Genomic DNA, 41843 nt, shown 5'->3' on the forward strand with positions numbered 1-41843 from the left:
TGGACGAGTACGAGGCGTTCATTGACGAGTACGTCGACTTCATGAAGGAGTACAAGAGCTCGGGCAATGTCTCGTCGCTGCTGAGCAAGTATTCCAGCATCATGTCGAAGTACAGTTCGTTCATGGAGAAGTACAACGCTATCGATAAGGATTCGCTTTCCACTGCCGATGCGGCGTATTACGCCGAAGTGAGCGCACGCGTTACGCAGAAGCTTGCCGAAGTCATGTAGCGTTTGGCGAATTCCGTTGGGTGAGGGGTCGCGGCATGCGGCCCCTCTTTTGGTACGATGGCCTGTATGAACGAAGACTCTCTACATCAGGATCTAAGCAGCTACCTGCAGGCGCGCGAAGAGCGCGATCGGTATCGCGTCGATGCCGTGCTGAAGGAGTCTCCCTTCGAGATAACGCAGCGCGTATATCGTTGTAACCCCGACGGTTCCGAAGATGGCCCATATGTGCGGAAGATCTTTTCTGGTGAAGCAGATAAGCGCCAGGTGGGCGGCACGTATGGTTTGCTCTGGCGGGAGCAGCAGGCAGGTGGGGAGATGCTTAACCTCCCTCGCTTGTACGGCGTGTATGACGCTATTGATTCCCTTGAAGTGCTTATGGAATACGTGGGTGGCACGTCGTTGCGCTCGCGCATCCTTGCGCATCCCGAGCGACGGATGGCCCTTACGGCAACGGTGTTTCCGCAGGTGTGCGATGCCGTAGCGTCCTTACATGATGCTTTGGCGGGCCCTATCATCCATCGTGACATCACGCCTTCGAATGTCATGTGCGATGGGGCTGATGATGGTCGCGTTCGCGCCGTTCTCATTGATTTCGGCGTTGCGCGCGTTCATAAGCAGGAGGCTACTGCCGACACTGCCCACTTTGGCACGGCTGCGTATGCGGCGCCCGAGCAATATGGCTTTCGGCAGACCGACGTGCGCACCGATGTGTATGGCCTGGGCGCGTTGTTGAGCTTCTGCCTGATGGCGCGCGACCCCGTTCGGTCTGGTGGGGAAGGGGAATGCTGCCTTTCGGGTGCGCCGGAAGCGTTGGCTGCGGTGGCAAGAAAGGCCATGGCGTTCGACCCCGATGACCGCTTTCAGTCGGCGCGAGAGCTCAAGGAGGCGTTTCTCTGCGCGCTTGAGGGCCGCGTTGCGCCTTGCGAGCAACGGCGTGTGGGCGTGCCGCGAGGGCTGGGCTTCGTTTGGAATGCGCTTTTGCTCGCCCTATTCGTATTCTGGGCGATGGTCATGGGCATTGCCTGGACGAATTATCCCCTTGAGCTGGCTGGCTGGCCTGTGGGGATGAAGGCGTTCCTCTTCGTAGTGTTTGCTGCACTGTTCTTCGTCTTTCCTGCGTTCCTCGTCTGGTTTGTCGCAGATAAGCGTAGGCTTCGCAGGAGGTTTCCTCGTATCGATCGTGGGTCCACGCGGAGGAATGTGCCCATCTTGCTGGTGGCGCTGGTAGTGTGCTTGCTGCTGTTTGGCCTGCTCTGGTGGCTGATACGCGCCTTGGGTTTGCAATAGGACGCTGTACGGGCCGTCCATTGTTGGGTGAGCTCAACCGTAGGGGTAAATGTCCGAACGTGAAAGGAGCCTGCAGCCAAGATGGCGGCAGGCTCCATGTTCGAATGCTGCGATGGTTTTACAGCCCGGGAATGGGCTCGCACTCTTCGGCAGGGGCGATGTTGGCTGCACGCAGGGCTGCGAGGAATGCGTCGTTCGAACGCGTGGCGATGAGCTCGCGCGGGAAATGCATCTCTTCCAGCAGTTTGGGAACGTAGCGGAAGTCACCGATTTCAGCCGAGATGTGGCTATCGGTGTTCACGGCAATGGGCGTATTGGTTTCCGCGCAGCGCTCCAGGATCTCCAGGCACATCTCGTGCGATTTCGGCACGTGCGTGAAGCTGTACTCGTTGATCTCGATGAGCTTGTGGTTTTCGCGGGCTGCTTCCAGCACCGTGTCGATGTCGAACTGCACGCCCGAGCGGCCGGAATGGCCCAGGATGAGCACCTTGGGGTGCTGCAGGACGTTTACGTACATCTCGGTGGCTTCGCTGACGATCGCCTCGCGGGCGAACCAGCGATTGTGAATGCTGGCCACGGCGTAGTCGCAGCGGCGGAAGACGTAGTCCTGCATGGTGATGGGCGGCGTGGGCGTGCCATCGATGCTGGTGGTGAACACGTCGTCGGCACCGTAGAGGTCGCCGTGCAGATTAACGATGTCTGCTTCGGCGCCGTGCAGAAGCGTTACCCCATGCCATACGCGGGGCCAGACGCGGTAGTTGTTGTAGTACTGGTAATTGCGGATGTCGCGTTCCAGATACAGCATGTCGCTGAAATGGTCGGTGCTGCCCAGGAGCGTAATGCCGCGTTCCGCGGCCGCGCGAACGTTCTCTTCGATGGTCGAGTACGCGTGACGCGAGAAGATGGTGTGCGTATGCGTGTCGCACGCGAGGCGCAGAGGTTCGGAATCCATGCTCATGGCTGCCTTTCGCTCGGGTATCTTTCCTGTATTGTCGCGCTCGTGGCGACTCGTGCAAGGGGATTGGGAAATGATACGGCGTAAAAGCATGCGGGCGACCCCTTTCGGAGCCGCCCGCACACAGCATGAGGCTATCGAATGCTAGGCGAGGACAGCCTTAGCATCTTTGACTTCTTCGTCCTGGGCAGCAGCTTCCCCAGCAAGGAAGTCCTTCATCTGGTTGTAGAGGGCTGCAACCTTGCGCTCTGCCGCAACCTGGTCGGGCAGTGCGATGACCTGGCAAGCGGAGTGCTTGTCTTCAGGCGTACCGGACAGCGGGTCGACCTGGTGCATGGTGAGCACGTTGCACTTGCCGATCCACCACTGGTAGGTCATGTAGACGGCGCCCTTGTTGATGCGGTCGTCTACGATGGCACGGGTGTACACGGAGCCACGACGCGACTTGACCTGAACGATGTCCTGGTCCTTGATGCCGCGTGCCGCAGCGTCGGCGGGGTGAATGTGGACCTCGCCGGGCTCGTCGGCCAGAGCGGTGAGCGTGCGGCAGTTGCCCGTCATGGAACGGCAGCTGTAGTGGCCAACCTCGCGGACGGTGCACAGGACCAGCGGGTAAACCTCGTCAGCCAGCTCGGTGGGCTTGATGTAGTCGTGGGCCATCAGGATAGCCTTGTGGTCGGCCGTGGTGAACTGGCCGCCCTTGTACAGCGTGGGCGTGCCGGGGCAGTCGAGCGTGGGGATAGGCCACTGGGCATGACCCGTGCCTTCCATCTTCTCGTACGTAGCACCATAGAAGTTCGGGCACAGTTCGCGGATTTCGTCCCAGATTTCCTTGGTGTTGTTGTAGTGCATCGGGTAGCCCATGCGCGTGGACAGGTCGGCAAAGATCTCCCAGTCGTGACGGCACTCGCCCTTGGGCGGTACGGCAGCGGTGAAGCGCTGGAACGTACGGTCGCTGGCCGAGAATACGCCGTCATGCTCGCCCCAGCTGGTGCCGGGCAGGACAACGTCGGCCAGAGCGGTGGTCTGGGTCATGAAGATGTCCTGGCTGATGAACAGGTCGAGCTTGCTGAGCGACTCGATCATGTCGGTGGAATCGGGCTCGGTCTGAACCGGGTCCTCGCCGAAGTTGTAGAACGCGCGAATCTCGCCGCTCTTCGCGCCGTGGGGCACGTCGGTGAGCTTGAAGCCCTCGCGGTCGGACAGGAAGCCCTCGGGAAGGTTCCAGGCCTGCTCGAACTTGGCGCGAGCCTTCGGGTCGGCAATCTTCTGATAGCCGGGGAACAGGCTGGGCCACATGCCCATGTCGCAGCTACCCTGAACGTTGTTCTGACCACGAACGGGGGCAACGCCTGCGGCATCGCGGCCGATCTGGTTGGCGATGACGGAGATGGCGGCAATCGTGTGGACCGTCTTGACGCCCTGGTTCTGCTGCGTAACGCCCATGCCCCAACCGATGATGGAGTTGGCGGATTCGGCGTACATGTGCACGGCGCGACGGAACGTGGCCGGATCGACGCCGGTGATGTCCTGCACGGATTCGGGGGTGTACTTGGAAACGACCTTCCACCACTCGTCGAAGCCGGTGGTGTGGGCTTCTACGAATTCCTTGTCCATGAGGCCGTCGTTCACGATGACGTTAGCGAAGGCGTTCATGAAGGCCAGGTTGCAGCCATTCTTGATGGGCATGTAGATGTCGGCGATGCGAGCGCTTTCCGTGACGCGCGGGTCGGCAACGATGAGCTTGGCGCCACGTGCCTTGGCCTTCACGATGCGGCGGGCAACGATGGGGTGCGAAGCGCTGGGGTTGTAGCCGAACAGGAAGATGCAGTCGGCCTTTTCCATGTTCGGGATGGAAACGCTCATGGCGCCAGAGCCGAGCGTGTCCATGAGGCCGATAACGCTGGGGCCGTGGCAGGTACGTGCGCAGTTGTCGATGTTGTTGGTGCCGATGCAAGCGCGCGTGAACTTCTGCATCACGTAGTTGGCTTCGTTTCCGGGACCACGAGAGGAACCGGTGGTCATGATGGCGTCGGGGCCGTACTCTTCCTTGATGGCCATGAGCTTCTTAGCGGTGAAGTCGAGAGCTTCGTCCCAGCTAACGCGCTCGAGCGGGCCGCCCTTGGTGCGGCGGATCATAGGATGGAGGATGCGCGGCGTGAGAATCTTCGTGTCGTTGATGAAGTCGTAGCCGCACATGCCCTTCAGGCACAGCTCGCCTTCGTTGGTAACGCCGTCGATGCCTTCAGCGTCGACTACGACGCCGTTCTCGACGATCAGATTGAGCTTACAGCCCGCCCCGCAGTAAGGGCAAACTGCCATATGCTTTTCCATAGTGTTCTTCTCTCTGCTAGGCAAGGACAGGATTCAGGGGGACGCTCGAAAGCGAGGCCGCCGCTTCAGCGGCGTCAGCCCATTTGTTCTTGCGGGACGTATCGAAAGACTCGTTGTCCTGAACGTGCAGGGCACCGGTCAGGCAAGCGCCAACGCAAGCGGGTCCTTCGCTGCGATCGTGGCAGAGATCGCATTTAACGATGTAGGGCTTGCCGGCTTCGCCGATGAAGAGCTCGTCGACGCATCCGGTGTAGACGTCCTCGGGGCGGCCGACAATCTGGATGGCGCCATAGGGGCAAGCCATCATGCAGCTGCGGCAGCCGATGCAGCGGTCTTCGCGCATGGCCACGCGGCCATCTTCCTCGTGGTAGAGCGCGTTGACGGGGCATGCCTTGGCGCAGGGGGCGTCCTGGCAATGACGGCATGCGATAGGGGTAGATACTTTAAGGGTTGAAACAACGTTAAGACGCGGAATGGCCACGTCCCCAACGATATCGTGCTTGTCAAAGCACGCGGCCATGCAGGTCCTGCATCCTATACAGAGTCCTGCATCGCCGACGATGAACTTGTTTCCGTCCACCATCGTCTCCTTCTCCTCCTGGATGGATAAACCCTCTCCTGGCCCCAAGACTGGGGTGGCTGCTTGCTGCGGGAATAGTGGGGGGAATGCCTTCAGCGGATCCGTGCAGAATTCGGAAAAGAGATAGTGCCGAAGGTACCGCGCAGTAAGAAATGCCTTATGCCTCGTCTGTTCATAAGGGGTTAGCGCAACTCTATAAATCTCCACATTCGATGTCAATATATTCTCGAGTCAGAATAGAGCAGTTTTAATTCCTATAATCAGCTAGGTGTAGCGCTCACCTGGGGAAATGCAGGCCATCAAGAGGGCGTTTCCGGGGCTCCGAAGGGGTGTGTTAAGCATTTCATCGATAATTGTGTATAACGAAAGTGATACCACAAGAGAGCAAAACGCAAGGTCAACACGTCGCGGGCAATCCAAAAACGCGAAAAAACGTTCAACCCGTTACAGACCCCGGTTTTCGGGGTGTTTTTGAGCATCGTAAAATCGAGCGAAAACGGGCAAAAACGCCGAAAATCGCCTAACTTTCCGCTTCTCACCTGCGACTATATTTATATTGTGAATTGGGTTGCACCTTTTAGAACCACTGTGTGTGCGTATCGTGGAGGGTGTGTGGGGAAGTGTGTGCGCAAGGGTCTTATTTCGCCCAATCCGCACAGTGTCGAAAACAGGCCAATTCGCCGTGTTTTGCCGCTCCGTTGTTCTGTGGGTCAAAAACGCGTTTTTGTTTATCAAAAAAACTATTTCCCCAGGAAAGTCTGAAGAAACGTATTACATCCGTATACGCAATATAACGGAGAGATTACAGCAACGTGTTCAGTGAGTCGCGCTAGTGCGTATCACAATCGTAATATCCAATTATTTCGAGTAGAGCATAAAAAACTGGTAGTTTCCCAGCAGCAATCAAAAGTGTCTTTCAGACTCAACGCATACCAACAGGGGTGATACGAAATGCTCAATTAATAATACGAATAGCCTAATTGACGTGGGCATATCAAAACAGTACGATTCTCCATATCAGATTCATCTAAATCTGGTCTCAACCACTTTCAAAGAGTGAATCGAAGCTACGCAAGCTCTTCATTCTTGTTTGAATCTCTTACATACAACCTAATGAGGTCCCCATATAGGTCGCTCGGGAGAAGCGTGAGGGAAAGGACGGGCTTTTATGGGAAGTAAGTTTGTCGTGTCAGATCCGCGTAAGTGCGTTGGTTGCAAGGCATGCATGACTGCATGTCTTGTTCAGCATTTTCAGCCGGGTGATGTTCCAATTTCGCGTCTGAATGTGATTCAGGCAGACCCTGACACGTCTGCCGCGGTCGTGTGCCGCCACTGCGAAGACGCCCCCTGCGCGGCTGCATGCCCCACGGGCGCTCTGTATCACGACGGCAACCGCGTGGCGGTCGACCTGTCGCTGTGCATCGGCTGCCGTGGTTGCGTAACGGCATGCCCCTTCGGCGCAGTGGATGTTGCGGAAATCTTCCGCCCCGCCAAGCTCAACGATATCGAAGTCGCAACGCGCGTCACGCCTGTGGTCGTGAAGTGCGACCGCTGCGTCACGAGGCCCGACGGCCCCGCATGCGTCGCAGCGTGCACGTCCGGCGCCCTGGCTCTGGTCGATCAGCGCGATATCGACGCGAACGTAAGGGATAAGCGTCTGAATGCCGCCACGGCAGCTCAGACTTTTGCCGAGAAGTTTTAAGTAGGTAAGTGTGCGCGGGCGCCAAAGCATCGGCGCCCGCGTAACACGTAGGGGAGGAGAAAGCACTATGGAGAAGCATTCAGCTACGAGGGAGATGTGCAACCCCAGTGCCTACATGATTCGAAACTGCGCGCGAACCTAATGGGTCCGCGGTTGTCGGCCTGATTGACGCAGTCGTAGCAACGCAAGTTGCCGCACCTTCGGTTAACGGGATTGTGTTAGTTGGCAGCGAGGTGCGAGTTTGCGGGGGTAACGCAGAAATGCTTCCGCGAATCGACTGAGAAGAAGCTGGGTCCAGGCAGCCATGGCGCGGGAAAGCGTCGATGCGTGAAGCGCTTCGCATGGAATCTCTCCGATCATGTGAACGTAACCCACGAATCGGCCGTCCGGTGGAAAGGGGAATTCCACGGAGTCCCAAACCTGGCGAATGGAACCTTCAGGTCGGGCCCGATGCGCGCAAGCTGAAGGGGGACCCGTTCGGCATTTCCGGCGTGTCGCTCAACGGTTTGCAAGCAGACGGCAGCAATAGCCGATGTTGTCCCGCTCTAACTAGCGAGACGAGCCCCCGAGGGAGTCAGGCTGGGGCAAAGCCCAATGCGATGCGCTGGCCTTTATATATGTTCGCGTGCAGTGGACAAGAGGGCGAATCGGTGGCGGTTCTCATTAGGGATAGGAGGAGGAGCGCGCGGGGCCGCAAGAAGAGGCCCCGCGCTTTGGAAGCGTCCGTGGAAGCGATACGCGGGCGCCATGAGGAGTACGAGTTTCACACAAAGGGGTGAATTCATGAATCGCTTTATCGCAATCAATCCGAATCGGTGCATTGCGTGCGGCACGTGCCGCGCGGAGTGTGCCGAGGGCCATCGCAGTGCCGGATTGCTTGACGAGCCGCGTTTGGCGCTCTACGAGAGCCGCGACGTGGTGGCTTCGGTTACGTGCCACCATTGTTCGGGCGCTCCCTGCGCGCGCGTGTGCCCGGTCGATGCAATCAAGATTTGCGATGATGGCTGCGTGCGCGTCGACGAGCATGTTTGCATCGGTTGCAAACTGTGCGCCGTCACGTGCCCGTTCGGAGCCATCCATATGTTCGGTACGCCCATTTCGGGCGTAGCGGGCGTGGAGTACAAGACACCCACGTTCCCCGCTTCCGCCGATCCGATTCTCCAATGGGAAATCGGCGTGTACTCCGCAGCCGTCAAGTGCGACCTGTGCGAGTACGACAACGGCCATCCCCATTGCGTCGACGCTTGCCTCACCAACGCCCTGCGTTTGGTGGAGTGCGGCGAAGACGATTCCGAGCTCGAGGCCAAGCGCGTCGAGGCGGTTAAGGGAAACATGGTCATCGTCGGCAATTTCGACCAGCAAGATCACGATAAAGAAGGGAGGTAGAAGCCATGAATCTACTGATTGCTTCATTGGGCATTTCCACCGTAGGCGCATTTCTCGCGCTCCTGTGCGGGAAGAATGAAGGCGCCGGTAAGGCAGTTGGCTGCACGTTCGGTGCGGTCGCAGCCGTTGTGTCGCTGATTGCGGGCTTGGGAGCTATTACCGGTTCTGTGCAGACCTTCCAGATGGGTACCGTGTTCTTTGCTTTCTCGCTTCGTCTCGACGCTCTGTCGGGCATCATGGTCACGGTTCTTTCCGTGCTCGCCCTCGCGGCGTGGATTTACGGTTTCTCGTATTTCGACGATTACCGCGGCAAGGGCATTTCGTCCATGGCGTTCTTTATGAACCTGTTCGTGGCGTCTATGAACTGCGTATGCACCACCGATAGTGCATTCTGGTTCCTGGTATTTTTCGAGCTCATGTCGCTCACCAGTTACTTCCTGGTTATCACCGAGCAGAACGAGACGTCCATCAAGGGCGGCTTCATGTATTTCGTGATGGCCCACGTTGGCTTCTTCATGATCATGGTCTCGTTCCTTACCATGGCGGCTCTTACGGGCAGCTTCGAATTCGCGGCGTTCCGCACCGCGCAGTTCTCTCCCGTGGTCGCAAGCCTCTGCTTCACGCTGGCTTTCCTGGGCTTCGGTTTCAAGGCAGGCATGATTCCGTTTCACTCTTGGCTTCCGATGGCCCATCCCGCCGCACCTTCCAACGTGAGTGCTCTCATGTCGGGCGGCATGATCAAGATCGGCATCTTCGGTATCGTCAAGGTCGGTTTCGACCTGCTTGGCGCCTGCCAGGTTGAACTTTGGTGGGGCATCATGGTGCTGCTTTTCGGCGCCGTGTCCAGTGTGCTCGGCGTTGCATACGCATTGGGCGAGCATGATATCAAGCGCCTGCTTGCATATCACTCGGTCGAGAACATCGGCATCATCCTGCTGGGTGTTGGCATTGCTCTGATCGGTGCCGCAACCGGCTCTACCGCGCTCACGGTCATTGGTCTTCTGGCTGGTCTGTTCCACCTTATCAACCACGCCATGTTCAAGGGCCTCCTGTTCCTGGGTGCTGGCTCGGTGCTGTTCTCCACGGGAACGCGCAACATGGAAGTGTTGGGTGGCCTGCGCAAGGTTATGCCCACCACCGCCGTGTGCTTCCTCATCGGCTCGCTCGCGATTTCCGCTATCCCGCCGCTGAACGGTTTCGTTTCCGAATGGTTCACCTACCAGGGTCTGTTCACCGCCGCCATGGACGGCGATTCCGTGGTGAAGGTCGTTTGCGCCTTCGGTGCGGTTATGCTCGCCATCACCGGTGCCCTGGCTGTTACCTGCTTCGTTAAGGCTTACGGCGTTACCTTCCTGGGTGCGGCTCGCAGCGATGTCGCCGCCAACGCCAAGGAGGTTCCCGCCCCGATGCGCCTCGCCATGGTGCTTCTGGCCATCATCTGCGTCGCCCTGGGCGTTTGCGCTCCCTGGGTCGTGCCGTCGCTCACGCAGGCTGCCGCCTCCATCGCCGATACCGCCATTGCCGGTACGTCGAGTGGCGCCACGCTGGTGAACCCCATCATCGACAGTGTCGTCTCCACGCCGCTCGTCGCCGTGCTGCTCGTTGGCGCCATCGTCGTCATCTGGGCTGTCATTCGCGCGAAGAGCACGGGTGGCACCTCGAACGAGCCCGATCCCTGGGCTTGCGGTTACAACCCCACGCCCGATATGCCCCTGATCGCCAACAGCGTTGGCGCCCAGGTGAAGCACTTCTGGGCTCCGTTCTATCGCATGCGCGATAGCCTGTCCGCTCAGAGCCCCGCATGCGCTCGCATGTTCCAGGGTCTTTCCAAGTGGGCGTATCGCGTGCAGAACTGGGGCGACTTCATGCTGGTCGATCCCACCGCTACTTTTGTCGGTTGGCTTGCGCGTCAGTCGAGCAAGCTGGAAGGTGGCGACTTCCGCGTCTACATCTGCTATGTCGTAGTCGCGCTCGTCGCATTCCTGATCCTCGGCGTTGTATTCATGTAAGGGGGTGCTTCACATGCTAGAACCGATTCAAATTGTTATCGCTCTCGTGCAGGGCATCCTCCTGGTACTTCTCGCTCCGCTCGTATCGGGCATCGCGCGCAAGTTCCGCGCCAAGATGCATACGCGTCGCGGACCGAGCATTCTGCAGGACTACTACGATATTGCGAAGCTGCTGAAACGTCAGGATGTGCACAGCAATCATTCGAGCAACATCTCGCGTATCATGCCTCCGCTGTACATCGGCACGATGTTCGTGCTGGCTATGGGGCTCCCCATGGCTACGCGCATCAGCCCGATTCCGGCGCTGGCCGACGCGATCCTGATCGTCTACCTGCTGGCTCTGCCTCGCTTCTTCTTTGGCCTGTCCGGCCTCGATTCCGGAAGCTCCTATGCTGGCACCGGTAGTGTTCGCGAACTGCTCATCGGCACGCTGGTCGAGCCCTCTCTGATGCTCGCCCTGTTCGTGGCCGCTCTGGCTTGCGGCACCACCAACATCGCCGAAATGGGCGTTGCCGTTGGCGCTGGCGCCGTTGCCAATCCCATCGCGTTCGTCATCGCGGGCGTCGCCTTCGCGGTCGACTGCTACATCGAGATGGGCAAGCTTCCCTACGACTTGGCCGAAGCCGAGCAGGAACTGCAGGAAGGCCCTCTGGCCGAAATGAGCGGTCCTGCGCTCGCCATGATGCACATCGCCATGCCCATGAAGCAGGCAATCATGGCAACGCTGTTCATCGCCATCTTCCTGCCCTTTGGCAGCGCGGTTGACTTCAGCTTCGCGGGCGTTGCCCTGGGCACCGTCGTGTACGTGCTCAAGATGCTGGTCATCCTGCTTATCACCATGGTTCTCGAAAACGTGGTAAGCCGCGTTCGCTGGAACATCACCGGTCGTCAGACGTGGTTCGTGGTCGCAGTTACCGTCTGCGCATTCGCGTTCTGCGTGCTGGGAATTTAACGAAAGGGGGAATGAGACATGACATTGTTCGCAAGTGCATCCATTCTCGTGCCTTTCGTGTGCGCGTTCCTCACGATCATCTCGCCGAGGCGCGTTGATAAGGGTATCTGCATTACGGGTGCTGCGTTGGCCTCGCTTGCCACCGTGCTGGTCGGCGCTCAGTTTGTTGGCGGTGGCATGGAGCCGGTGACGGTCACCTGGCTCTCGTTCGGCACGGTTCCCGTCATGGGCTTCGTGTTCGACAAGGTAAGCTGCTTGCTTGCACCCACGTTCGTCATCATTGGTCTGCTGGTAGTCATTTACTCTACGGCGTACATGGCTCCCACGAACCGCGAGCATCCCGATGAGCCTCGTAGGCGTTTCTACGCGTTCCTCATCATCTTCATCGCCGCTATGGCGGGCCTGGTATACAGCTCCACCATCATCGGCCAGCTGGTGTTCTTCGAAATCACCGGTGCTTGCTCTTGGGCGCTCATCGGCTACTACGACACCGACATCGCTCGCGCGTCGGCCATGAAGGCTCTCATCGTCACGCACATCGCGTCGCTGGGCCTGTATCTCGCAACGGCTGTCCTGTTCGTACAGACTGGCACGTTCGAACTGTCCGCCATCGGCACTCTTGCCGAAGGCCCCAAGACGTTCGTCATGCTGGCCATCCTGTTCGCGGCATGGGGCAAGTCGGCGCAGATTCCGTTCTACATGTGGCTGCCTTCCGCTATGAACGCTCCCACGCCCGTTTCCGCTTACCTGCACGGCGCCTCCATGGTTAAGGTTGGCGTGTGCATCTTCGCCCGCGCTCTCGTGTGCGCCGGCGCGGTATCCGAGGTCGTTGGCTGGGTCGTCGTTATCGGCGGCATCGTCACCTGCATCTTCGCCTTCCTCATGTACCTGCCTCAGGATGACATGAAGCGCCTCCTGGCGTTCTCCACGATCAGTCAGCTCAGCTACATCTTCCTGGGCTTCGGCTTCTACATCTTCGGCAGTGGCATGGCGTTCGATGGCGCGGTTATGCACATCTTCAACCATGCTTGGGCGAAGACCCTGTTCTTCCTGCTCGCTGGTGCATTCAGCTGCACCATGGGCACGCGTATGCTCCCGCAGCTGCGCGGCGTTCTGAAGAAGCGCCCCATCCTGGGCATCGGCTTCGGCGTTGCCGCTCTGGCCATCGCTGGCTGCCCCCCGATGAACGCCTTCTTCAGCAAGTTCTACATCTTCAGCGGCGGCTTCCTTACCGCTGCTAACAATGGCCCGCTGCTGTTCATCGTGGTCATTGCCCTCATCGAAACGGTTGTCTGCTTCATGTGGTTCCTGAAGTGGATGGGTTCGGTCATGTTTGGCGAGCCCAGCGAGGTCGTCGAGAACTCGGCGCCCGTGCCTGCCGCCATGAAGGGCGTGTTTATCGTTCTCATCATCATGACGTTCTGCTCCGGCTTCTTCGCCGCGGCATGGATTGGTTAGGAGGTGCCCTTAATGGAAACAGGATTTTTGATCGTCAACCTGCTAGGCTGCGTCCTGGTCATCACCTCCACGCTCGTGGTGCTCGCCCGTAAGCTGCGCGTTGCTGCATATATGTATGCGCTGCAGTCGTTCGTGATCGTGGCTATGTTCGCCACGCTTGGCGCCACCACCGGTTCTACCGAGCTCTACATGTGGTCCGTGTCGGCGTTCGTCACGAAAGTACTGCTTGTTCCGGGCATTATGCTCTACACGATTAAGAAGCTGGGCGACGACGCCGATGTCGAGCTTCCCTCGAAGCTTTCCCCGGTTGGATGCGTTCTGCTGGTAATCGGCGAAGTTGTCGTGTGCTACCTGGCCGTTATGGGCATTCAGCTGCCCACCGCGGCAGCCGTGCACCCCGCGCTCGCCATCTCGCTGGCGCACTTCGCCATCGGCCTCACCTGCATCGTGTCGCAGCGCAACATCGTCAAGCAGGTCTTCGGTTACTGCCTGATGGAGAACGGCTCCCACGTAACGCTGGCTCTGCTGGCCCCCAACGCTCCTGGTCTGGTGGAAACGGGTATCGCCACCGACGCCGTGTTCGCGGTAATCATCATGGTGTTCATCGCCGTCAAGATTCATCGCGTCAACAAAACGCTCGATGCCCACGACCTTATGAACTTGAGGGGGTAGGTGATAACACATGGATCTTTCGAATATGCTCATAGTACTGCTGGCGTTGCCGCTTGCCGCCACGCTACTCATGGCTGTGTTGCCTGCTCGCTCCGTTTCTAAGACGATCTACGAGGTAATACATACTCTGTCCATCGCAAGCGTGCTCATCGTGTCGCTGATCCTGGTGGTGAGCGAGTTCACCTCCGGGGAAACCATCACGGCCCTGGGAATGTGGTTCAGGCTCGATTCCCTGTCTAGCGTGTTCGTAACGCTCATCGGCCTCATCGGTATGCTGGTCGGCGTGTTCTCCGTGCCGTACATCCAGCACGATGTGGAAGCCGGCAACCTTACGCGCCAGCAGGTCAAGAACTACTACTCGTTCTTCAGCCTGTTCCTCTTCACGATGCTTCTGGCCGCAACGTCCAACAACATCATCATGATGTGGATCTGCATCGAGGCCACCACGCTCGCTACGGTGTTCCTGGTTGGCTGCTACGAAACGAAGCTCGCCCTGGAAGCCGCTTGGAAGTACGTTATCGTCTGCACCGCTGGCGTTGCCTTCGGTCTGTACGGTACGCTGCTCATCTACGCCAACGCCGCTGCGGTTATGTCCGACAACACGCAGGCTGCCTTCTGGACGTCCATCGTCCCCATCGCCAGCCAGCTCGACCCCACCGTGGTTACCATCGCGTTCACGTTCGTGGTAATCGGCTTCGGCACCAAGGCCGGTCTGTTCCCGATGCACACGTGGCTGCCCGACGCCCACTCCGAGGCGCCCAGCCCCGTATCGGCTCTGCTCTCCGGCGTGCTTCTGAAGTGCGCGGTCCTCGTGATCATCCGCTTCTACGTGCTCACCGTCTCCTGCATCGGCGTCACCTTCCCCCGCGCGATTCTTCTCACGCTGGGCCTGCTGTCGGTGTGCGTCGCGGCCTTCGCCGTGTACACGCAGGACGACCTGAAGCGCAAGCTCGCATACAGCTCCTGCGAGAACATCGGTCTCGTGGTGCTCTGCCTCGGCTTCGGTGGCCCCATCGGCATCGCCGCAGCTCTGCTGCACTGCGTGTTCCACGGCTTCACCAAGGCCCTGCTCTTCTGCCTGTCGGGCAACGTGCTCATGAAGTACGGTACGCGCGACCTGCGTAAGATCACTGGCATCATCGATGCGGCCCCCGCAACCGCCGTGCTCATGGCATTCGGCTTCTTCGCCCTTTCCGGCTTCCCGCCGTTCGCCATGTTCACCTCTGAAATCGGCGCTTTCGTCGCTGGTTATCAGGGCGGCATGACCTGGGTCCTCATCCTGCTCGCCCTTGCCCTCACGGTTGTTGTCTGCGCCCTGGTTGGCGTGGTCGCCCGTTCCGTCCTGGGTAAGAAGCCCGAAGCTATGGAAAAGAAGGAACTGCCCTTCATGGCGCTCCTTCCCGAGGTCATCCTCGCTGCCTGCATTCTGTGGTTCGGCGTGGCTATGCCGCAGCCCCTCATGACGGGCATCAACAATGCCACCAGCATCGTCATGCAGGAAGATGTCGACGCCGACGCTACCGGTTCGCTCCTTTCGGGCGTGAGCAACCTCATCCAACTGAACTAGTCCCGTGCACGAAAAAGGAGATTTATCGTGACATCAAGAAAGAAAATAGCGCTCCGCACGGGCGAATCCCACATTCAGGCGGTCCGCGAACGCTACCCGGGCGTAGTGCTTTCGGAAAGCTGGTCGACGGATTACCAGCCGGTGATCACCGTCGCCCGCGATTCCGCGCCTGTGGTAATCGAGTACCTGTACTATCAGCGCGGCGGCTGGATGCCCGTTATGGTGGGAAATGACGAGCGCTCCTTTAACAACTGCTTTGCCCTGTACTACATCCTCTCCATGGAGGAAGAAGATCGCTGCATGCTCACCGTGCGCGTCGAGGTGCCGGCCGATACGTGCGAGTTCTACGCCGTATCGCCCAAGGTCCCCGCGGCCGTCTGGAGCGAGCGTGAAGTGCAGGATATGTTCGGCCTGCGTGCCATCGGCATCATCGACAACCGTAACCTGGTTCTGCCCGACGACTGGCCGATGGATATCCACCCGCTCCGCAAGGACGCCATGGATTACCGTTATCGCCCCGCACCTACCAGGGATATCGAGAACTACGAGTTCCTGAAGGAAACGGGTGACCACGAGACCACGACGATCCCCATGGGCCCCATGCATATCACCTCCGACGAGCCTGGCCACTTCCGCCTGTACGTCGAAGGCGAAGAGATCATCGACGCCGACTACCGCATGTTCTTCGTACATCGCGGCATGGAAAAATGCGCCGAGTCCCGCATGGATTACGACAACGTCTCGTTCCTGGCCGAGCGCATCTGCGGCATTTGCGGCTACGCCCACTCCGTGGCGTACTCCGAAACGGTGGAGCGCGCCCAGGGCATCGAGGTGCCGCTGCGTGCCCAGTACATCCGCTCGCTCCTTCTGGAAACCGAGCGCCTGCACTCGCACATGCTGAACCTCGGCCTCGTGTGCCACTACAGCGGCTTCGACACGGGCTTCCAGCACTTCTTCCGCGCTCGCGAGAAGTCGATGGACCTGGCCGAGCTGCTCACCGGCGCCCGTAAGACGTACGGCTACAACCTCATCGGTGGCGTTCGCCGCGACATTCTGTCCGAGCAGAAGCTCGAGACGCTGCGTCTGGTGAACGAGATCCGCGAGGATTCGAAGCGCCTGGTCGACGAGCTCCTGAGCACGCCCAACTTCCTGAAGCGCGCCCAGGGCATCGGCAAGCTCGACCCGCAGATCGCTCGCGACTACAGCCCCGTAGGCCCGCTCGTACGCGGAAGCGGCTTCGCCCGCGACGCCCGTTGGGTCCATCCGTTCGACGGCTATGCGGCCATCGCTGCGAAGCACAAGCCCATCACGGCTGACACGTGCGACGTGTTCGGTCGTACCGTGGTGCGCGTGGGCGAACTGCTCGACTCCATCGACATCATCGAGGAGCTGCTTTCCGCCGAGCTGCCCGCCGGCCCCGTGCTCAACGAGAAGTTCAACATCGACCCGCACAAGTTCGCGCTTGGCTGGACGGAAGCGCCTCGCGGCGAGGACGTCCACTGGTCGATGATCGGCAACGATCAGAAGTGCTATCGTTGGCGCGCCAAGGCCAGCACGTACAGCAACTGGCCCGTCCTGCGTTACATGTTCCGCGGCAACACCATCTCCGACGCTGCTCTCATCGTTGGCTCGATCGACCCGTGCTATTCCTGCACCGAGCGTGTCAGCATCATCGATGTGAAGAAGCACACCGAGAAGGTTGTTACGAAGCAGCAGCTTGAGACCTATGCGCGCACCCGCACGCATAGCCCGCTAGCGGATTAGAGGTGCGAAGATGCTGAAGACTATTAAGGAAATACTCCGCACCGGCGATGCGACTATCCAGTACCCCGCAGCGCCGCTTCATCAGTACGATCATTACCGTGGCAAGCCCGAGCATGACCTGAAGGATTGCATCGCGTGCGGCGCCTGCGCTGTCGCGTGCCCGCCGAATGCCATCCAGATGGTGCTCGACCTCAACGAAGGCACCACGACGTGGTCCATCAACTTCGGGCGCTGCATCTTCTGCGGCCGCTGCGAAGAGGTGTGCCCCACGAAGGCCATCGAGCTCTCCAAGGAGTTCGAGCTGGCTGTGTTCTCGAAGGACGACCTGGAGCAGACGGCGACGTATGGCCTGCAGAAATGCAGCGAGTGCGGTTCGTACTACGCTTCCCAGAAGGAAGTCGAATACGCTTCGAGGATCATCTCCCAGCTCGACGAGCAGGACGCCGAAACGCGTCAGGCTATGAAGTCGATGAGCATGTGCCCCGCTTGCAGGCAGAAGGCCGACGCGTACCGTGCCAAGGAGCGCGTCGATTCCCTGGGCGATCCCACTCCCGAACCTACGGCGGAGCAGATTGAGGAAGCGCGTCGTCTTGCCGAGCAGAACCGCCTGAGGAAGATTAAAGAGATCTACGGTGGAGGTGCCCGCTGATGATTATCGATCACAACGTTCCCGATCGCCTGCAGTACAGGCCCGATCCGGTCACGCTCGACGAGAGCGTGCAGAAAGCCAAGCTGGCGCTTCTGAATGACATTAAACGATCCGTCTATATCTATCGTTGCGACTTGGGCGGTTGCAACGGTTGCGAAATCGAAATTTTCGCGACGATTACGCCTGTGTTCGACGCCGAGCGTTTCGGTATCAAGAACACCCCTAGTCCTCGACATGCTGACATCCTGGTGTATACCGGCGCCGTCACGCGCGCCATGCGCATGCCAGGATTGCGCGCCTATGAAGCAGCCCCTAACCCCAAACTTGTAGTTTCATACGGCGCATGCGGTTGCACGGGCGGCATCTTCCACGACAATTATTGCGTGTGGGGAGGTACCGACAAGATTCTACCGGTCGACGTCTACATCCCTGGATGCCCGCCCACGCCCGCGCAGACCATCTATGGCTTTGCCATTGCCCTGGGACTGCTTGGTCAGAAGCTCCATCACGTCGACGAGGTGGACGACGGAAGCCAGGCCACCCTGCGTTTCGCAGACATTCCCTACAAGGTAATGACGAAGATCGAAAAGGACGCGCGTCTGTACTCTGGCTATCGCTACGGTAAAGACCTCTCCGACAAGTTCCTCACTGCTGTCGAGCAGGAGGGCGGCGTGTTCGCTAACGTGAACGCGCTCATCGAAGGGGAAATCGACCCGCGCAAGGCCGAGGTCTACAAGAAGCTGCGCGACGACCTGATCGAAATGACGGTTTCTGCCGATCGCCGCGACGCGGCGCTTCGCGAAGGGCTTTCTCGTCTGACCCCCAATGGGGAGTCGCTCGATCCCGCTGCCCAGGCAATCCTTGCTGGTGTAGGGAGGCACTAGTATGGGCGTTGCTGCGTCTCAAAGTGCAGCGGAAGCTATGAGCCGGCACCATGCAAGCGATGTTTCGCTTGTCATGGGGCCGGCCCATCAGCCGGCTGAGGATATGGTCGTCTTCTACCGCTTGGGCCGAAAGTTCGTCGACGACGAGCGTTCCGTGCCCGAAGAGGGCTCGCGCGAAGAGGATATCGTGTATTACACCCTTGCCGTTGGGCATCATACGGGTGTTATCGATTGCTTCGACGAGTGCCTTTCGTGTACCGTATCGTGCTACCGTTCGATTTGCGAACTCATGCCCGAGGGACATGCGCGGTATAAGATGGAGGGCATCTTCCGATCTGGGGAAATCCAGATTCTCCACGAGAACGTGGCGGAGATGCTCGAGTTGGTGGAGTCGCTCGACGACGAAGCCATCAACGCGGCACAGCGCGTCTGGCTCGACGGTTTCAAGTCGGTGCTGAAGGCGATGGCTGGCAACAAGGCTATTTACGTAATGGGAAGGGAACGACGCTCGTGAGTGAAAAGATGGTGCTCACTGTTGGTGCGGTACTTCGCGGCGATGATGCCGTCGGGCCGTATCTGGCAAAGCTCTTGGAGCAAGAACCGGCTCCTAGCTGGGAAGTTATTGATGGTGGCCAGATGCCCGAGGATTTCGTCGCTACGATTCGCAGGGCCCATCCGCATACATTGGTTGTGGTCGACGCCGCATCCATGGAGCTGGAACCTGGCGCTCTGCGCAGGCTTTCTGCCGATGATGTTGCTACCGATTACATGATGACCACTCACTCTTTGCCCATTTCGTTTATGCTAAACGAGCTCGAATCGTGCTGCGATGAACTTATTTTTCTAGGAATTCAGCCAGCTCAGATGGAATTTATGGGGGCGCTTACCCCCGCAGTTCGTGCGACTGCTGAAGAGTTGCATGCGCGCTTCGTGCGTGATGAGGACTTTTCGGCTGTGCCTGATTTATCGGTTTAGAAGTTAAATCGTTTGCGGGCAGCTGTCGGGGAGGGTAGTTGCCCGCGAGTCTCTTTTTAGGAGGAGATAATGGAACAGATTACGAAGGAAGACATTGCCGCGGTTGCCCCGGATTGTCGCGCTGCCGCTTCTCTGGAAGCCAAGGCGGAAGCCGTAGGCGTCGGCAAGGCCAACATGGACGTGCCCCGCATGTTCACGCTGGCTATCATGGCCGGCATTCAGATTGGCATGGGCGCTCTGTTCATGACCTACGTCAAGGCCGATCAGACCCTTTCGTTCGCCGCCGCGAACGTCCTGGGTGGTCTGTGCTTCTCGCTTGGCCTCATCTGCGTTATCGTTGCCGGCTCCGAGCTTTTCACCGGCAACTGCCTGATGGTTATGGCTGGCAACAGCAAGAAGGCTGCTTGGTCCGCCATCCTGAAGAACTGGGTCGTCGTCTGGCTCGGCAACCTCGTTGGCTCCCTCATCCTGGTGGGCATCATCGTTGGCTGCGGCCTGATGGGCACCAAGGCTGGCGATAACACCATCGGCGCTCAGATGGTCGCCGTTGCCGCTGGCAAGATCAACCTCGCTCCCACGCAGATCCTCTTCCGCGGCATCATGTGCAACCTGCTGGTGTGCCTGGCCGTGTGGATGGGCTTTGCTGGCCGTAGCGTCATCGACAAGATCTTCACCGCTGTGTTCCCCGTCATGGCCTTCGTTGCCATGGGCTTCGAGCACTGCGTTGCCAACATGTTCTTCCTGCCCATGGGCGTTATCGCTTCCAGCATGGGTTACGGCACCACGACCCTCACCTGGGCCGGTGCGTTCTACAACATCGGCATCGCCACGATTGGCAATACCATCGGCGGCGCCGTGTTCGTTGGCCTGATCTACTGGATCGCCTATCACAAGAAGCAGAAGGCCGCTCAGGCGAACCCTGCTTCCGCTAAGCGCGCTACGGTGAAATAACCACCCGCGCATACGCGCTAGAACCGAAGGAGCCGCTGGCATTGCCGGCGGCTCCTTTGCTGTGTATGGAAGTGGTGCGTGCGGGGGAGTGCTGGCGTGTGACTCGTGCGCCAGCGGCAACGTGTGTGCTTCAGCAGCTCGTCCTGGGGCGGGGCGGGCACGTTGCTTCGTGCCTGCGTCTTTGCTTTGCGTCCGCGTCTTCGCTCCGTACTGCGGCTGGCGCATGCTGGGAAGGAAAACGGCTCCTAGAGTACGAGCGTGCGCTTCATGAGCGGCTTGTCGAAGGACATGATCTTCTCGCCGTGCAGGGCGTTGCGGGCCACCAGGAGGCAGTCCACGAAGTCGAGCATGCTGGAGCCGAATAGGCGCGAGGCATAGCGGGCTACGTCCTCGTCAATCACGTAGATGTCATCCATGAGCTCGATGAGCGTGTAGCCAATCTGGCTTCGGGGCACGCGGTACACGTCGCGCAGCGAAACGGCAACACGTGCCAGGATTTCGGGATACGTATACGCCTCGCCCGACGCGATGGCCTTCGCGGCGTCGCGCGAGTGGCCCTTCTGGTCGTTCAGGAGGTAACGCAGGATTACGGTCTCATCGATTAAAAGCTTCATATTTATCACTCAGCGATCTGATCCATGCTTCACGTTCGGCTTCGCGCAGTTCCTGGTGTGCATAGGCTTCCAGGCGGCTCTGCGCATGAAGCCCGCCCTTGCCCTCGGATGACGTGGGGTGGAAGGGCAGTCCGTTCACTTTGATGCTCTGCTTTACGAAAATGCGTACCGCTTCGGAAAGGCTCGTGCCCTGGTCTGCGAAAATGCGTTCGGCAGCATCTTTGTCGGCGGCATCGATGCGCACATGCAAGATGGCATCTTTGCTCATGACGTTTCTCCTCGCTTACACGCGTTTGTTACGTTTGTAATACGCAAGTATAGCAGTCACGCAAGCGTTGGATTTGGCTTTCCGGCCATGAAAACCATCGCCCCGCTCCGGGCTTGGCATCCGGAGCGGGGCGATGCGCGAACGTATGCGTTGCGGTGCTCGCACACGGTAGGGGTTACTCGTGCGCGAGTTTGCGTGCCGTTAGAAGGACTGAGGGGCGCCCGGCTGCTCGAGCTGCTTGCGCGTCTGCACGACGCCAACCACGTAGAGGATGGGCAGCACGAGGCCGATGAGCCCGGTGAGGATGCTGGACGGGTTGTTTACCGCGCTGAGGATGAGGCTGATGGCGGCAATGATGATGCCGATAATGCCCAGTACGAAGGCGAGGGTGTGCTGGCCGTTTTCGGCGGACGCCTTTACGCCGATGATGCCGATGACCAGGTCGATAACGCCAGAGATAATCATAACGAGGCCCAGAACGGCGAAGATGATGCCGCCGCCAAGGGCTACTTCCGTGCCGGAATACGTTGTTCCGTTGACGGTAACGGGGCTTACGGACGAGCCCGCGCCCGCGATGATGCCGCCTCCCGCCATGAACAGGATGCCGCCGATAATGGCGAGCGCGGCGAAGATAATCATGATGATTGACACGACTTTCAGGAGCTTGCTACCTTCTTGCATGGCTTCCTCCTTGCCTTGCGCATTCGTTTCGGATGCGGTAACCCCTATTCGCCCTACCACGCGAAACCGCTGTTTGCGTTTTTGCCGATTGAGCAGGCCAAGCGCAAAAACATCACGAACGATATTATACACGAAATCTCCACGACACAGCATGGGGAACGATTGTTGCCGCGCGGGAACAAAAAGAATCGCGCGCGCCCTGCATTTGGCCCTCGTGTTTTGCTAGGATGGCCCGTGGACGAATGCGCATTTGCGCGGGGAGAGGTTTTCAGGAGGTACGGTTATGGGTCGACCGAAAAAACGGCCGCAACCGGCGAAAGAGGAGGAAGAGGTTCTCGTTCCGAAACGTGATGCGAAGGCCGTGGCCTTCGTGGGCATTTTGGTTGTCGCGGCAATCGCCTTGGCATGCTACGAGCTCTCGACGGGCTCTATGTATGTGAAGGTGGACGTGCAGGGCTACGACCGCGATACGAACCCCATCGTCGTCGTGTATCAGGGCGACGTTTCCGCCAAGATCACCAAGGGCGATATCGCCTCATGCGGGCAGGCTCTAGCCTCGGTGGGCGTCGAGCCCGGCTGCGAGGTCCGCGTCGATGGCCGTTGGATGGGCACCTACACCGTGGCCGTATTGGAAGCCGACGGAAAGATCGACCCCCGAAGCACGTGCGTCGTCACCAGCGTTGGTCGCGGCGAAACGCATATCGGCATGATGCTTTCCGCACGTTCGTAGTAGCATTTCATCGATTACCTGGGCAAATGTGCCCAGGTATTGATTTTGGGTATCGCGACGGTCACAGCGTCTCCACTTTCCACGAGGGCTACGCATGGCTGCGCTATACTACTGGAATTTAATACGCAGATTCGGGCTGCCCGTACAGGGTGGCTTTTAGTTGTATTGACTATATTCCGAAAGGAAACATATGCTTAACGGCGAAATGGAGAAGGTGTACCCCTCCGCGAAAACTTTGGTGAAAGAGCAGGTGGCAAGCCGTCTGCACGCGAAGGACGCAACCCTTTACAGCTTTTCCGAAGAGGCGCAGCAGTGCGCCGAGAACTTCATGGGCTGGGCCGACCTGGCAAGCAACCCCCCGTATCCCATCGAGGACATCAAGGAATTCGCGCAGCGCGTTCATGAGAGCGGCATCGAGGCCGTGGTCCTTCTGGGCGAGGGCGGCTCCACGCAGGCTCCCATGACCATCACGAAGTACAACAGCATCGACTCGAATCGCATCAAGTTCCGCACGCTCGACTCCGATTCGCCCGTGCGCGTGCGTGCCATCCTGGCCGAGCTGAACCCGCACACCACCCTCTTCATGATCTCGTCGAAGAGCGGCACCACCATCGAGCCCAATTCCGGCCTCGTTGCCGTGCGCAAGGCCCTGCTCGAGTCGATGGCCGAAGAAGACGTGGTGAAGCACCTGGTTGCCATCACCGACCCGGGTAGCGAACTGCAGAAGATGGCGGAACGCGAAGGCTGGCTGAAGGTGTTCACCGGCGAGCCCACCGTGGGCGGCCGTTATAGCGCCCTTTCCGTGTTTGGCCTGGTTCCCGCTGCTCTCGTGGGCATCGATCTCGACGATTACATCGCGCACGCCATCGAGGCGGAGCGCGCCTGCAGCGAAGACTCGGTGGACAACCCCGCCATCAAGCTCGCTGCGTTCCTGTACGACAACTACACCACGGGTCGCGACAAGTTCAGCTTCCTCACGCCGAAGCGCGGCCGCGTTCTTGGCCTGTGGATCGAGCAGCTCGTGGCTGAAAGCCTGGGCAAGGAAGGCCACGGCATCCTGCCCAACATCGAATGCGACGCCCTCACGCTCTCGAAGGACCAGGGCGACCGCACGGTCGTCGTGTACCAGACGAAGACCGACCTGTGGGACGAGCGCAAGAACTTCGAGATGAGCTTGGCCTACATCGACCAGGCCACTCCGCGCCTGAACTTCCGCATCGACAATGTGTGCGAGCTTTCCCAAGACTTCATCGTTTGGGAATATGCCATTGCGATGTGCGGCTACCTCATGAAGGTATGCCCGTTCGACCAGCCCGACGTGGCATCCGCCAAGGCCGCCACGCTCGAGATCCTCGGCGGTGGCCACACCGAGCCCGATTTCGTGCAGAACGAACTCGGCTGCACCCAGTTGGGTGAAATTGAGGTGCGCCTCAGCTCCGTCATGAAGGAAGCAAAGACGGTCGAAAAGGCCCTGAAGAACCTCATGCGCAGCATCGAGCCCGGCGATTACTTCGCGCTCAACGCGTTCGTTCCCTTTACGGGCGAAGGCCGCCGCGAAGCGCTCGAGCTCATTCGCCACACGTTTGCCAACGAATTCCATATGGCATCGTGCCTGGAAATCGGCCCGCGCTACCTGCACTCCACCGGCCAGCTGCAGAAGGGCGGCAAGAACAACGGCGTCTTCCTGATCATCTCCGCCGACGAGCTGAAGGATATCCCGCTGGAAGACTGCAAGGCCCCCTCGCTGGGCGCCCTGGCGAAGGGCCAGGCGGAAGGCGACCTGAAGGTGCTCTCCGAGCGCGGTCGCCGTTGCGTGTACCTGCACCTGCCCGATAACTCGGGCGTGACGCTGCGCCTGTTGGGCGAAACCGTCGCCAAGGTTGCACGCTCCCTGAAATAACCGTTTCGCCGCCATCGGCGCACGTGCGTGCCTCCCCATGGCGGCAATCTCTGCCATGAAAGGCATATCATGCTCGAAGCGCTCGATATTCACGTCACAGGCATTGTGCAAGGGGTGGGTTTCCGCCCCTTCATCTATCGCATTGCCTCTACGCATAGCATCAACGGATGGGTGTTGAACGCCACCGACGGCGTTCACATCCATGCCGAGGCGGAATCCGACGACCTCGACGCCTTCGTGCTCGAGATTTCCCAAAATGCGCCCGCGGCGGCGCGCGTCGAGCGCATCAAGATGGACGAAGTGCCCGTGGAGGGCTTCGGCGATTTTCAGATTCGCTTTTCCGACGATGCGGCGTCGAACGCCACCACGCTCGTATCGCCCGATCTTGCCACCTGCGACGATTGCCTGGCCGAGCTGTTCGATCCCACGAACCGCAGGTACCATTACCCGTTCATTAACTGCACGAACTGCGGCCCGCGCTTCACGATCATGCGCCAGCTGCCCTACGACCGCCCGCAGACGTCCATGAGCGAGTTTCCCATGTGCGACGACTGCGCGCACGAATACGCCGACCCTGCCGACCGTCGCTTCCACGCGCAGCCCGACGCCTGCTTCGAGTGCGGCCCTCGCCTGTGCTTCGTCGACATGACGGAAGAGGCGCCGGAGCAGGAGCGCCTGGTGGGGCAGGGCGGTTTCGCCGCTGAACCATTGGGTGGGCGCGAGGCGCTATGGGCCGATGGAATAAAGCAGAGCGATGCGCTCATCGATGCTGTGGTGGACATGCTGAAGCGCGGCAAAATCGTGGCCGTGAAGGGCTTGGGCGGATTCCATTTGGTGTGCGACGCCTCGAACGCCACCGCGCTGGCAGAGCTGCGCAAACGCAAGCGTCGCGAGGGCAAGGCCTTCGCGTGCATGGTTTCCAGCGTGGAAGCTGCGCGCGAGTTCTGCATCGTGTCCGAGGAAGAGGAGCGCTTGCTTACGTCGCCCGCGCGCCCCATCGTGCTTCTGAAGAAGACTCCCTGCGTAAAGCTGGCTGAGGGGCTTGCCGATGGCCTTACCGAGCTGGGCCTTATGCTGCCCGCCACTCCCTTGCAGCACCTCATCGTGCGTGCGTTTGGGGGCATGCTCGTTATGACGTCGGGCAACGTGCACGACGAACCCATCCAAACCGACGACGCCCAGGCGGTTGGCGCGCTGGCGGGCATCGCCGATGCGCTGCTGGGCAATAACCGCGCGATTCTCTCGCGCTACGACGATTCCGTGCTGCGCGTGCTCGACCTGGGCGCTGGCCAGACGGCGGTGCAGTTCATCCGCCGCGCCCGCGGCTTCGCGCCGTTGCCCATCGCGCTTCCCGCGCGTCCGGAAGGCGCGAGCGGGGAAGACGCCTGCCTGTTCGCCACGGGCCCCGAGCAGAAGAACACGTTCTGCTACACGCGTCCGGGCGAGGCGTTCGTGTCGCAGCATATTGGCGACATGGAAAACGTGGCCACGAATGATGCCTGGCTCGAGGCAAAGCGCGCGTATGCGTCGCTTCTGCGCTTGGAGCCCCAGCTCGTGGCCTGCGACAAGCATCCCGAGTACCTCACCTCGAAGTGGGCTGCAGGTCAGCAGCTTCCCGTTACGCACGTGCAGCATCACCACGCGCACATCGTTTCGGCGATGGCGGAAAACGGGCTGGAAGGCCCCGTGTGCGGCATCGCGTTCGATGGCACGGGCTACGGTGAAGATGGCGCCATCTGGGGCGGCGAAGTGCTCATGGCGAACCTCACGACGTTCGAGCGTCTGGCTAACTTCGCCTACATCCCGTTGCCTGGTGGCGCGGCAGCCATTAAGCACCCCACGCGTTGCGCGTATGGCGCACTGTGGGCATTCGACCTGCTCGAGCATTCGGCTGCGCAGAAGCTGCTCGAGGAAATGGGCGAGGAAGCGGACATCTGCGAGCAGATGATCGAGCGCGGACTGAACACGCCGTACACCTCTTCGGTGGGGCGTCTGTTCGATGCCGCGAGCGCGCTTCTGGGCGTATGCAAGCAGCCTACGTACGAAGGCGAGGGGGCGGTGCTCCTGGAGGCCGCCATCGATCATTCCGCGGAAACCAACGCGGAAGCTGCGGCGGCGTATCACGTCGACGTCGTGAAGAACACGGCCACCGACAATAGCACCGCGCTCGATACCTCGGTCGTGCTCTTCGACGCCCAGCCGCTTTTCAAGGCGATGCTCGACGATATGGCCGCGGGCGTTTCCGCGGGCGTAATCGCACGTCGCTTCCATGATGCGATGGTGGAGGTTGTAACCATGGCCGCCCAGCTTGCCGAGGCTGCGTACGGCGTGCGCACCGTGGTGCTTTCGGGTGGCGTTTTCATGAACCGCTACCTCATGGAACATGCCGTTCCTGCCCTGGAAAAGCTCGGTTATACGGCTGCGATGAATAAAGATTTGCCTCCCAACGATGCATGCATTTCGTACGGGCAGGCTGTGGTAGCATTGCGAACGAAAGACGCGGTTCCCGCAGGGGAATAACGAAGGTTGTCGCGCCGCGTGCGGCGCTGGCCAAGAAGGAGATGCGGTATGTGCTTGGCAATTCCCGCTCAAATCACTGAAATGAAAGACGGCAACATGGTGGAAGTCACCGTCATGGGTGCCACGCGCGAGGCTTCCATCGACCTCACGCCCCAGGCCAAGGTGGGCGATTTCGTGCTCATCCACGCTGGGTTCGCCATCGAGGTCGTCGACCCCCAGTTCGCCGAGGAAACGCTCGAGCTCGTGCGTCAGTTCCCCGACATGGTGGAAGAGGAAATCGGCGTCGTCGAGCAGGCGATGTAACGTGTCGGCGGTAGGGGAAACGGCAGCGGCTCTGCCCGACAACGTGCTCACGCGCGACCTTTCGCAGTTCAAGGACCCGAAGCTCGCGCAGGGGCTTATCGAATCCATTCGCGCCCTCGCGCCTTCCGATTGCGCGCTCATGGAAGTATGCGGCACGCATACGGTATCCATCGCGCGCGCGGGCATTCGCGCCATCATGCCGGAGGGCACGCGCCTTCTTTCGGGCCCTGGGTGCCCCGTATGCGTTACGGCCAATCGCGATATCGACACCGTTATCGCGCTGTGCCGCATTCCCAACGTAACCATCACCACGTTCGGCGACATGACGCGCGTTCCCGGTTCCACGTCCAGCCTGCTGGCCGAGAAGGCCGCGGGCCGCAGCGTCGAAATCGTGTATTCGCCGCTCGACGCGCTGCGTTTCGCGCAGGACCATCCCGAGCGCCAGGTCGTCTTCGTGGGCGTGGGCTTCGAAACCACCACGCCGCTCATCGCCATGGCCATTCGCCGCGCCAAGGAAATGAACCTAGCGAACTTCAGCGTGTTCGTGGCTCACAAGAACATGCCCGGTGCGCTCGAGGCCATCGTGTCCGACCCGTCGCTGAAGGTCGACGCGCTCATTCTGCCTGGCCATGTGTCCACCATCACGGGCATGGCCCCGTATCAGTTCCTGGCCGAGCGCTACGGCATCCCTGGCGTCATCACGGGCTTCGAACCCGTCGACGTGCTGCAGGGCATTGCCATGCTCATGCGCCAGCTGCACGAAGGGCGAGCGGAAATCGAAATCGCCTACACGCGCGGCGTGCGTGCCGAAGGCAACCCCGTGGCGCTTGCCGCCATCGACGAGGTCTTCGAAACCTGCACGGCTACGTGGCGAGGCTTGGGGCCCATCCCCGGCAGCGGCTATCACATCCGCCCCGAGTTCGCGGAGTTCGATGCCGTCGAGCGCTTCAACCCCGAAGTGGAGCCCACCATCGAGCCGCGTGGGTGCCGTTGCGGCGACGTGCTGCGTGGCGCAATCACCCCGAAGGCGTGCCCGCATTTCAATCGCAGTTGCACGCCCGAAAACCCCGTCGGCCCCTGCATGGTGTCGTCCGAGGGCAGTTGCGCGGCGTATTACCGCTATTACCGGTAGGCACTTGGCGTCGGCGCGAAGATGCGGCATTGTTTCCCATGCTCTACAGAAGGGTAACAGTGGCGCGTGATGCGTCGACGCTTCCGCCGAAGCGGGTTTACCATCACAGCAATACCAATACTGGCGATCCGCTGCGTGCGGGAAAGGAATGATGTGCGCGTCAGCGAGGAAAAGATCCATCGCTCGCAAAATGGCGTGTTCGGAGGCGTGGCTGCGGGCTTAGCGGCCCATTTCGATATCGACCCTGCGATTATGCGCGTCGTCTGCGTTGTGCTCGTGTTGCTCACCGCAGGCGCGATCATTCCCCTGTATGTTGCGCTCTGGCTCATTTTCCCCGCCGAGGAGGAGGCGTGGGAGCCCGTGGATATCGCGCCGGAAAGCCATGCCAAAGCCCAACCCATTCAGGAAGCCGAGCCCATCGATTCCAAGGAGCGCCTGCGCACGTTCGTCATAGGTGCCTGCGTGTTCGTGGGGCTCGTGGCGGTGTCGTTGGTGGTTGTGCTCGTGCTTTCGCTGTTCGATTCCTCGTTCGGCCCCGTGCAGTTCCCGGCTGCATTCGCCATGGCCGTTGGCTGCGTGCGCTTGGCGGTGCCCGGCAGGCAGGGCTACAGCATCGTCACGTGCGTGGAAGGCGCCATGCTCTTCCTGGTGGGGCTGTTCGTGCTCCTGTGGTCGGTCGACCTCATATCCATCCGCCTCGATGCTTGGTTCGCGGAAAACTGGCCGCTTCTGGCCATTACGTTGGGCCTGCTCATCCAGGCGCGTGCGCTTGATGCGCCCGCCCTGGTGGTGTGCGCTATCGCGGCGTTCGTGGTTTTCTTCGCCATTGGCTGCACCACCTATACGTTTCTGGGCGCGCACGAGGGGCTCTGGCAGCCGCTGCAGTTCCGCGACGATCTTGTCATTCCCTATGAGATATGGGGGAGGCTGTAAATGAGCGGCAAGTTCTCGTCGTACCCGCTGAAGAATCGCATCTGGGCAGCCATCGGCATGGTCATCACGCTTGTAGGCGCGGTGGCGCTTCTGGGTATGTACGCCCATCTAGGCTGGTGGGTCACGCTCGGCCAGGCCGCGGCCTTCATCATGAACGTGCTCCTTCCCATTTCGGTGGTGCTTCTGGCCATGTACCTAGGTTGGGCGTGGTATGCGGGGAAGTTCGATTCGCTTTCCGAAGGGCTGGAAGACAGGCCCCTTCGTCGCAGCGAAAGCGACTCGCGCCTGTTCGGCGTATGTGGAGGATTTGCGCAGCGCTACGGACTGGACAGCACGGTGGTGCGTGTCATCGTTTTGCTGCTTTTCTTTGTATCGCCCCTGCTCATGACCATAGCGTACGCACTTTTCGCCCTTTTAATGCCACGGGAGTAACCCCATTTCAGAGGCTGTTTCGCCAGTCGAAAATTTTGTATCAAAGGGCCCTTTCGGTATAATTTCCAAGCTTTCAAAAACGTTAATGGGATGGCAAAACACACCAGACACGCACGAAGCCGTCCTTAAGCGAACGACGCGTTCGCCTATCGATCACGGGAGATGCGTGGTACAAACGCAAGCACATATGCGCCGCATCGCGGTGCCTGGAATTGTCATCCTGCTCGCTCTGGTCGCCATCGTGGCGCTGTGCGTGCTCGTCATTCCGCGCGGTATCGCGCAGGGCGCTTCCCAGGCCGATGATTCCACGTTGGGCGTAGGCCAATCCCTTTCCGTTGCCAAGTCGGGGGAATCTTCCACCACGTTCGCGAACGCTGGCACCTCTGCAAAGCAGACCGTTTCCGATAGCGGCGCTTCCCTGCAGAAGGCCCAAACGCGTTCCATTACCGTGAGCGACCCCGACCCCGTGGTGCTTCTTTCCGCGGTAGACATGGGCAATGTCGACACAATCCAGGCGGCTGCCCAGGTGGGCACTACCGATCCGCTGCCCACGGCTCCGCTCGTTCAGCCCGACATGAGCGAAGAGGGCTGGATGACGGGCGAGGCTTCCGCGTACTCCGTTTCCGACTGCATCAACGCCGACCCGAACAATCCCGATGCGGGTCGCCTTACCGCTTCCGGTCGCGCCTTCAGCGATAACGGCGTAACCGTGGCCGTTCCCCAGGGTCAGGAATACCTGCTGGGCCGTGCGGTGGAAATCAACTACAACGGCATCACCGTCGTCGCCACGGTAACCGATACGGGCAGCTTCGGCAGCAAGTACGGCCGCGCGCTCGACCTCGCCGGCGGCGTGTACAAGGCCTTCGGCGCCTCGTCCTCCAGCGACTGGGGCGTGCACACCGTTTCGTATCGCTTCCTGTAGTCTTCAAATCGTTTTGGGCAGACGGTTCTACCGCGCTATACTTCGCATTGCATGATGTGAAAGGAATCGGATGAGTAGAAACGTTATCGTCGTCGGTTGCGGCCGCGTGGGCTCGCAGCTGGCAAACATGCTTTCCGAAAATGGTAATAACGTTTGCGTCGTCGACCGCGATGCGAACGCCTTCTCGAATCTGGGCCGTGCGTTCAATGGCTCGGTCGTGCAGGGCGTTGGCTTCGACGAGGACGTGCTCGCGCGCGCGGGCATTGCCACGGCTGATTGCGTGGCCGCCGTTACCCAGTCCGACAACGCCAACCTCATGACGATCGAGGTTGCCTCGCACATCTTCAACGTGCCCCACGTCATTGCCCGTCTGTACAATCCTGGCCACGAGCGCGCCTACGAGCAGCTCGGCCTCGATTACGTATGCGGCACGTCGCTGGTGGCCGAAGAACTCTTCTCGAAGATTTCCTCGGGTCATGGCTTCCACCTCGATACGTTCGGCGACTACGAGGTGCTGCGCTTCTCGCTGAACCTCGAGCGCAACGACATGAAGTCGATTCGCGTTTCGCAGCTGGAAAAGGCTCACGACGTGCGCATCATCTGCTTCGAACGTGCCGATGGGCGCACCAGCTCCATCCCCACGGGCGATAGCATCCTCGAGCACGGCGATTCCGTGCTCGCATGCGTGCGCAACACGATGGTGCCTTCGTTCTCTCGTTGGATTCAGGACTAGGGGCCATTATGTACATTGTCATCAACGGCGGCGGCAAGGTTGGGGAGTACCTGGCTACGGTAATGCTGCGCGACGGCAACGAGGTCGCCATCATCGAGCAAGACCAGGAAACCGCCGATCATCTGGCTAACGTGCTTACCGGCCGCTACCTTGTTATCTGGGGCGACGGGTGCATGTCGCGCTATCAGGAAGACGCCGACATCCGCCGGGCCGACGTGTTCGTATCCACTACGGGCAAAGACGACGCCAACCTGGTGTCGTGCGAAATCGCCACGCGCGTGTTCGACGTGCCGCGCTGCATCGCACGCGTGAACACGCCCAAGAACATGCGCATCTTCCGCGAGGTGGGCATCGAATGCGTGTCTTCCACGGCGCTCATCGCCACCATCATCGAGGAAGACGCCATGCTGGGCGGCATCAGCGTCCTGTCTAGCTTGTCGCACGGCAACGTCGCGCTCAACCAGGTTACCGTGCCGCGTATGCGCCATCACAGCAACGAGGAGGGCGTGCTTGCCTACGACGTGCCCATGCCCGAGGGCTGCCTGCTGGTGGCCGTCTCGCATGGCGACGACGACGATATGGAAGTGGTGGGCGAGGATACGTACCTGTACCCAGGCGACGCCGTCATCATCGCCTCCGACAAGGATCAGCGCGCCGCGGCCGTGGCCGTGTTCAAACAACTCTAGCCCCAACGTGCGCCTCTCGTGGCGTTTTTCTCGGACTTGCGCGCCCTTCGCGTATCGGCGTGCTGCGCGGCTATAATGTGTGCAGCATTCCGCAAGAAGAAAGGGCAGGCATGATCCCTCGCTACACGCGCCCCGAGATGGGGCACATTTGGACGAACGAGAACAAGTTCGCCGTCTGGAAGGAAATCGAGCTCCTGGCATGCGAGGCGCAGGCCGAGCTGGGCGCATCGGGGATCACGAAAGAGGAGGCCGCGTGGATTCGCGCGCATGCCGATTTCCGCGTCGAGCGCATCGACGAAATCGAAGCGGTCACGAACCACGACGTCATCGCCTTCCTCACCTGCATGGCCGAATACATCGACGCCGACATCCCCGAGGGCCAGGAAAAGCCCAGCCGTTGGGTGCATTACGGCATGACCAGCAGCGACCTGGGCGACACGGCCCTTTCCTATCAGATCACGCAGGCGCTCGACATCATCATCGAAGACGTGCGCAAGATTGGCGAAATCTGCAAGCGTCGCGCTTTCGAGTTCCAGAACACGCTCTGCGTGGGCCGCACCCACGGCATCCACGCCGAGCCCATGACCTTCGGCATGAAGTTCGGTAGCTGGGCCTGGGCCATGAAGCGCTCCCTCGACCGCCTGCAGCAGGCGCGCGAGGTTGCCGCCACGGGCGCCATCAGCGGCGCAGTGGGCACCTATTCCAGCATCGACCCGTTCGTCGAGAAGTACGTCTGCGAGCACATGGGCCTCACGCCCGATCCGCTTTCCACGCAGGTGCTGGCCCGCGACCGCCACGCGCAGGTGCTTTCCGCCCTGGCGTGCACGGCTGCCAGCTTCGAGAGCGTTGCCATGCAGGTGCGTCTGCTGCAGCAGTCCGACGTTATCGAAGCCGAAGAGCCGTTCAAGAAGGGTCAGAAGGGCTCTTCCGCCATGCCCCACAAGCGCAATCCCATCACCGCCGAGCGCGTGTGCGGCCTCGCCCGCACCGTGAAGGCGAATGCCCAGGTTGGCTTCGACGACGTTGCTCTGTGGTACGAACGCGACATTTCGCATTCCGGTGCTGAGCGCACCGCTCTGGCCGATAGCTTCATCGCGCTCGACTACATCGCCGAGAAGCTTCGCTGGATTCTCGATGGGCTGCAGACGTATCCCGAGGCCATGAAGGCCAACATGTACAAGACGCGCGGCCTCATCTTCTCCAGCAAGGTGCTGCTGGCCCTGGTGCAGACGGGCATCACGCGTGAAGACGCCTACGTCATCGTGCAGCGTAACGCCATGGCCACCTGGCACGACGTGCAGCAGGCCAAGGAAGGCCCCAGCTATCGCGAGCGCCTGGAAGCCGACCCCGAATGCACGCTCACGCCCGAAGTGCTCGACGAGATCTTCGATCCGTGGGATTTCCTGCAGCGTAAGGACATCGTGTTCGATCGCCTGAAGGAACTGGAATTCTAGTTCGCGTTCGAAGCGCGCAGTAGCTTCCGCGCCCCGGCCCGCCTTCGTGCGATGGCTGGGGCGCTTTGCGTTCTGCGACTATTTGCCCTGCATGGCTCCCATTGGCTAAACTACGGGTATGCAAATCGCCGTGGTCGAAGATAACCTGTATGACATGAAGCACATGCGCTTCCTGCTGGAGCGCTATCTTTCCGTGCGCGGCGTCATAGCCACGGTCGACACGTTCCGCACGGCCAACGAGTTCCTGGAAGGGCTCGAGCGCGGCAGGCACGAACTCGTGCTGTTCGATTGCTATCTCGACGAGGCGGGCATGGTGCGCGACCCCAACGCCATGACGGGACTCGACGCCTCGCGGCGCCTGCGCGAGGTCGACCCCGATTGCGTCATCGCCTTCACCACCACGAGCCGTGACTTCGCAGTGGAAAGCTACGAGGTGCAGGCGCAGGGGTACCTCATCAAGCCCGTAACGTACGAGGCCCTTTCCGCCATGCTCGACCGCATCATGGCGCAGCGCGCGCCTTCGCGCATGGTCACGCTGGGTGGCGAGTCGTTCGACGCGAATTCGCTCTATTGGGCGCGTTCGGCGGGCCATTACCTGGAATTGCATCTGGCGGAACGCGTCTTCATGCGCGTTCGCGCCACGTTTGCGCAGCTTGAAGGCGTGCTGGCAGGCCTGCGTCAGTTCTATGCCCCCGCCAGGGGCTACCTGGTGAACCTCGACATCGTGGAACGCCTGGATGGAAACGAGTTCCTCGTGCGCGGGGGCGACAGGATTCCGGTGAGCAGACGCAGCCTCCCGCAGGCGCGTGCGGCGTGGGCTGACTGGATGTCGCAACGCGACCAGCGAAAGATCTAGCCTATGCCCGATATCGCCAACATCATTTGGTCGGTGCTCGATCAGCTCGTCATGGTTCCCTCGGCGTTCCTCACGCTCACCCCGCTGGTGGCCGCCGAGTGGGTTTCGAGGCGCACGCGCGCCATTCTCGTTGTGCTCGTAGCCGCCATGGCCGTTGCCTGCGGTATCGCGTACGAATTGCTTCCCGACGTGAAGTCCATTGTGTTCGTGGCCACGAGCATCGTTTCCCTTGTCGTTTTGCGCCTGGCTACGCGCGTGCCTCTACACTACCTGCTGTTTCTGTTCTTCACGGCGGAGTTCTTCGTCTACTCGCTTTCCACGTTCGCGAGCGTGGCCGATGTCTTCTTCAATCCCGAAGCGCAGTCCGCCGCGCACTTCACCTGGTTCGGGCAGGTTGTGCTCTGGAGCCTCATCGTCTTGTTCGTGGCGCTTTCGTATCAGCTGTTCCACAAGCGCCTTCCCTATATCCTGGAAAACGGCGCCTCGGGCGGGTCGTCGCATTCGTTTTGGCGTAATGCGTGGTTCCTGCCGTTCATGTGCTATCTGGTTGACGTTCTGGCTATCGGTCGGGCATCGGTTGCCGCGCATCTTCCCGACATCGCCCTCATGACCGCGTTTCTGCAAATCGTGGTCGTGGAGCTCTATCTTTCCATCCTTGGGTTGGAATACCATCTCATGCTCAGCGCGCGCGATGCGGCCGACAGCCTCAATCGCGAGCACTTGCTCGATATGCAACTGCAGCAGAACGCCGTCATGAAGGAGCGCATCGATCAAGCGCGTCGGGCGCGTCACGACCTTCGTCACTTCCGCAACACCGTTGCGATGTATGTTCGCGAAAACGACCAAGATGGCCTAAAAACGTATCTTGGTCAATTGGAGGAAATGGCGGATGATAGCCCCCTCGTGTGGTGCGAGAACTCCATTGTGAATGCGATTGTGGGTCATTACGTGGCACGCGCTCAGCAGTTGGGTGCCGACGTTCAGGTTCACGCGCATGTTCCGCAGGATTGCGGCATCACGGAAGCGCAGTTTTCCGTCGTGGTGGGCAACGTGTTGGAAAATGCCGTTGCCGCGTTGGAAAACGCGAAGGAGGAGGGCGATATTCGCCTCGCGCTCGTCGTTACCCTTGACGTAGGCGTAGGACGTCAGTTCCTGCTCGACGTGCGCAACACGTACGCAGGGGAGATCCTGAAAAACGGCCAGGGCGAGCTTCTTTCCACCAAGCACGAGGGCGCCGGAGTGGGCACTTCCAGCGTTACCGCGCTTGCCGAACGCGCAGGTGGGTTCGCCCGTTTCGGGGACGAGGGCGGCATGTTCCGCGCGTATGTCCTCATCCCCCTGAGCTAGCCTTTTCGCTCTGTTGGCGCGAGCGTGCCGCTGCTGTCACGAGCGGTGCATATTTGGCACGAACGGCACCCCATTTGGCACGAATCGAAAGCCCCCGCTCCCTACAATGTGAAGAGTAGGGTTAGTATGCGTGCGCCTATGCACGCCGAATCGAACGGCAGGGGGTGTTTGTCATGTTCGAGCTTGAAGCGTGGATCGCCATTGATGCGATATCTGCAGCTGTTCTTGCCATTCTGATCGCCGTCGCACATGACGGGTCGGTACTGCGCAGTCGTCAGCGTCGCTTCTTCCGTCGTGCCCTGGCCATGGATGCCGGGCTCGTGGTGGTCGACGTGCTCGTGCATGTCATGGCTGGTGTTTCCGGCATTTCCTTCCTCCTCGCGTTTCTCCAGCAGGCTCTCATTCCCGTCTGCCTCTTCCTCAGCGTGGCGTACGCGGCTTCATGCGTTGAAGTACACCGTGCAATGCCCACGTGGTGGTACGTGGCGAACGGAGTCGTCTGCGGGCTGGATATCGCATTCATCTCCGTGCTGGCATACGCCGGCGTCCTCCCCGGGCCGTTTGGTTCCTCTGACCCCGCCTTCGCTTGGGTCCAGTGGGGCCAGGCGGCATTTCTTGTTGTGTACCTCATCGCCGACGCGGTCTTCTTCATCGTGCGTCGCGTGCGCATCGGCACCACGACCGTCTACTCCCTGGCGCTCGCTCTGGCAATCGTCATCGCGGGCATCGCGCTTCAGGCGGTAATCGCCGGCGCGTTCGTCCTCTCCGCGTTCTTCGCCATCGCCGCGCTCACGCGCTACGCGGTGGTGCAGGCCGAAGGCGCCAGCGTCGATTTCCTCACCGGCCTTTGGAACCGCCGCGCGCTCGACCGTAGGCTCGACCAGTTCGTGCGTTCCCATCGCACGTTCGGCGGCCTTCTCATCGACATCGATGATTTCAAGAGCATCAACGATCACTTCGGCCATGTTACCGGCGATGCGGTGCTGGTCGATTTCTCCAAGCTCCTCGTCGACTGCTTCCGCGTCGACGACATCGTCGCCCGCTACGGCGGCGACGAATTCTTCGTCATCGTCGAAGTGAACGACGAGGCGATTCTCTCCCTCATCGCTAAGCGAGTGCGTGAAACGCTCGCTCGTTACAACAGCGAAGGCACGCTTCCCTGCGAGATTCAGGTGTCCATCGGCAGCGCACTCTATGTGCCTGGCGACAACATCGACGATCTGCGCGACAAGGCGAAGCGCGCAAGTTCTGCATTGGAATACGTCAATCGACTGGACGCGGCGATGTACGCCGAGAAAGCCCAGAAGAAGATTCTTCGCGGCAACGTTCAGTCCTTTGTTTCGGCGTAGGCCGCGAGGTACTTCCGCAAGCGCTTCGGTGGCGCGTTGCGACGAGAAGGTAGGTGTTCGAAATGAAACGGGATACGAAGCAGACAAGCGTAGCGAACTCAGGCGGGACGTTCATGTCCGCCAAGGCTCGCGCGCGCAAGCAGTTCGACAAGGTCATTGCTGTTATCTGCACCATGGCGATGGTGTTTGCCCTGGTGCCGAACGTGGCAATGGGCAACGACGATGCTGTTGCCAAGGCGAATGACGCCGAACTCACGCAGCAGGGCGAGTCGGATGCGTCGAGCACGAGCGAAAAGGCTCAGCAGGACGGTTCTTCTGCTACCGTTCAATCTTCCGAAGAGGAAGCGACCGTGGAAGCCTCTACTAATACTAGTAAGGAAGCCGCGAAGGCCGATGGTGAATCCGCTGCGACTGCCCAGGGTTCCACGAACGCGCAATCCGAGGCGGACGAAGACACCGCGCAGGAAGTCGCGTACCCCGCTGTCACGTTCGACACCGAGCATGCCAACGGCGTAGCCGTGAACGTATCCGCTCCCAAGGGCGCGCTGCCCGAAGGAGCCAAGCTTGTTGTTACGGGCGTTTCCGCCTCCAGCATTCTGGGCTCCGTTGATGGCGTTGTCGACGGCAGCGTGTCCGCTGGCAATATTGCCGCCGTGGATATCTCGTTCACCTACACCGACCCCGCAACGGGCGCCACGAGCGAAATCGAGCCCAAGGTTCCCGTTACCGTGAAGCTCGCATCCGATGGCATTCGCGAGGCGAACGCCAGTGCCGAGACCAACGTCGACGTTGTCCACATTCCCGACAGCGGTTCCGCCGAAGTTATCCCGTCTTCGACCACCGCCGCGAATCAGCTGGAAATCGTCTCCCAGGATTTCTCGGTATACGCAATCGTCACCACCGTTACGCCGCGCCTCACCGTTACGTTCCAGAACGGCGCCGAGGAATCGCCGTCGATGATCGTGAAGGCCACCGACACCGCCGAGGAAGTCGCGAGCATCATCTACGATCCCGGCGTTGAGGGCGTGGGAAGCGGCGAAGTCTTCAGGGGCTGGACCACCGACCCGAACTACACGGTCGATTCCGAATTCCTCTCCATCGAGCAGGTTCGCGAAGCTGCTGCGAGCGAGGTTGCAAACCTCTCCGATGACGCCACCGTTACCTACTATCCCGCCATCTTCAAGCAGTACCGTATCGACTACGTCGACGAGTCCGGTGTTTCCCAGGGTATGGAAACCGCCGAGGTTCCCGCGTACGCTCAGGCCCAGGGCGCCACGTACACCGTGAACATGGGCTACACGCCCGTCGATCCCGAGTGCAACTTCGAGGGTTGGCTCGTTTCCCAGGGCAAGACGAATATCGTGGGGTACGAGGAAGGTCATCTATATAAGAACGGTGACGAAATCACCGTTACCGGCGATGTGAAGTTCTCGGTTTGCGAGCCCTACGGTCACTGGCTCGTGTTCGACGAGAACGGCAAGGGTGCCACGTACAACGCACCCCAGTTCGTGGAGGCGGGCAGCACCACCGTTCGTCCGTGCGACGACAGCGCGATGGTCCGCTTTGGCTATACGTTCGGTGGCTGGTTCACCGATCAGGCTTGCACGGCTGGCCATGAGTTCACGTTCGGCAACGAACTGGCCGAGGGCATGACCATCTACGCCAAGTGGATTCCCAATACGACGGCAAGCTACACCGTCATCATCTGGAAGCAGAACCTCAATGCCGATGGCTACGATTTCGAGCAGGCCATCCACCTTTCTGGCAACGTGGGTTCCACCGTGAACACCGTTTCGCGTCAGGGCAATGGCGATAGCGCCTATGCGCGCATCAACGGCTCGAATTATCAGTACACCGGCTTCCATCTGAACACGTTCGACCAGAACGTCACCATCAACACCGAGGGCAATGCCGTGGTGAATGTGTACTACGACCGCACCGAGTACACGCTCACGTTCCAGGGCCAGGGTTACGTGTATAGTCCTACGACCAGTGACCGTGGCACTCAGTATGGCTTGGTTGATGGGCAGTATGTCGAGCTGGATAGGCATTCAACCATGTATCTCTGGGATGTTTATTGGACCTACAATGGTGTGCGTTATGAGGGCACGCGTTATACGCGCAGTTCTGGTCAGGTCACCTTCAAGACCATCACGGCGCTGTATGGCCAGTATATTGGCGACAACTTCCCCATCACCGAAAACGGGGCCGACGCCGAATGGCGCTGGGAGCCCCAAAGCAGCAGCACCTTCAACCAGGTTCTGGTGTACATCGACACGATGCCCGCGGAAAACGTCACGTTCGTTAGGAACACGTCGTCCGCCGGCACGAAGTACATGGAATTCTACGTCGAGGCGCTCCCCGGCCAGACGGTCGAGAAGACCTGGAACGGGAAGGGCTTCGTCAAGTACGGCAACACCATTCCCGCGAACTACAACTTCTTCACCGAGGCCGAGGACTTCGTTGACCTCATTGGCTACGACAAATATGGCTCCGACCCCGCCTTCAACAACAGCGGCAGGGCCGACGTCGCCAATGGCGGAACCATTAGCTTCTACTACACGCGCAAGGCGTACTCCATCAACTACATGGACTGCAAGTACGTCGATGGCAACGGCAACTCGATCAACGAGGATAACCGTGGCCAGCTCAATGAAGTCGACGGCGTAAGCTACGAGTCCGACCTCTCTTCCTACAACAAGGGTGGTTCGAACTTCTACGAGCCGACGCGCGACGGCTACGCGTTCGAGGGCTGGTATCTCGATTCCGAGTGCACCCATCCCTACAACTTCACGACCATGCCGGAAGGCGGCGTGACGGTGTATGCGAAATGGCGTCAGGTTCAGTACCGCGTGTTCCTGCATCCGAATGCGGGCACCCAGGAGAGCGATCCCAGCCTCGATTGGGGCTCCACGTCTCAGGCCATGAACTTCCGCGTGAGCTACGGGGGAACCATCTCGCTCCCCAATACCGCGCTGCGTGATGGCTATGAATTCGTGGGCTGGTATTCCGATGCCGCGTGCACCAAGGTATTCAACGAGCAGACCAAGCTCACCGATGCCCTGGCCACTTCGTACGACAAGACCACCGACTTCACCGACGTGATGGACCAATGGGGCAATGGCGCCACGTACAACTCCGACATCACGGGGTATGAGGGCGGCGACCGTTTCTGGATAACCAAGCGCGTCGACGTGTACGCTAAGTGGCGCTCCGTGCTCGTGGGCGCCGACGGCATCAACGTCATCTACGACGAGAACGTTCAGGGCGGCGGCAAGGAAGGCAGCGAGCCCACCGATAGCGCGTTCTACGTCGATTCCGCCAACGTTGCGGCTGGCGTTGCGGCTCAGCCCGCCGATGCAAACGCCAAGCGCTTCAAGTGCTGGGTCGTGCAGAGCTGGAACGAAGATACCCAGGCGTTCGAGGATACGTCGGTAACGGTTCTTCCCGGCGAAACGTTCGAGATCCACCAGGCCGACGCTCGCATGGTCGAGCGCGAGGGCAGCACCGCCGAGAACCCGAAGTACACGTACACCGTTCAGCTGAAGGCCGTGTACGAGGACGTCGAGTCTGTAACCCCGACGCATATCGACTGGTACGGCAACTACGGCCCCGCCAATGGTGGCAAGGGCGAGCTCTATCGCTCCGACACCGATATCAACATTAACGAGGGCGTCGACATTCTGGCTGCTCCCGAGCGCGCCGGCTATACGTTCCTTGGTTGGACGAAGACCAAGGGCGGCACGACGGCCGACTTCCTGGCGTGGAACGGTTCCGAGTACACTACCGAAATCAACGGCACCACTCATACCGTCACCCAGGTAGCTGCCGACGAGAAGGCTCCTTACGACGACCTGTACGCCGTATGGCAGGCCGAGCTCACCATTCAGATCGTGGGCAATACCGATACTGTTACTTACAATGGCTCCGAGCAGTCCGTGAGCGGCTACACCGTTACGTACACGCTGGCCGATGAGGCTCCTACGACGGTTGCTCCCGAAGGCGTGAGCGTTACGCTGAAGTCGGGCAAGGAGGCCGTCGCCAAGGGCACCGACGTTTCCGACGAAGCGTACATGATGGGCCTTACGCTGGACGACTTCGAAATCAACGCGGGCGAGTATAGCTACAACGCCGCGAACGAAGCCAATACCTACACTGATGGCTGGCTGAAGATCGAGAAGGAAAAGCTCAGCGTTACGGCCATCGATTACACGGGCACCTATGATGGCGCTTCCCATGCTGGCGGCGTTACCTCGAGCATGCCCGCCGGCACCACCCTGCAGTACAGCACTGATGGTGGCGCCACGTGGAGCGCGGATGCTCCCACCATTACCAACGTCGGCACCGTTACGTACATGGTGAAGGCGTCGAACCCGAATTACCAGGATGCTACCGATATGGGCACGCTCACCGTTACGCCCGCAAGCGTTACGCTCACCGCGAACAGCGACTCCAAGACCTACAATGGCGCCGAGCAGAGCGTGACGGGCGTCACCTCCTCGGTTGAGGGCCTCTCGTTCGAGGGCGTTACGGCCGCTGGCGCAGGCACCGACGTCGACACCTACGACGTGACCTTCGAGGGCGTAACCCTGGGCGAGACCGCCGACACGACGGGCAACTACGTGGTA

General features: G+C 60.1%; 36 protein-coding genes. 30 read left to right on the top strand and 6 right to left on the bottom strand.

What is annotated here, in order from left to right; all coding sequences use genetic code 11:
• Positions 1–230 (top strand): DUF6591 domain-containing protein (locus tag AC04P6_RS08390; protein WP_475566172.1); only part of this gene is annotated, 230 nt, incomplete at its 5' end.
• A 66-nt stretch (positions 231–296) separates the two neighbouring features.
• A complete protein-coding gene (locus AC04P6_RS08395) occupies positions 297–1517 on the top strand; it encodes a protein kinase domain-containing protein (RefSeq protein WP_475566173.1) in 1221 nt (406 codons plus the stop codon).
• A 118-nt stretch (positions 1518–1635) separates the two neighbouring features.
• On the opposite strand, the gene AC04P6_RS08400 is transcribed toward AC04P6_RS08395, so the two are convergent.
• The 3 genes from AC04P6_RS08400 to AC04P6_RS08410 all read right to left on the bottom strand — a co-directional run bounded on the left by AC04P6_RS08400 (position 1636) and on the right by AC04P6_RS08410 (position 5326).
• On the bottom strand, positions 1636–2469 hold the full coding sequence (locus AC04P6_RS08400; RefSeq protein WP_475566174.1) for a phosphatase: 834 nt from the start codon (positions 2467–2469) through the stop codon (positions 1636–1638).
• A 147-nt stretch (positions 2470–2616) separates the two neighbouring features.
• Positions 2617–4806 carry a formate dehydrogenase subunit alpha gene (gene fdhF / locus AC04P6_RS08405; RefSeq protein WP_475566175.1) on the bottom strand — a complete coding sequence of 730 codons (2190 nt, stop codon included), beginning with the start codon at positions 4804–4806 and terminating at the stop codon, positions 2617–2619.
• 16 nt (positions 4807–4822) lie between these two features.
• Entirely contained in the window at positions 4823–5326 is a 504-nt protein-coding gene (locus tag AC04P6_RS08410; RefSeq protein ID WP_475566176.1) for a 4Fe-4S dicluster domain-containing protein, read from the bottom strand.
• A 1228-nt stretch (positions 5327–6554) separates the two neighbouring features.
• On the opposite strand from AC04P6_RS08410, the gene AC04P6_RS08415 reads away from it, so the two are divergent.
• The 13 genes from AC04P6_RS08415 (at position 6555) to AC04P6_RS08475 (ending at position 20355) form a co-directional block, all read left to right on the top strand.
• On the top strand, positions 6555–7088 hold the full coding sequence (locus tag AC04P6_RS08415; RefSeq protein ID WP_475566177.1) for a 4Fe-4S dicluster domain-containing protein: 534 nt from the start codon (positions 6555–6557) through the stop codon (positions 7086–7088).
• Positions 7089–7871: 783 nt separating this feature from the next.
• Complete coding sequence (locus tag AC04P6_RS08420) at positions 7872–8474, top strand: 4Fe-4S binding protein (RefSeq protein WP_475566178.1); 603 nt, start codon at positions 7872–7874, stop codon at positions 8472–8474.
• Between the two features lie 5 nt (positions 8475–8479).
• Positions 8480–10483, top strand: coding sequence for a hydrogenase 4 subunit B (gene hyfB / locus AC04P6_RS08425; protein WP_475566179.1), 2004 nt, complete (start codon positions 8480–8482; stop codon positions 10481–10483).
• 13 nt (positions 10484–10496) lie between these two features.
• Positions 10497–11435: a respiratory chain complex I subunit 1 family protein gene (locus AC04P6_RS08430; RefSeq protein WP_475566180.1), complete on the top strand. Its 939-nt coding sequence runs from the start codon at positions 10497–10499 to the stop codon at positions 11433–11435.
• 18 nt (positions 11436–11453) lie between these two features.
• Positions 11454–12893, top strand: coding sequence for a hydrogenase 4 subunit D (locus tag AC04P6_RS08435; RefSeq protein ID WP_475566181.1), 1440 nt, complete (start codon positions 11454–11456; stop codon positions 12891–12893).
• Between the two features lie 12 nt (positions 12894–12905).
• Positions 12906–13565: a hydrogenase 4 membrane subunit gene (gene hyfE, locus AC04P6_RS08440; RefSeq protein ID WP_475566182.1), complete on the top strand. Its 660-nt coding sequence runs from the start codon at positions 12906–12908 to the stop codon at positions 13563–13565.
• A 10-nt stretch (positions 13566–13575) separates the two neighbouring features.
• Positions 13576–15132: a hydrogenase 4 subunit F gene (locus AC04P6_RS08445; RefSeq protein WP_475566183.1), complete on the top strand. Its 1557-nt coding sequence runs from the start codon at positions 13576–13578 to the stop codon at positions 15130–15132.
• A gap of 27 nt (positions 15133–15159) precedes the next feature.
• Positions 15160–16896 (top strand): hydrogenase large subunit, encoded by a 1737-nt coding sequence (locus AC04P6_RS08450; protein WP_475566185.1) that lies wholly within the window; start codon positions 15160–15162, stop codon positions 16894–16896.
• Between the two features lie 10 nt (positions 16897–16906).
• Entirely contained in the window at positions 16907–17545 is a 639-nt protein-coding gene (locus AC04P6_RS08455) for a formate hydrogenlyase complex iron-sulfur subunit (protein ID WP_475566186.1), read from the top strand.
• Entirely contained in the window at positions 17545–18429 is an 885-nt protein-coding gene (locus AC04P6_RS08460; protein WP_475566187.1) for an NADH-quinone oxidoreductase subunit B family protein, read from the top strand. The genes AC04P6_RS08455 and AC04P6_RS08460 overlap by 1 nt, the downstream gene beginning before the upstream one ends.
• A 73-nt stretch (positions 18430–18502) precedes the next feature.
• Entirely contained in the window at positions 18503–18943 is a 441-nt protein-coding gene (locus AC04P6_RS08465; protein ID WP_475566188.1) for a formate hydrogenlyase maturation HycH family protein, read from the top strand.
• A complete protein-coding gene (gene hycI, locus AC04P6_RS08470; RefSeq protein ID WP_475566189.1) occupies positions 18940–19404 on the top strand; it encodes a hydrogenase maturation peptidase HycI in 465 nt (154 codons plus the stop codon). Before AC04P6_RS08465 ends, hycI begins: the two co-directional genes overlap by 4 nt.
• 69 nt (positions 19405–19473) lie before the next feature.
• Positions 19474–20355 carry a formate/nitrite transporter family protein gene (locus AC04P6_RS08475; protein WP_475566190.1) on the top strand — a complete coding sequence of 294 codons (882 nt, stop codon included), beginning with the start codon at positions 19474–19476 and terminating at the stop codon, positions 20353–20355.
• A gap of 245 nt (positions 20356–20600) precedes the next feature.
• Here AC04P6_RS08475 and AC04P6_RS08480 read toward each other — a convergent pair whose 3' ends face one another.
• From AC04P6_RS08480 to AC04P6_RS08490, 3 genes are all read right to left on the bottom strand, one after another.
• Positions 20601–20969 carry a PIN domain-containing protein gene (locus AC04P6_RS08480; protein WP_475566191.1) on the bottom strand — a complete coding sequence of 123 codons (369 nt, stop codon included), beginning with the start codon at positions 20967–20969 and terminating at the stop codon, positions 20601–20603.
• A complete protein-coding gene (locus tag AC04P6_RS08485) occupies positions 20950–21237 on the bottom strand; it encodes a type II toxin-antitoxin system RelB/DinJ family antitoxin (RefSeq protein WP_475566193.1) in 288 nt (95 codons plus the stop codon). The genes AC04P6_RS08480 and AC04P6_RS08485 overlap by 20 nt, the downstream gene beginning before the upstream one ends.
• A gap of 201 nt (positions 21238–21438) precedes the next feature.
• Positions 21439–21918, bottom strand: a complete 480-nt coding sequence (locus tag AC04P6_RS08490; protein ID WP_475566194.1) for a hypothetical protein — start codon at positions 21916–21918, stop codon at positions 21439–21441.
• A gap of 283 nt (positions 21919–22201) precedes the next feature.
• Between AC04P6_RS08490 and AC04P6_RS08495 the strand changes: the two genes are divergently transcribed.
• The 15 genes from AC04P6_RS08495 to AC04P6_RS08565 form a co-directional block, all read left to right on the top strand.
• Positions 22202–22648 (top strand): hypothetical protein, encoded by a 447-nt coding sequence (locus tag AC04P6_RS08495; protein WP_475566195.1) that lies wholly within the window; start codon positions 22202–22204, stop codon positions 22646–22648.
• A 190-nt stretch (positions 22649–22838) separates the two neighbouring features.
• The gene (locus tag AC04P6_RS08500; protein ID WP_475566196.1) at positions 22839–24548 is read left to right on the top strand and encodes a glucose-6-phosphate isomerase; all 1710 of its coding nucleotides are present in this window, start codon (positions 22839–22841) and stop codon (positions 24546–24548) included.
• Between the two features lie 69 nt (positions 24549–24617).
• Positions 24618–27068, top strand: coding sequence for a carbamoyltransferase HypF (gene hypF, locus AC04P6_RS08505; protein ID WP_475566197.1), 2451 nt, complete (start codon positions 24618–24620; stop codon positions 27066–27068).
• Between the two features lie 48 nt (positions 27069–27116).
• Complete coding sequence (locus tag AC04P6_RS08510) at positions 27117–27371, top strand: HypC/HybG/HupF family hydrogenase formation chaperone (protein ID WP_475566198.1); 255 nt, start codon at positions 27117–27119, stop codon at positions 27369–27371.
• 1 nt (position 27372) lies between these two features.
• Positions 27373–28503: a hydrogenase formation protein HypD gene (gene hypD / locus AC04P6_RS08515; RefSeq protein WP_475566199.1), complete on the top strand. Its 1131-nt coding sequence runs from the start codon at positions 27373–27375 to the stop codon at positions 28501–28503.
• A 153-nt stretch (positions 28504–28656) separates the two neighbouring features.
• Complete coding sequence (locus tag AC04P6_RS08520) at positions 28657–29436, top strand: PspC domain-containing protein (protein WP_475566200.1); 780 nt, start codon at positions 28657–28659, stop codon at positions 29434–29436.
• Positions 29437–29868, top strand: coding sequence for a PspC domain-containing protein (locus AC04P6_RS08525; protein WP_475566201.1), 432 nt, complete (start codon positions 29437–29439; stop codon positions 29866–29868).
• Positions 29869–30055: 187 nt separating this feature from the next.
• The gene (locus AC04P6_RS08530; protein ID WP_475566202.1) at positions 30056–30790 is read left to right on the top strand and encodes an RlpA-like double-psi beta-barrel domain-containing protein; all 735 of its coding nucleotides are present in this window, start codon (positions 30056–30058) and stop codon (positions 30788–30790) included.
• A 70-nt stretch (positions 30791–30860) separates the two neighbouring features.
• Positions 30861–31523 carry a potassium channel family protein gene (locus tag AC04P6_RS08535; RefSeq protein ID WP_475566203.1) on the top strand — a complete coding sequence of 221 codons (663 nt, stop codon included), beginning with the start codon at positions 30861–30863 and terminating at the stop codon, positions 31521–31523.
• 8 nt (positions 31524–31531) lie between these two features.
• The gene (locus AC04P6_RS08540; protein ID WP_475566204.1) at positions 31532–32209 is read left to right on the top strand and encodes a potassium channel family protein; all 678 of its coding nucleotides are present in this window, start codon (positions 31532–31534) and stop codon (positions 32207–32209) included.
• Positions 32210–32319: 110 nt separating this feature from the next.
• The gene (gene purB / locus AC04P6_RS08545) at positions 32320–33663 is read left to right on the top strand and encodes an adenylosuccinate lyase (RefSeq protein ID WP_475566205.1); all 1344 of its coding nucleotides are present in this window, start codon (positions 32320–32322) and stop codon (positions 33661–33663) included.
• Positions 33664–33781: 118 nt separating this feature from the next.
• Complete coding sequence (locus AC04P6_RS08550; RefSeq protein ID WP_475566206.1) at positions 33782–34519, top strand: LytR/AlgR family response regulator transcription factor; 738 nt, start codon at positions 33782–33784, stop codon at positions 34517–34519.
• A gap of 3 nt (positions 34520–34522) precedes the next feature.
• Positions 34523–35866 carry a sensor histidine kinase gene (locus AC04P6_RS08555; RefSeq protein ID WP_475566207.1) on the top strand — a complete coding sequence of 448 codons (1344 nt, stop codon included), beginning with the start codon at positions 34523–34525 and terminating at the stop codon, positions 35864–35866.
• A 173-nt stretch (positions 35867–36039) separates the two neighbouring features.
• On the top strand, positions 36040–37215 hold the full coding sequence (locus tag AC04P6_RS08560; RefSeq protein WP_475566208.1) for a GGDEF domain-containing protein: 1176 nt from the start codon (positions 36040–36042) through the stop codon (positions 37213–37215).
• A 113-nt stretch (positions 37216–37328) separates the two neighbouring features.
• Positions 37329–41843 (top strand): InlB B-repeat-containing protein (locus tag AC04P6_RS08565; protein WP_475566209.1); only part of this gene is annotated, 4515 nt, incomplete at its 3' end.

The organism is Denitrobacterium sp., from assembly GCF_056180635.1.

What these genes read in the sequence shown, in the direction of transcription:
- AC04P6_RS08555 (WP_475566207.1), top strand. Translation starts at nt 34,523, where the DNA reads ATGCCCGATATCGCCAACATCATTTGGTCGGTGCTCGATCAGCTCGTC.
- AC04P6_RS08485 (WP_475566193.1), bottom strand. Translation starts at nt 21,237, where the DNA reads ATGAGCAAAGATGCCATCTTGCATGTGCGCATCGATGCCGCCGACAAA.
- AC04P6_RS08435 (WP_475566181.1), top strand. Translation starts at nt 11,454, where the DNA reads ATGACATTGTTCGCAAGTGCATCCATTCTCGTGCCTTTCGTGTGCGCG.
- AC04P6_RS08445 (WP_475566183.1), top strand. Translation starts at nt 13,576, where the DNA reads ATGGATCTTTCGAATATGCTCATAGTACTGCTGGCGTTGCCGCTTGCC.
- AC04P6_RS08560 (WP_475566208.1), top strand. Translation starts at nt 36,040, where the DNA reads ATGTTCGAGCTTGAAGCGTGGATCGCCATTGATGCGATATCTGCAGCT.
- AC04P6_RS08490 (WP_475566194.1), bottom strand. Translation starts at nt 21,918, where the DNA reads ATGCAAGAAGGTAGCAAGCTCCTGAAAGTCGTGTCAATCATCATGATT.
- AC04P6_RS08510 (WP_475566198.1), top strand. Translation starts at nt 27,117, where the DNA reads ATGTGCTTGGCAATTCCCGCTCAAATCACTGAAATGAAAGACGGCAAC.
- AC04P6_RS08475 (WP_475566190.1), top strand. Translation starts at nt 19,474, where the DNA reads ATGGAACAGATTACGAAGGAAGACATTGCCGCGGTTGCCCCGGATTGT.
- AC04P6_RS08420 (WP_475566178.1), top strand. Translation starts at nt 7,872, where the DNA reads ATGAATCGCTTTATCGCAATCAATCCGAATCGGTGCATTGCGTGCGGC.
- AC04P6_RS08455 (WP_475566186.1), top strand. Translation starts at nt 16,907, where the DNA reads ATGCTGAAGACTATTAAGGAAATACTCCGCACCGGCGATGCGACTATC.
- AC04P6_RS08500 (WP_475566196.1), top strand. Translation starts at nt 22,839, where the DNA reads ATGCTTAACGGCGAAATGGAGAAGGTGTACCCCTCCGCGAAAACTTTG.
- AC04P6_RS08410 (WP_475566176.1), bottom strand. Translation starts at nt 5,326, where the DNA reads ATGGCCGCGTGCTTTGACAAGCACGATATCGTTGGGGACGTGGCCATT.
- AC04P6_RS08400 (WP_475566174.1), bottom strand. Translation starts at nt 2,469, where the DNA reads ATGGATTCCGAACCTCTGCGCCTCGCGTGCGACACGCATACGCACACC.
- AC04P6_RS08495 (WP_475566195.1), top strand. Translation starts at nt 22,202, where the DNA reads ATGGGTCGACCGAAAAAACGGCCGCAACCGGCGAAAGAGGAGGAAGAG.
- AC04P6_RS08540 (WP_475566204.1), top strand. Translation starts at nt 31,532, where the DNA reads ATGTACATTGTCATCAACGGCGGCGGCAAGGTTGGGGAGTACCTGGCT.
- fdhF (WP_475566175.1), bottom strand. Translation starts at nt 4,806, where the DNA reads ATGGAAAAGCATATGGCAGTTTGCCCTTACTGCGGGGCGGGCTGTAAG.
- AC04P6_RS08530 (WP_475566202.1), top strand. Translation starts at nt 30,056, where the DNA reads ATGCGCCGCATCGCGGTGCCTGGAATTGTCATCCTGCTCGCTCTGGTC.
- hyfE (WP_475566182.1), top strand. Translation starts at nt 12,906, where the DNA reads ATGGAAACAGGATTTTTGATCGTCAACCTGCTAGGCTGCGTCCTGGTC.
- hypF (WP_475566197.1), top strand. Translation starts at nt 24,618, where the DNA reads ATGCTCGAAGCGCTCGATATTCACGTCACAGGCATTGTGCAAGGGGTG.
- AC04P6_RS08525 (WP_475566201.1), top strand. Translation starts at nt 29,437, where the DNA reads ATGAGCGGCAAGTTCTCGTCGTACCCGCTGAAGAATCGCATCTGGGCA.
- AC04P6_RS08465 (WP_475566188.1), top strand. Translation starts at nt 18,503, where the DNA reads ATGGGGCCGGCCCATCAGCCGGCTGAGGATATGGTCGTCTTCTACCGC.
- AC04P6_RS08415 (WP_475566177.1), top strand. Translation starts at nt 6,555, where the DNA reads ATGGGAAGTAAGTTTGTCGTGTCAGATCCGCGTAAGTGCGTTGGTTGC.
- AC04P6_RS08460 (WP_475566187.1), top strand. Translation starts at nt 17,545, where the DNA reads ATGATTATCGATCACAACGTTCCCGATCGCCTGCAGTACAGGCCCGAT.
- AC04P6_RS08550 (WP_475566206.1), top strand. Translation starts at nt 33,782, where the DNA reads ATGCAAATCGCCGTGGTCGAAGATAACCTGTATGACATGAAGCACATG.
- AC04P6_RS08535 (WP_475566203.1), top strand. Translation starts at nt 30,861, where the DNA reads ATGAGTAGAAACGTTATCGTCGTCGGTTGCGGCCGCGTGGGCTCGCAG.
- AC04P6_RS08480 (WP_475566191.1), bottom strand. Translation starts at nt 20,969, where the DNA reads ATGAAGCTTTTAATCGATGAGACCGTAATCCTGCGTTACCTCCTGAAC.
- purB (WP_475566205.1), top strand. Translation starts at nt 32,320, where the DNA reads ATGATCCCTCGCTACACGCGCCCCGAGATGGGGCACATTTGGACGAAC.
- AC04P6_RS08395 (WP_475566173.1), top strand. Translation starts at nt 297, where the DNA reads ATGAACGAAGACTCTCTACATCAGGATCTAAGCAGCTACCTGCAGGCG.
- AC04P6_RS08430 (WP_475566180.1), top strand. Translation starts at nt 10,497, where the DNA reads ATGCTAGAACCGATTCAAATTGTTATCGCTCTCGTGCAGGGCATCCTC.
- hyfB (WP_475566179.1), top strand. Translation starts at nt 8,480, where the DNA reads ATGAATCTACTGATTGCTTCATTGGGCATTTCCACCGTAGGCGCATTT.